This window comes from Pseudoalteromonas sp. APC 3893, assembly GCF_030408095.1.
Lineage (GTDB): Bacteria > Pseudomonadota > Gammaproteobacteria > Enterobacterales > Alteromonadaceae > Pseudoalteromonas.
Window position 1 is genome coordinate 1 of the sequence record NZ_JASDCD010000003.1, and the last position, 57,671, is coordinate 57,671.

Genomic DNA, 57,671 nt, shown 5'->3' on the forward strand with positions numbered 1-57,671 from the left:
ATCGATGCGCGGTACGGGTATAAATCACACATAATAATAAGCCAGCTCCCGCAGGAAAACTGGCATGAGATGATAGGAGAATCAACTCATGCTGACGCCATTTTAGATAGGCTAATTCATGGTTCGATTAAGTTGAATTTAAAAGGAGAATCGATACGAAAACAGTTAAATAAATTGACTGATGATGATCAGTTAAGCTAATTTAAAAACGGCTCTACAAAATGATAAATCAAGTGATCAAAGCTGATGAGAATCGGTGATCAAAGTCATGAGAATGCGCACCTGAAAAAAAATGATTAAAATTATTCCAGTTAAATGTCCAGACCTCACAGCTCAATACAAAAAGTTTGTCGTTGCAGAAACTTTAGTTCCTAGTATTGATAAGCTAGCTGAGTCAATACACGACAAAGAAGTTCGTAAAAGACTAATTACTTATTTCTCAACAAATAAGCTAGAAAGCATTACATTTGAGGAAGCCCAAAATTTACACTTAGTTATCACTGATACTTATGAAAAATTTCCTGAGCTTTTAGAATATTACTGCCCTGAACTCTTTCTGACAAATCTTAAACTAAATTATAACTTACTAGAAATTGAAGCTTTAAAGCTCACTGCGGCAAAAGAAAAAGCCAAAATTAATGTTTTATTTGAAACGACGTTAAAAAATCTAAATGACTTTTTCATCAATAATCCAAGCAGCTTTCTAGAGAAATCCCTTAAGCTCAATCGTAGAGTTAACAGAAAAGCATCAGAAAAAAGAGATGCATTAGTAGAGCTAAGTAATTTAAAGCATGGTAAAACAAGCTTATCTAAAGGACTAAAGTTTATACCTCTATGGGTAATAGAGTTTTCAAAGGTTTTTAAATACGACATTATGGCTCAAAAATTCGGTTACGAACTGATTAACGAATTGAAAATTTCGGTGTGCCCATATTGTAATCAAGAGGACATTACTTCTATTTTTGATAATGATGCTAGGTACCGTCCAGCATTCGATCATTTCTATCCAAAATCAAAGTTTCCATTCTTAGCAACTACGCTTTCAAATCTAATTCCTGCTGGTGAACGTTGTAATGAGAGGTACAAAGCTTCAGTGTCTACTTTGGGCTATGCAAATCCTTATGATAAATCAATAGATTATCAAAAGCCTTTTTTCAAATTTAATATAGCCAACCCTAATTTTTATGATAAAAACCTTGAATTAAAAGATGTTGAAGTTGAGTTGATCATAAGAGATGAGTCTATTAAGAAAAATTCTAAATTGTTTAAATTAGAAACAATTTATAACGAAGACAAATTTAAAAATGAATTTTTAAAAGTAAAAAAGAAGTATAACTTTATCAAAGAATGTGGGGGTGAGTTTTTAGACTTAGTGCACTTAAGTGAGAATGATCATGAAAAAATAGACTTGCACTTTGGTATTAATATTAAAGCTTCACCCCGAAATGAAAATTTACAAGTACTCAAGATAGATTCTCTCAATATGATTGCCAAAAGTAAAATTAGACTAAATGAATGATGTTATAGTTTATAATTCAGTACTAAAATATAAGTTTTTATTTCCTCAACAACTGACTAATCGGCATCCGTTCAGTAAACTTGGTCGCTATAAATGGGTCTTCGTCTTGGGCGCTTTCAGGTTTGTATAGTGAATAGCGTTCAACTTCGCTTGCTGTAATTTCTGCAACGGGCAAAGTAAATAGGTTTGATATATTAGGAAACAGTACATCAAATGCTTTGACTAAGTGCTTGGTCGTGAGGGTATTAGCGTTATCCATTAATGCGTAAAGTACGGCATCATCTAAAAAGTATTTTAATGTTCTAAAACAACCTTTTGATAAAGAGAACAAAGCAAACACTGTAGCTTGTTCACTTAGGTTTGGCTTTTCAGTAAATGGCATTCGGTTAGCTAGGCCAATTATTAGTTGTACAAAATGCTTTGGGTTTTCTGATAATTTAAAATAAGGCAGCTGCCGCCTTACTAATAAACGCGATGACCATTGAGGTTCGTCTGCTATTTTTTCTGCCCACGGCATTCCTACCAATACAATTGATACACCCGCTTCGTCGTTAATATACTTTAATCGGTTAGCAATCTCGCGGCGCTTTTTACCTTGGTTGTGCTCAATTAGCTCTTGGAACTCATCAATAATTATAAGCTCAGTACCACACGTTTTTAAATTTTCAATTAATGATGTCGTTAACCGAGTACCGTTTATTCGTAGCTTACGCTCTGTGCTGCCTACTTGCCCTAAGTCTTTAAGAAGCTCGGCTAAAGTAGATTCTAATGTCGGATTGCTCGGTATGCGGCTGACTAATACAGGGTGATTCATCACTCCATTAATAAATTGCGGTAAGTGACGTTCTTTATACTGTTTTATTAGTGCTGTTTTACCTGTGCCTGTATCGCCATTTAACAGCATGCAAGGCTTTTCACCTGTTAGCCCTTTACCAAGTCTTAATCTGTCAAAGTCGTTAAATACCGTGCTTATTATTGGGTATTCAATAAATACATCGCGAAATTCATTAAGCTTTTCTTTTTGTTTGTCGGTCAGCATAATTAAAATCCATCTAGGTCTGAGATAAAGTCATCCCAGCTATCAGCTGGTTGCTCTTTAGGTGTAACCTTTTTAACCTCTACGTGTTTGCTCTGCGTGATTGATTTTTGTGAGTCACTATTTACATTTTGATGCTTAGCTAATGCTTTACCCCCTTTTACTTTTGAGTGTTTTGGCGCATTTTTTAAACCTTCAAACTCGCTTTGAATTTTGTTATGAATAAACATACGCGCTTTTGCTAAGCCTACATTATCGATAGAGCCCGAAATAAAATCGCGATGAATGCGTATATTTATTTTATGCTGATTCAAACTTAAATTTTGAGTATAACCGTTTGGATCTATGCATGGCACTTTTATGTAATGCTCTAGCTTATCGAGGTAAACGTATATATAAGAAATATCATCGGGGTTTAATTTAATTAAAACTTCTTGAGATACCTTGTGGCTAAATTGCTTTCTATAATTGGCCAGTTCAGTACTGTCGTAGCTTAAGTTTTCTAGCCGTATCCCACCTTTACGAAGCACCCTATGATTTGAAATACTGAGCACAACATCCAGTTGTTGAAGATCATCATTACTCAGCACTGTTGGTGGTAACGTATTAAAGCCTTGATCCCATTGTTGGCTTGGTATGTACTTAAATCGGCTGTCGGCATCTTGATGGTAAACGTCTACTACCCATTTATGAAATAACTGCATAAAGGTCGTAAAGCGCATGATTGCATCTTTTTTGGGATTGTATTCATGCTTTTGTAAAATGTTAGAAAAGGTTTTACCGGGAACAGGGTCTAATAATTCAGTGTTAATTGTGCCGAACATGCGTTCTACAAATGGTTTTAACCAAGGCTTTGCGACAGGGTTATATTGAGTATTAATGCCTATCTCTTCACAAGCAAGTTCAAGGCTGTTACTCCAAAATTCAGCGCCATTATCAACAACGAGAGTTTCAATTTTGCCAGCACACTTCCACTCATTTAGCGTATCTGGGTATAGTTTTGCCACTTCACTTTTAGGTTTCATCGCATTTAGCATTGCTCGCCTTACTGCATCATAGCTGGGTTCGCTGAAACTAAAGTAATAGCCAACAATACAATGGCTATACACATCTACTAACATAGTGAGTGTTGGCCGACCAAGTGGGATATGCAGCTCATCATCTAATAGAATAAGATCAAGCGGTGTATGGTCAATTTCAACTTTTTCGAGTACTCGGGTAGGCCGTGTATGCCCTTCTACTTTATTAAAAGCAATATCAGCAAGGCGCTTACCATAACGAGCAATCATTACTTCGTATTGTGGTAAGTTATCTATTCTGTTTTTAAACGCTTTGTATGTTAAAGGCTTTAAAACACTGCCCACAACACTGTCGTTTTCAATAATAACTAAATCTGCATAATACTTATAAGCAGAAGCCACTGATGGTTTTTCTTTTACTAAGTAACGCTCAAGCGCTTTTTCAAAAAACTTATCGGTGGCTGTATCGCGCTCCCTGTTACCCTTTTTTTGATGGCTTGGAATTAGCGCCATGATATTTTTATCTGCATTGGTATAAGCGCTATACCATCGTGCAGCGGTTCTCCAGCTAGGCTTCTTTTCTCCCTCAACTTCGGGCATTACTTTTAATAAAGGCTCAAGGTTTTTTTGTGTCCAACCGCCTTGAATATTAGCCTCAAGCCATTGAATATATTTAAGCTTAGCAAATGTTGTAGTTTTAATTTTTTCAGGAAGGGCTTGTAAATCTTTGGCGTAATTTTGAGGTAGTTTGGTTTCTGCTTTTGGTAATGGCTGGTTAAATTCATCATCAAACAAACCGTCATTAAACATTGTTAGACCAAATTGCTGTTTCTATTGATATTTCATTTGTAGTTAAGTCGGCAAATAACTGCCCTAGTGATAATAAGCGTAGCACCGTAGCAAGTAGCTCACCGGCAGTTACTTTTAAAAAGTTAACTAACTGGCCCACTTTAATAGAGCCGTATTGCTTAACAAGTTCTAGCACCGATGCTTGCAGCTCTGTTAAAGACTGAAAACCAGAGTAGCGATGCAAAAGCTTTAAGTTATTGAGTGTTGGGTATACACGGATTTGCTTATCAGTAACCAGTATTAAATCGCGTCCATCTTGCTTAGCGATGGCTTGCTTTTCAATAAAACGTGCACGAAAGTCTTCATCGGCAATTTTGCTTTGTGGTTTTACTTCGATAAATTTTTGCGTGCCGTCTGTGTGGATAAGTAAAAAGTCAGGCGTGTAACGACAAATACGGTTATCAAACTGATATTCGTAACCGAGTGGTTGTGCTTCAAATGCGGCTATTGATGGTGAAAATTCAAAATGGAAACAAGCATCAAACTCTAAAGAGGATTCAACTAAACAGGTAGATTTATTTTTTTGACTAGCAAATTTATGGAGGTTTTTAACACGGGAGTGTTTGAGTTTTCTTCTGTACATGTGAGTCAACCATCTAACCATTTGGTTAAATACTAGACTATGCCACCTTATACTTCCAATTTATGCCATCTTTTAGTACAAATATGTCAACTTATACTTCAAACAACACCCAAATGAGGAATTTGGGTGGCAGTCTTACCAGCCACATCTCGGCACACACGTCACAAACTGTGGCTGCTCCCTTCCGGGCCTGACCAGGTTCGCCTGCTAGTGTTGCGAGAGGACCAATAAGACTACCATTGAGGGCCTTGTTTGGCGCGGGAGGGATTATCTCTACTTTTTCACTCTTATTCAAGGGGAAATCAAAAAAGAAAGTGCGATTGCATGTTAAACACACAATCGCACTGTTTTTTATACGATTTTAATTATTACTTACTGTTGCTTATCGAGTTCTGCTTGTACGTTACGCAGCACGGCTTTTACTTTTTTCATGTTCTCTAGACCCATGCGTAATAGCTGTTTTTGTGCTGCGGGTAAACGTTCCCACTCTGAGTAAGCATATTGATACGTTACTGAGTCGCGTAATAATGGCATATCACCTTTTGGCTCAGGTGTGTCAAGTAGTAACTCAATAGCCTCTTCAAGGGTTTGATTAAACGCATCACCTTGGTAGCCAATCTCGGTATAAGCATCGTTAATAAGCGGCTTATACTCTTCGTATAAACGCACTATTTGCGCTGCGCTCATGCTAGTAAATATTTTAACGTACGGGGTATAACGTTCGTAGCTATTAGGGTCAATCGTGAGTATTTCACCTTCAATAACGCTAAAACTTTCTTCAGGGCGTTCAACTGGGGCATGCTTAGCAGCTACTTTACCTTTTGCTAGGTTGTCAATAAATACAACACCGCGGCGAATAACATCATCTGTCACCAATAATCCCATAACTTGGTCACTTAGGTATTCGTCAATATTAGCAACAACCACCTCATCACTTTCATTTAAGTTAGGTAGCGATTTAACTTCCAGAGCAGGCTCTGCATCTCTACTTGGTGGACGCTCTACAACCTCAGGCTCTGGTAATACTTCTGGTTCAGGCTCAGTTTCCTTTGGCTCTGGTGCTTTATACTCTTGAATTGGTTGCTCTACAGGGGCTTGCTCAACAACGGGCTGTGGCTCTTCATCCGAGCTTAATAAAACAAATGCGGCAGCACATGCAATAACAATCAGTATAACAAGTGCAAATAACAAATTGTTGTTTGGTGGACGTTTTTCGACATCTGGCTGTGGTGATTGATCTGACATACGAACTCCATAAAAATTAAAATGCATTATTCAAACACTTAGAGTCGACTAAGTGAGTAAAATTCCCAATCAAGCGATAAAAAAGTGTTCTCGCTCAGGTATCCTTTGATTCTTCTAGCTTAAAGACTTACAGTTAATAAATAAAGTAAAGACGGTCAACAGTTTAATCGCAACCATGAAAATAAAACAAGTCGATAAAAATAAGCCTAAAGTAGCTCTACTATTAACTGGGGGGGGCGCGCGTGCTGCTTATCAAGTCGGGGTATTAAAAGCACTTGCGCAAAGTATGCCTCGCACAGCTCCGCTTCCTTTTACTATTATAAATGGCACCTCAGCGGGGGCAATAAACTCGGCAGCTTTGGCCTGCTATGCATCTTGTGCCCATTTAGCCACTCGAAAGCTCGAACATGTGTGGAAAAACTTCTCTACTTCAATGGTTTATAAAAGTGACTTTATTAGTGTATTTGGCCATATAGCGCGAAATATGCTGACCAGTTTTCAGTCTGAGCATATTAACCATCCACCAGCTAGTTTGCTTAACAATCAGCCGCTTCGCAAGTTACTTAGCGAGATATTAGATTTAACCAGCATTGAGCGTAACCTTCACCGTAATTATTTAGATGCATTGTCAATTACGGCGTCTAGTTATACCACGGGTGACTCTGTGGCATTTTTCCAGTCGAACACTCAATCACCTTGGCAACGAGCCAAGCGTGAAGGGCAAGCGACACGAATAAATGTTGAGCATTTAATGGCATCCAGTGCAATTCCGATGGTGTTCCCAAGTGTTAATGTACACAATCACTATTTTGGTGATGGTTCAATTCATCAGCTGTCACCACTTAGCCCGAGTGTGCATTTAGGCGCTGAAAAAATATTTATTATCGGGGTTGATCAACCAAAAGAGCTACATCCACCGGGCTACTTGCCGCATTTCCCGGGGTTGTCTTCTATTGCGGGTCATTTACTTGATAGTGTTTTTAGCGATACCTTGCAATCAGACTTAGAGCGCTTACAACGAATAAACCGTACATTGGGACTCATGCCAGGACGTGATAAACACCAAGAGCTAAAACAAATAGATACCTGTGTGATAAACCCATCAGAGAACTTTAATGCCATTGCTGCTCAGTATTATGATGATATGCCGCTGCCCATCAAAATGCTCTTGCGTATGATTGGTGTAAAAAAACGCTCTCAGTCGAGTTTAACCAGTTACTTATTATTCGAAAAACGCTATACCCAACATTTAATTGAAATAGGCTATAAAGATGGTATAGAAAAACTTCCACAGATCAGGGCATTTTTAGAGCTAGATTAAATTATTCGCTGCCATCAATAAGGTAACGCTCTACTCGCCTAGGCTTACCTTGAAGTACTAAGATGTCGCCGGTGAGTAAAATAGTATGTTGTGAGGGCGAGTCTATTTCACGGCCTTGGCGGCGCAAAGCCCTTACCGTTACTCTGCGCTTTTCTAAATTAAGCTCACTAATACTTTTATCAACCGAAAACGCACCCTCAGGTAATGCTATGGCATGTAAGTACTCTAGTCGCTCTGCATTATTATCCTCTTTGCTAAATTCTTCGCCAGCAAAAAAGCCATGTAAATACTTATAGCGATGTCTACGTTCTTTACTCACTCTTCTAACGATACGGGTCATTGGCACACCTGACATATACAACACATGTGATACCAATATTAAACTGGCTTCAAGGGTCTCTGGCACTACTTCTGGTACGCCCAGCACTTGTTGTAATTCGAGCTCACTGTCGTCTCTCGTACGCAAAAGAATTTTAACTTCTGGGGCAATTTGTTTTTCAGCCAGTTTGAAATAGTGGCACAAAAATCGCTTCATTTAAGTTATAACCACTCCTGGGGGGAGATTTCAGTGGAAAACGTCCATATTTTGACGCAACGCATTTCGGCACGTGGCGAGTTCCTGCCGTTTTCGGCAGAGCATTACCGAAATAATGAGCCTGCGGCTATTCATAGTTTAGTTGCAAAGCTACAAACTACGTTAAATATTGAGGAAATACTCAGCATTTACGCAGAAAATGCCAAGCAAGTTATTAATTTTTCAGGTATGCAGTTTCAATCGTCGCAAGGTGTGACCCAAGTTAATAACAGTGATAATACCAATTCACCCTACTCGTTTGATTTAGATATAAACAATGAGCATTTAGGGCAATTGATTTACTTTAGTCAGTATCCACTAACAGGGAGTATTGAAGCTAAGCTAGTGGGATTACATAATGCCTTAGTGTACCCCTTGAGAAATGCGTTAATGTATAACCGCGTGTTACGTTTAGCCACTAAAGACACGCTAACGGGGTTAAATAACCGCAGCCAATTTAATGACATTCTATTAGAAAAGCTGGAACGCTGTCGGCGTCAGCATCGTCCATTTAGTTTGATGTTGCTTGATTTAGATAACTTTAAGCAAGTTAATGACAGCTTTGGTCATAAAATTGGCGATGACGTATTAAAAGAGTTTGCAACAGTATTACAAACCAGTATTCGCGGCACCGACTCAGTATTTCGCTTTGGTGGCGACGAGTTTGCTATTTTAATCGACGATCCTGAATTTATTACTAATAAAGTCATTGCGCAGCGCATAATGCGTTTAGTCGGTGACTCAAGTGTTATGGCACAATACCAAGTCACCACGAGTATTGGCTATACTTTGGTAAATAGCCATGATTGTGAAGATGAGATATTTTCGCGCGCTGATAAAGGCTTATACAAAGCTAAAGCCGCGGGTAGAAACTGCGCCAGAGCGTATTAACAAAATAGATAGCGCCTAGCCCCCAAGGCGCTTAACCTTTACTTATTAGCTTATAACCTAGTAACGCTAAGCAAAAACCAAAAAAGAACCCACTCACTAAATAAAGTAACGCTGCCATGGTGGCAAGCGGCATCATGACCACCAATAATAACGGCACGCTCACCCCAGCAATAAAATAAACTCCCCCTTTACCCAGCCAATAAGCGATTAAAATAATTCCACAGGCTAGGCCACCTATAAACGCATAGAGTAAAGTTAGTAAGTCGATTTCAAATAAAAAACCTGCTGCTATTGCAATCAATGTTGTTACTAACAAGCCAAGCGGTGCTTTATTAACAAGTGATAAGCCGACATGAGGCTGCTGGTTCATGTATGGTACTCCCAAAAAATTCCTTCATCGCTAACATGATTTGCACTGATGAAGTAACCGACGACTTGAACTAATTCGTCGTTATAAAAAATAAGTGGCACACTGGCTCGTAACCAAGGGGCTACTTTTGCATCTTTAAACCAGTGCTTTAAGGTATTACGGCCGGGTTTATTCAAAGGTTTTATTTTTTCCTGAGGGTAATCAAATCTCACTGTTACATGCTCATCGGCTTGAGGAAGCCTAACCCCCTTCCCTTGCACTACGCTAATATGAGCGCCGTTATTTAGAATAAAAGTATTATCAGAGCGCTCAGTTACAACCAGAGGCTCTTGCGTTTGGTGTTTTACAAAATACAAAAAACTTTGATGACGACAGATGTCTCCGTCTTTTAATTGTATTTTTAATTGTGCGTCAACCTGTGCATTAATCCCTTGCTCTAAGATTTGCTCAGTTTGCTTTTGCGATGGCATTAAGGCAGTAAACTGCTCAAGCCAACAACGTAATACATTTGCTTGGCGTGCAGCACTGTACATTGCAAGCTCGCCGCAGCTTAAGCCTTGAGTTTCATTTTGGCATTTAGCTAAATCTTGCAAGCTATATTCATGCAGTAAATCTTGCTGTTGCTGCAGTAAACTAATGCTACGTGAGGCGCTTTTTTCAAAACCGGTAAATTTATCCGATAAAACTGGCACCACTTTTTGGCGGATAAAATTACGGTCAAAGCGTTCATCTGTGTTGGAATCATCGGTAATATGCGCAAGCGAAAACACTTTCGCGAATGACTCTATTGCGCAGCGTGTAACATTTAATAGCGGTCTAAAGCAAACACGGCCACTGCTAAGTCTGCGGGTTTGCCGCATAGATGCTAAGCCTTTCAAACCTGAGCCGCGTTTAAGGCGTAGTAAAAAAGTCTCAAGCTGATCATTCAAATGCTGGCCCAATAAAATAACACTGCCCTTAGCGCTATACTCATCTAATGCTAAATAGCGTGCATCACGGGCTTGCTCTTCTAAACTCGTGCGTGAACGTTGCTCGATGGTTACTGGCGCAGCCGTAAATGCGACATTTAATTGTCGGCATAAATCAGCACAAAACTGCTGCCAGTCATCAGCATAGTTACTCAAGCCATGATTAACGTAAACCGCACTCAGTTGTAGCGCTGGTATTTCACGTTTCATTTCATTCATCACATGCAATAACACCACAGAGTCCACCCCACCTGAGAGCGCGATCGTAAATGACGTTTGGTTATCATCGACAAACGGGGCAATGGTGCTTTTTACTTTTTGGTACAAGGGTGTTGAGTGCATGAATTAAACCGCAAAATAATTAATGAATAGCTCCTAGCTTACAAACATTTTAAAACAAAAAAGCCGCTAAAGCGGCTTTTTTCTGCATTCGAGCTATTTTTTAGCAATAACCAAATGACATTAATCGTTTGTAACGTTGATCAAGCATTTCATCAAGCGACAGCGCTTGTAAGTCTGCAAGGTCACGTTTAAGCTGATTTTTAAGGTTACGTGCCATTGCATCGTAGTTACGATGTGCACCACCTAAAGGCTCTTCGACTAGGTTGTTGATCAAATCAAGCTCTTTAACGCGGGCAGCGGTAACACCCATAGCTTCTGCAGCAAGCGGTGCTTTATCAGCGCTTTTCCAAAGGATCGATGCGCACCCTTCTGGCGAAATTACTGAATAAGTGCTGTATTGCAACATGTTAACGCGATCGCCAACACCAATTGCCAGTGCACCACCTGAACCACCTTCACCAATAACTGTACAAATAGTTGGCACTTTGAGTGCTGCCATTACTTTTAAGTTACGTGCGATAGCTTCAGATTGACCACGCTCTTCTGCACCAACACCTGGGTATGCACCTGGTGTATCGATGAAAGTCATAATTGGCATTTTAAAACGTTCAGCCATTTCCATTAAGCGTAATGCTTTACGGTAACCTTCTGGCTTTGGCATACCAAAGTTGCGTTTAATTTTTTCAGCTGTATCACGTCCTTTTTGTTGACCGATCACCATTACTGGTTGACCTTCAAAACGTGCTACACCACCTAAAATAGCCGGATCATTTGCAAAAGTACGATCACCCGCTAACTCGTCAAACTCCGTAAAAATGCGCTCGATATAATCTCGAGTATAAGGACGCAACGGATGACGGGCTAACTGAGAAACCTGCCAAGCACCTAATTTAGAGAATATTTCCTCTTTTTGTTGGGCGCTTTTTTCTTTTAATCGGCTGACTTCCTCTTCTAACTCAAGGTCTAATTCGCCAGCGCGGCTTATATTTTGTAACTCTTCAATTTTTGCTTCTAATTCTGCGATTGGAAGCTCAAAATCAAGATAATTGAGGCTCATGCTCTAAACTACCTAATTAGTTAAATTCTAGTTCTACATCTTGTGCAGCCATTAGTGAAAGCTTATGAATTAAGTCATCACTAGGCGTAACACACCATTCTGTACCTAAGGTTAACTCAGCCAACGCATCTGGACGTTGATAGAAAACCCTAATCGGACATGTACCAAACTTATAAGGTTCGAGTACTTTTTGTAAATTATCGAAGAAGTTAGCCTCGATTTGCACCATATTTAGCGTCATTTTGATCGCTTTTATGCGTTTTTCTCGCGCTTGCGCTATGGTGCATATGTCTCTGGCGGTCATTGTAATGCCACCAGAGAAGTTATCAAAGCTGACCTGTCCAGATATTACCAAGATATTGTTGATTTGCAGCATATCTTGGTACATTTCAAACTGTTCTGGGAATAAGCGTACATCAATACGGGCACTCTTGTCATCTAAAGTTATAAGCCCCCATCGATTTCCCTTCTTATTTATTAGTGTACGTGCTGCAATAACAAGGCCTGCAGCGGTTGATTGCACATCACGATTAGTTGGCTGTAAATCGACTAAACGGCCTGTGGTGTAATGTTTAAGCTCTCTACGGTATTGATTTATCGGGTGACCGGTTAAATAAAGACCTAGAGTTTCTTTTTCACCGTCTAACCACTGGTTATCTGTTAATGGTGTAGCTTTTATAAAGGCTTGTTCAACTTCATCAGGCTCTGTGGCAAGTAAACCAAACAAATCAGTTTGACCAAGAGATTCTGCTTTGTTGTGTTGATCCGCGGCGCGCATCGCATCTTTAAGGCTCGCTAGCAGCGTGGCACGTCCTGGTTGGGTTTTATCTGGGCCAAGTTGATCGAGTGCACCAGCGTAAATGAGCTTCTCTGTGACACGTTTATTTAAACGCTTTAAATCCACCCGGGCGCAGAAATCAAATAAATCTTTAAACGGGCCGCCTTCACTGCGCGCTTCTAAAATTGCATCAACAGGCGCTTCACCAACCCCTTTAATAGCGCCGATACCGTAAACAATTTCGCCTTGCTGATTTACAGCAAATTTAAACTCACCCGCGTTTACATCCGGCGGTAATAAGGTGAGTTTCATGTTTTCACATTCATCCACCAAAATTACGATTTTATCGGTGTTATCCATATCTGCCGACATTACCGCAGCCATAAACTCAGCCGGATAGTGCGTTTTCATCCACAAGGTTTGGTATGATACTAGCGCATAGGCTGCTGAGTGAGATTTATTAAAACCATAACCCGCAAACTTCTCTACCAAGTCGAAGATTTTAATTGCAAGTTCGCCGTCAATGCCGTTATTTCTTGCCCCATCTTCAAAGGTTGAACGTTGTTTTGCCATTTCTTCTGGCTTTTTCTTACCCATTGCACGACGCAGCATATCCGCGCCACCTAGCGTGTAACCAGCTAAGACCTGTGCAATTTGCATTACCTGTTCTTGATACAAGATAATGCCGTAAGTAGGCTCAAGAATAGGCTGTAAGCTTTCGTGCTGATATTGTGCATCTGGGTAAGAGATGTCTTCTCGGCCCAATTTACGGTCGATAAAGTTATCTACCATGCCCGATTGCAGTGGGCCTGGTCTAAACAAGGCCACCAAGGCTATCATATCTTCAAAGCAGTCAGGTTTAAGACGCCTGATCAGATCTTTCATACCCCGCGATTCGAGCTGGAATACCGCGGTTGTTTCGGCGCGTAATAATAGCTCTATACTCTTTTTATCATCCAGTGGAATTGCGTTGATATCAACCGGCTTTTTGCCTTCACGCTCAAGGCGCTCGTTGGTCATATCAATTGCCCACTGCAAGATTGTCAGCGTGCGAAGACCCAAGAAGTCGAATTTAACCAAGCCCGCGGTTTCAACGTCATTTTTGTCAAACTGAGTAACGGGGAATTTACCTTCATCATCACAATAAAGGGCTGCAAAGTCAGTGATGGTGGTGGGTGATATAACAACACCACCCGCATGCTTACCGGCATTACGTGTACACCCCTCAAGGATGCGGCACATATCAATTAAGTCTTTAACCTCTGAGTCGCCATCGTAAGCCTCTTGCAAGCGCGGCTCAACGTCAAAAGCTTTTGCTAAGGTCATCCCCGGATCGCCAGGTATCAATTTTGAAATACGGTCAACAAAACCATAAGGGTGGCCAAGCACACGACCAACATCACGAATAACCGCTTTTGCTGCCATGGTACCAAAGGTGATGATTTGCGATACCGCGTCCCGCCCATACAGCGCTGATACGTGGTCGATTACTTCATCACGCCTATCCATACAGAAATCGACGTCGAAATCCGGCATTGAGATACGTTCAGGGTTCAAGAAACGTTCGAAAAGTAAGTCAAACTCAAGCGGATCAAGATCGGTGATCTTAAGTGCATAAGCCACCAAGGAACCCGCACCAGAACCACGCCCTGGCCCTACTGGAATATTGTTATCTTTACTCCATTGGATGAACTCCATTACGATCAAGAAGTAACCAGGGAAACCCATTTGGTTAATTACGTCGAGCTCTATTTTTAGTCGCTCATCATATTCTACGCGTTTTTCTTTTCGCTCATTTTCATCAGGGAATAAAAACTGCAACCGCTCTTCAAGGCCATCTTCTGAGACTTTAACTAAGAAGTCTTCAATTTTTAACGAGCCTGTGGGGTAATCTGGCAAAAAGTAAGTACCAAGCTGTACCGTTACATTACAGCGCTTGGCTATTTCGACGCTGTTTTGTAGTGCTTCAGGGATATCGCTAAACAACTCAGCCATTTGCTCTGGCGTTTTTAAGTACTGCTCTTGTGAAAAGCGTTTAGGCCGACGTTTGTCATCAAGCGTATAGCCGTCAAAAATGGCAACGCGAATTTCATGCGCTTCAAAGTTTTCTGGTTTTAAAAACACCACTTCGTTGGTGGCAACCACGGGCAACTGCTCAACGCTTGCCAATTCAACCGCTAAATGTAGATACTCTTCTTCTTGAGCACGTGAACTGCGAATAAGCTCAATATAGTAATGATCGCTAAAATGCTGTTTGTAAAAGCTGACCACTGATTCAATAATACCCGCGTTGCCTTTTAAGAGTGCCTTACCTAAATCACCATCTTTTGCGCCAGAGAGCAAAATAAGGCCCTCTTTATGCTCCACCAGCCAATCTCGGTCTATTACAGGGCGGTGAAATAGATGCCCACGCTGGTATGCTTTTGAAATAAGCAGTGTTAGGTTTTTATAGCCAGTATTATCTTTGGCTAAAATAACAAGTCGACACGGCCCTTCGGGAAACTCTGGACTGTGTAACCAAAAGTCAGCCCCAACGATTGGTTTTATTCCGGCATTGTGGGCTGTATCGTAAAAACGCACTAAACCACACAAGTTCATTTGATCGGTAATTGCTAACGCAGGTAATTGTAGCTCTTGTGCTTTGGCAACAATCGGCTTGGTTTTAGCTAAACCATCAACCATTGAAAAGTCAGAGTGAACCCGTAAATGTACAAAATCTGGAGCTGCCATTACTGCTCCTGCATAGCCAGTACACGTTGCACTGGTTTAAAGCTTTTGCGGTGTTCATCAATTGCGCCGTATTGCTCAAGTGCAGCAAAATGCGCTTTTGTCGGGTAACCTTTATGCCCTGCAAAACCATATTGCGGATAACGTTTATCTAATTCAATCATTTCATCGTCACGAGCAACTTTCGCTAAAATAGAGGCAGCTGAAATTTCAGCTACTAAGCTATCACCTTTTACGACTGCTTGTGCTGGCATTGTTAAAGCAGGCAGTCGATTTCCGTCAACAAAAACAAATTCTGGTGTAGTCGTTAATCCCTCTACCGCTCGAGTCATGGCTAGCATAGTAGCGTGTAGAATATTTAGCTCATCAATTTCTGTTGGATTACATCGGCCAATTGACCAACAAAGTGCTTTTTCTTTGATTTCGATAGCCAGTGCTTGACGTTTTTTATCTGTTAATTTTTTTGAATCTGCAAGACCTGCAATCGGGTTTGCTGAATCAAGTATGACCGCAGCAGTAACCACGTCACCAACAAGCGGCCCACGGCCGACTTCATCAACACCGGCAATAAAAGTTAGGTTTGGTCGTTCAATTTGCATTTAATAACTCCGCTACTGCTGCCGCTGCTTGCTCACTGGCATTTAAACGTATTTGCTGATGAATTGCTAAAAATCGGGCCTTTAACTCGCTGTTATCGCTATTGAGCATGGGTTCAAGTGCATTTGTTAGATTATCAACGTTACAATCTTTTTGCATAAACTCTGGGACTAACTCTTCATCGGCTAATAAGTTAGGTAATGAAAAATACTTAATATTAAAAGTAAATAAGCTTTTGAAAATCCAGTAGCTCATTGCTTTTATTTTATAGCCCACAACCATTGGTTTTTTATACAGCATACCCTCTAAGGTGGCAGTACCTGATGCGATTAAAATAGCATCTGCTGCTTGCATGGCAATGTCAGATTGTCCATCCAACAGTTGTATTTTTAAATTGGGTGCTGTGGCTGCTAAAATTTCACTAAATTGTGCTTTACGCTTGTCATTAACGAGGGGCACCACTATTTTTAAATTCGGGTTTTTCGCCTGTAAGCCAACGGCTGTTTTTATGTAAGTCTCACTTAATAACCCAACCTCCGAGCCACGACTGCCAGGTAACAGCGCTAATACTTTATCATCTTGGTTTAGGCCAAGTTGCGTACGCGCCGCACTATCATCATGTTCAAGGGCAATGTCATCCGCCAATGTATGCCCGACAAATGTACAAGGTACATTATGTTTATCGTAAAAGGCTTTTTCAAAGGGTAGTAAAGCAAGTACCAAGTTAGTAGCGGCACTTATTTTATAAATACGTTTTTCACGCCACGCCCAAACAGAGGGACTCACATATTGAATTGTTTTAATACCCGCATCTTTTAATGGCTTTTCAATACGTAAATTGAAATCGGGCGCATCTATGCCAATGTAAACATCGGGTGGGTTATCAATAAAGTGCTGCACTAGCTGCTTACGAATTTTTAATAATCGAGGTAAACGACCTAACACTTCAACCAGCCCCATCACAGCCAGCTCTTCCATATCAAAAAGGCTACTACAGCCCTGGGCTTGCATTTTAGGCCCAGCTATGCCTTCAAATAAGGCATTAGGATAACGTTTTTTCAGCGCTTTTATTAAGCCCTCACCTAATATATCACCTGATAACTCACCCACCACTATGGCGATACGTAACGGTTTAGTTTGATTGTTCATTGATTATTTTATTCGCAATTAGCGTTGCATTTATTTCTGTCAGTTTAACGTGTTTTGCCAATAGGATAAATGTCATAGAGTTAATAAATACTTTAATTATAAAAATACCATCCACGTCGGTTCTGCTCAGCCTTCGACAAATATTAGGTACAAAAGTGGAGAAAACAATAAAAAAAATTAAACAATTGAATACTTTTGCTTTTGTTACTAGTATTACATTAGAATTATCTAATATAAATAAAAAGGAACTACTCTTAGTGTTCTTTATACTATTTTTTAGTTGACTAAACTTAATATAAGATTAACATTAGTGAACTTTCAGTAATTTCTGAAATGCGCTAAAGCTAACCGTCAAACTTAAGGAGCTTAATAATGATAGATGAAGCCTTTGTGGATCTATCGCGATTGCAATTTGCAATCACCGCCCTGTTTCACTTTCTTTTCGTACCGTTAACCCTCGGCATGACTTGGATTTTGGTGATCATGGAATCTGTCTATGTAATGACAGGCCGCGAGATATACCGCGATATGACTAAGTTCTGGGGTAAGCTTTTCGGCATTAATTTTGCCGTAGGTGTTGCAACAGGTTTAACTATGGAATTTGAATTTGGTACCAACTGGTCTTATTACTCTCACTATGTCGGTGATGTGTTTGGTGCTCCTTTGGCGATTGAAGGCTTAATGGCTTTCTTTTTAGAATCAACCTTTGTTGGTATGTTCTTTTTAGGTTGGCAGCGCTTAAGCAAACGCCAGCATTTAGGTGCAACATTCCTGATGGCCATTGGTACTAACTTATCTGCACTGTGGATACTGATAGCAAATGGTTGGATGCAAAACCCTGTGGGCGCTGAATTTAACTATCAAACTATGCGCATGGAAATGACTAGTTTTGCTGAACTCGTTTTCAACCCTGTGGCACAAGTTAAGTTTATTCATACCGTATCTGCAGGTTATGTAGCTGCATCCATGTTTGTGTTGGGTATTAGTAGCTGGTACATCTTAAAAGGCCGTGATTTAGCCTTTGCAAAACGCTCATTTTCTGTTGCATCAGGCTTTGGCTTAGCCTCCATATTATGTGTTATTTTACTCGGCGATGAATCAGGCTACGAAGTAGGCGAAGTACAAAAAGTTAAACTCGCTACTATTGAAGCTGAGTGGCACACCGAAGAAGCTCCGGCTGCATTTACCGCTATCGGTATTCCTGACTCAGATGAGCAAGTTACTCATGCTGCGGTTAAAATTCCTTACGCATTAGGCTTAATAGCAACGCGCTCGCTTGATGAGGAAGTTACAGGGATTAGTGACTTAGAGAAAAAGCATGAAGTACGAATTCGTAACGGTATGATTGCATATGAATACCTCGAAAAGCTGAGAAACGGCGATAATACCCCAGCCAATATTGCAAAGTTTGATACTCTAAAAGATGACCTTGGTTATGGCTTATTATTAAAGCGTTATACCCCTAATGTAGTTGATGCAACCGAAGAACAAATTCAAAAAGCGGTTAAAGATTCTTTCCCACGGGTTGGGCCTATGTTTTGGTCGTTCAGGATCATGGTTGGTTGCGGCGTGATCATGCTGGTTGTATTCGCCCTATCATTTTACTACAACGCTCATCGTGTTATTGAACAAAAACGTTGGCTACTCAAAGCTGCATTATGGAGTATTCCACTGCCATGGGTAGCCATTGAGTTTGGTTGGATTGTTGCCGAATATGGCCGTCAGCCTTGGGCAATATCAGAGGTACTGCCAACATTCTTAGCGACCTCGTCACTGACCGTCAATGACTTATTATTGAGCATTACTGGCTTTGTTATTTTCTACATTATTCTAGCAGTTATAGAAGGCTGGTTGATGCTAAAATTTGTTAAGCAAGGTCCAAGCTCTCTGCATACAGGTAAATACCACTTTGAACTTGAAAAAGCCGATAAACAATTAAACCAAGGAGCACAATCATGATTTTTGATTACGAAACCTTAAAGTTCATTTGGTGGCTGTTAATTGGTGTGTTACTCATTGGCTTTGCTATCACTGATGGTATGGACATGGGGGTAGCAATTTTATTACGCTTGGTTGGTAAAACAGATATAGAACGTCGTACTGTGATCAATACTATTGGTGCTCACTGGGATGGTAATCAAGTGTGGTTTATTACCGCCGGCGGTGCTTTGTTTGCTGCTTGGCCGATGGTATACGCTGCGGCATTCTCTGGCTTTTACTTTGCGATGATGCTCGTACTCTTTGCACTGTTTTTACGCCCGCTCGCATTTGATTATCGCTCTAAACTTGAATCTGCAAAGTGGCGTAATAATTGGGATTGGGCACTCCTAGTTGGCAGCATTGTTCCGGCATTAGTATTTGGTGTTGCCTTTGGTAATGTACTACAAGGTGTACCTTTTAATATTGATAACTTTATGCGTATAACATACCAAGGCTCGTTCTTTGGCTTACTTAATCCCTTTGCTCTTGTTGCAGGTGTAATAAGTGTTGCCATGCTTGTGGGACATGCTGGTATGTGGCTACAGCTGAGAACTGATGCTGAAGTTGCTCAGCGCTCTGCTCAGTTTGGCCGTTACGCACTAATATTATTTATTATATTATTTGCCGCTGCTGGCTTCTGGGTTGCAAATATGGATGGTTATCAAGTTGTATCAATGAGTGATACTCAAAGTTATGCCAACCCATTAGCTAAAGTTGTCACGACAAGTTCAGGTGCTTGGCTTGATAATTACTCGAAAGTGCCATTAACCATGATATTCCCAGCACTGGCATTTGTTATGGCAACTATGGCAGTTATTTTCTCAGTAATAAATAAGCCTGCTTTAGGCTTAGCCTCAACTAGCTTGATGTTAGTTGGCGTTATTATGACTGCCGGGACTGCTATGTTCCCATTCGTTATGCCATCAAGTAATAACCCCAATATTAGTTTGACTATGTGGGATGCGGTATCAAGTCATATGACGCTTAATGTCATGTTCATTGCGGCAATAATTTTTGTGCCAATTATATTAATTTACACAACTTGGTGTTATGTGAAAATGTGGCGTAAAGTCACTAAAGATGAAATTGAAAATAACACTCATGGTAGCTACTAAGGAGATAAATTATGTGGTATTTCGCATGGATACTAGGCGTTCTACTTGCTTGCACTTTAGGCGTTATTAATGTTATGTGGTATGAGTTTCAGCAACACAAAGACAGTATTGCTGATGATGAACTTGAGTTGCATGAAAGACTAAAACGCCAAAATGACAACTAAATCCCGTCCTGATCGCGCGCAGCAAATTAAGCTGCGCGCTTTTTTAAAGCAATATAGTCACAGCGGCTCACGCCTTTTAAAAATCAGTATTTTACTTGGAACATTAAACGCGTTGCTAATGATAGCCTCGTGCTACTTAATCGCTAATGCTGTCCATTTAGTCATGTTTGCAGATAAACAACTAGATGATATCACCTACCTACTATGGCCTCTGGCCGGATTAATTTTACTACGTGCTCTCTTTTTAGCGCTCAGCGAGCGAATTAGTCATTATGCGGCACAGAAAATAAAAACCGCCATGCGTAAAACCTTACTGGCAAAGCTAAATCGTCTTGGGCCGATTTATAGTGAGCAGAAAGGGCACGGCGCTACGTTGAATACCTTACACAATGGTGTTGAGGCTCTACATCAATATTATGCTAATTACTTACCCAGCGTCGCTTACAGTGCATTAATACCCTTAGCTATTTTAGTTATTATATTTCCTACTGATTACAAAGCCGGGCTTATCTTTTTATTTACAGCTCCACTGATCCCTTTTTTCATGATTTTAGTTGGCCATAAAGCTGAAGAAATCAATCAACAACGTTGGCAACAACTTTCTGTATTGGGCAATTACTTTTTCGATAGATTAAATGGCTTAACCCAATTAAAACTCTTTAATGCCACCCAGCGTGAGCTATCTAATATAGCCAAAATTTCTGATGATTTTCGTACTTCAACCATGAGTGTGTTAAAAGTCGCGTTTTTATCAGCATTCGCCTTAGAATTTTTTGCCACCATAAGTGTCGCATTAGTCGCAGTGATCATCGGCTTTAGATTGTTTTTTGGCACCCTAGACTTTGCCACAGGCTTTGTTGTGTTACTACTAGCCCCTGAATTTTATTTACCTCTTCGCCAGATGGGCACTCATTATCATGCTCGCTTAGAGGGCATTAGCGCTGCCGCTGATATGATTGATATTATTAATGCAGATGAAGAATTACCGCCAGCGCAACAAACAAAGCTATCATTACCTATACAAAGTATAAGTACAAAACAGCTCAGCTTTTATTACCCGCAAAGCAAAGAAGGCTTAAGTAATATAAACCTAGCTTTTCCTGTCAAAGGCTTAGTGGCTTTTATAGGCGACAGCGGCGCGGGTAAAAGTACATTATTTGACTGTCTATTGGGTTTTCATCAGCAAGCTAATAGCCAAATAATCATTAATGATACTCCCCTATGTAAACTGGACAGCCAAAGCTGGCAACAACATATAGCTTGGATCCCCCAACAGCCTACCCTGTTTTATATGAGTGTTGCAGAAAACTTACGCCTTGGTAAAGCCGATGCTACCCAAGCACAATTAGAGCAAGCGGCTATAAAAGCCGGTGCGCTTGAGTTTATACAAACGCTACCTCAAGGGTTTGATACACTTCTGGGTGAACACGGTGAAGGATTATCGGGTGGGCAAAAGCAACGCATTGCGCTAGCACGCGCCTTTTTAAAAAACGCGCCTATCCTCATGCTAGACGAACCCAGTGCCCACCTCGATAGCCAAACTGAAAAACTGATCAACTCGGCAATTGTTGACTACGCTAAAGAGCATTTGGTGTTGGTTATTGCGCACCGCTTAAACACAATTACAAATGCAGATAACATTTATGTTTTAGAGCAAGGTAAAATAATTGAACAAGGTAATTACCAGCAACTTTATCAGCAACATGGAAAGCTGTGGCAGTTAGCCCGTGCAGGTGCGCAACATGACTAATTTTATTCGCTTACTAAAGTTATGTAAGCCTCACCTTGGAATGCTTCTACTCGGTGCGTTTCTATCTACTCTTACGGTACTTGCAAATGTGGGCTTACTGGCAATATCCGGCTGGTTTTTAGCCGCTATGGCCGCAGCAGGCATTGCATCTGTGCATATGAATTACTTTACTCCAGCAGGCGTAATTCGGTTTTTAGCTATTGTTAGAACCGCATCGCGTTATGGCGAGCGATTAATTACTCATAATGCGACATTTTTGTTATTGAGTGAAATACGAGTGAGTGTATTTGCAACGTTAAGTAAACTCAGTAATGTAGACTTAGCCATGAGCCGCAGTGCTGATTTAGTAAGTCGAATGCAAGATGATGTAGATGCGTTGGATACATTTTACTTAAATGTGTTATTGCCAATCATCGTTGCCTTGATCAGTATTCCTGTGATCATGCTGTTTATGAGTGCCTATAATCCTAATGTGGCACTCTTATGCTTTACATCTTTAATGATTGTCGGCGTTGTTGTTCCTGCCTTTTTAGGACATGAATTTAATAAAACAGCAGCACAAGAACGCGTGCAATCAGCATTATTGCGCGCACAATTATCTGACTCTTTAAAAGGCGCACGTGAACTTGCACTATATCAAGCATCAGCTCAACAACGCAATCAATGTGATAAAGCCAGTGAGCTCTATAATCGACATATTCAAAAGCGCCACGGCGCACTGGCCAATAGCGATGGTTTTACATTATTAATCACCCAACTGACTATGCTGGGCAGTATTATTATATTAGTGCCGCTAGTAAGCAGCAATGAGATAGCGAACGTAGAGTTAGCAATGATGAGCTTATTTGTATTAGCTAGCTTCGAAACTGTACTGAACCTGCCTAATGCCTTTATCCAATTACCCAACGCCCTCAGTGCTGCCGCACGTATTTTTGAGCTTGAAGATAAACTTAGTAATGACTCCGATAAACCGACTGTAAATGTAAAAAAACAGCCTCTTGGTATCAATTTTACTAACATTGATTATAGCTATAACACAACTAGGGTAGCGTTAAGTAAAGTAAATATAACCATTAAAGCAAAACAAAAGATTGCATTAGTTGGCCCAAGTGGCAGCGGTAAAAGTACGTTAATAAACCTACTAAGTGGTTTGTGGCCGATACAACATGGTCAAATAGAACTACTTAGTGAACAAGGCCCAATCAATATTAACCAGCTATCAACTGACAATCGGTTCGAACTACTTACTATCGTTGCACAACAGCACCATATATTTGATGGAACATTAGCACAGAATCTAAGGTATGCAATGCCAACAGCGAGCGATGAAGCATTAATACGAGTCTGTGAACAAGCTCAACTGGGTTCATGGCTAGCACAATTACCTGATGGTTTGAAAACACGTTTAGGCACAGCTGGGCGTACAGTTTCGCAAGGCCAAGCACGACGAATAGCTATTGCACAAGCATTACTTCGAAACAGCGCAATTGTTGTTCTTGATGAACCAACCGAAAGCTTAGATAACCAAACTAAACATGCCGTGATAGATACTGTTATGAATGTTATGGCGGAAAAAACTATTATTACTATTACCCATGATCCGCAACTTTTGAGCACCATGGACCAAGTAATATGGCTTGAAAATGGCGAAGTCAGAGCCGTGAATTCTCACCAGTTATTACTAGAAACTGAACCAGATTATATATCCTTAGTAACCCGTTTTTAGTTTACTGGACGGGGGTTATTTTATTACCTCTAATCAGTCCATCGTTTAGGTTTGCTATTTGACTAAGTACGCCGAATGATTGTGGCTAAACTACCGCTAAAAAATAAATACAAAAAAGCCACCGATTATTGCTAAGCGGTGGCTTTTAAAAAACACTAAGATTATCGAATAATCCCGCGCTCTGAATTCTTTACAAAATCAACCATAAGCTGTACCGCAGGATATTTAGCAGCATCTTCACTCAGTGCTGCAATCGCGTCCTCAACACCTAGGCTCTTACGATAAAGTGTTTTATAAGCACGACGTGTCGCCATGACTTCATCACTTTCAAAACCACGGCGTTTCATGCCTTCGGTATTAATCGCAACAGGACCCGCCGGCGTGCCAATCGTTGTAACAAACGGCGGTACATCTTTGTTTACGCCTGAGTACATACCGACAAATGCATGTGCGCCTATTTTGCAAAACTGATGGATGCCTGAGTTACCTGCAAGGATAACCCAGTCACCAATATGTACATGGCCAGCAACAGAGGCATTATTAGCAAAAATAACGTTATCGCCTATCACAGCATCATGGGCAACATGAGTGTACGCCATAAACAAATTGTTGCTACCAATCTTAGTAACACCTTGGTCTTGTATCGTACCGCGATGAATGGTCGCGCACTCACGGATGACATTATTATCGCCAATAATCAGTGTGGTAGGTTCATCATTGTATTTTTTGTCTTGGCAGGCTTCGCCTACAGACGCAAATTGAAAAATATGATTGCCAGAACCAATAGTAGATGGCCCTTTAACAACAACATGAGATTCAATAATACAGTTATCACCAATAACCACATCGTTACCAATATAGCTGTAAGGGCCAACGGAGACGTTATCGCCTAGTTTTGCACCTGATTCGATTATCGCTGTAGGATGGATCACAATTAAAGCTCTCTTCTCGCACACATGATTTCAGCAGTACATACTACCTTACCATCAACTTTCGCTTCTGCTGCAAATTTCCATATATTGCGGCGCTCTTTTAAAAACTCTACATGTAAATGCATAGTATCTCCAGGGACAACAGGCTGTTTAAAGCGTGCATTATCAATGGCTGCAAATAAGTATAGTTCATTCTCGCTGCGGTTTTCGACTGTTTTGAAACCAAGTAAGCCTGTAGCTTGTGCCATCGCCTCTAAAATAAGTACGCCCGGAAAAATAGGTTGATTAGGGAAATGACCAGTAAAAATCGGTTCATTAAAAGTCACATTTTTAATAGCATGAAGTGACTCGCCCGGCGTGTAATCTAATACACGATCAACCAACAGCATTGGGTAACGATGCGGAAGTAAGCTTAAAATTTCTTGTATATCTAGGCTATTTAATTCGTTTGCCAAAATAGCATCCTTATAAATTATCAACGTTTAATGACTTAGTCAGAGTCTCTAGCGCTTTAAGGCGGCCTTTCATCTCTGGCAAATTACGTAAATGAGCAATATTACGGCGCCACTCTTTATTGGTAGAGTGCGGCATACCTGATGAATAAATACCAGGCTCTGTAATTGCTTTGGTGATCATGCTCATACCCGTAAGTATAACACCATCACATATATCAATGTGACCATTTATGCCAACAAGTCCCGCAATCTGACAATTTTTACCGATTGTAGTACTACCTGCGATCACTGTACACCCAGCAATGGCTGTACCTGAACCTATTTCCACGTTGTGGGCAATGTGGACTTGATCATCTATAATAACGTTACTGTTAATAATTGTATCGTCTATTGCACCTCGGTCGATTGTAACACCCGCACCGATTTCTACTTTATCACCGATGATTACAGCGCCTAATTGCGGTATTTTAATCCATTGACCTTTATCATTCGCGTAACCAAAACCGTCACTACCAATGATTGCACTTGATTGAAATAAACAATTTTCACCTATTTCAACATTATGATACACAGACACGTTTGACCAAAACTTAGTATTGCGCCCTACTTTCGCATTTTGGCCAATAAAACAATTGGCACCCACTTGCACTTTATCTGCAATGACCGCACCCGCTTCAATCACAGCATTAGCCCCAATAGAGGCTGTTTTAGCGATATCCGCATCTGGGTGAACAACTGCACTGGGGTGGATCCCTGGCGCGGCAGAGGCTGGGGTAGTATCCATTATTTGCGCAAGCCGTGCATAGCTATTGTAAGGATTCGCAGCAATGAGCTTATTACCTTGATAATACTTAGCATCGGCGGCAGATAAAATAACAGCACTGGCGTTTGTTTCACCTAGTTGCGAGCGATATTTCTTATTCGCTAAAAATGCAATATGCCCTGAGCGGGCATTTGCGAGAGTAGCAATTTTTGATATTTCTAAAGCGCCGTCACCATCAAGTTCGGCGCCTAAAAGTTCCGCAATCTGCGAAAGCGTATAATTTTGCATCTTTGTATTCTATTGCTTACTTACTTTTTCAACAACTTTATCTGATAAATCAGAAACCGTTTTTGGGTTAAAGTAAATAGTGGTGTCTTTTACTTTAACTTCATCGTATTTACCAGCTTTAGCAACATCTTGAATTGCATCAATAATTAGCTTTTGTACTTTTGCTAGCTCTTGGTTTTGGCGTGCTTTTATTTCTTGCTCTAAAGGACGGCCTTTTTCTGCAAGACTTTTTTGCATGCCTTCAACTTTTTCACGTAGCGCATCTTTTTGTGCTTGGCTCATCGTGGTAGCTTCACGCTTAAACTTTTCAGCTTCAAAACGAATGTCGCCTTGTAGCTTTTCTAACTCTTGACGGCGCTCAGCAAATTCAGTCTGAAGCGTTTGTTCTACTTTCGCCATTTGAGGGATTTGTTTGTAGATTTCTTGCATGTCTACAATACCGACTTTGTGAGCAAATGCGCTCGCAGACGTACCCATCATAAGTGTTGCTAAAATAGCGATAGCTGATGATTTAAATGATTTTTTCACAAAAAACTCCTTTAGAAAGTGTTACTAATATTAAAGCTGATGGTCTTCGTATCGTCATCTTCTTCTTGTTGCAATGGATACGCAAAACTAATCAACATTGGACCCATCGGAGAGATCCACTGTAATGATAAACCGGTCGAAACCCTAAAACGTAGCGGATCAGAATAATCCTCTAGTTTTGCGCGTTCATCCGGTCCTAAACTTTGATAACGGTCAACGTTAAATTCTGTATCCCATACGTTAGCAGCATCAACAAAGAAGCTGGTACGCACAGAGCTTGTATTCTCTTCATCTAAGAATGGAGTAGGAACAATCAGTTCCATACCCGCAACGGCTTTAGCATTACCACCAATACGCCCCTGTGGTGTAAGTACATCAAACTCTGATGCGCCGCCTATACTGCCAGTCAAGGTACCATCTGGCAATGGTGTGCCAGGAATAAGTTGCGGCGTACGTGAAATGGCACGAGGTAATATGGTATTTCTATCAAAACCGCGTAGTTCCATTTCGGTGATACGGAAATATTCTTGGAACGGCAATGTTTGGTCATAGCCATTGGTGTTGCCATAACCATTACCGTAACCTAATGCGGCACGGGTTGAGAATACCCAACGATGATTATCACTGATTGGCCAATAAAAACGCGAATCATAGTTTAACTTAAAGTAGGTTAAGTCTGAGTTTGGTGTCGTTCCAGTCAAATTAAGCGTTTGACGTGAACCAGCAGTTGGGAATAAACCACGGTTTACTGTGACACGTGACCAACCGACACTGAGCTCGTACTTAGTAAAGTCAAAACCGGCATCTGGGTTTTCAGGATCTAAGAAGGTTTCACGCATAACACGTGTTTGTTCGTATTCAGCAATCTCTGAAAGCTCTTCTTGGATCCAACGAACACCAAAATTAACTCGGTTTACCGCATCAATAGGAAAACCAATATTTGTCCCGATGCCATAACTTTTTGATTTATAGTCAATCAAGCTAAATTTACTGGCGTCATAGTTGCTATAAAATATGCTACTACCTTGCGATACACCATCTGGCGTAAAGTACGGATCAGTATATGATAGACTTACACGCTCTGAACCACGCGAAGTATTGATATTAAAACCAATTTGATTACCCGTGCCTAAGAAGTTTGACTCAGTAACCCCAATATTAAATTGCAGACCCAGATAAGAACCATACGCAAGACCTGCATTGAAGCTACCCGCTGATTGCTCTTTTACCGTAAAATCAACATCAACCTGATCATCAACTCCTGGTACAGGCACAACATTAAAATCAACACTTTCCATGTAAGGCAAACGCTGAATTTGTAATTTTGAGCGCTCTAGGTTTTGGTTTGAAAGCCAAGCACCTTCTAGCTGCGTCATTTCACGGCGCAGTACTTCATCAGCCGTATTTTGGTTACCACCAACAATGATGCGACGAACGTAAACTCGCTTACCTGGATTAACTGATAAGGTTAGTTGTACTTCTTTATTTTCATCATCAATTTCAGGGATGGTGCGTACTTCAGCATTTGCATAGCCAAAACGGGCTAAATAACTTTTAATAAACTCTTCAGATGAAGTAACTACCGAGCCATTATAAAGCTCACCTGCTCGAAGTGGGATAACACTTTTTATGAGTTCTTCACGGCCAAGTAAGTCACCTATAAAGTCAAAACCTTTAACCTTATACTTAACACCTTCACTGATATTAGCCGTCACATACACTGACTCTCGCTCAGGGCTAACTGAAACCTGAGTTGAGTCAATATTAAAGCGTAAATAACCACGATCTAAATAATAACTACGAATATTTTCCAGATCCCCTTCGATGGTTTGCTTTTGGTAACGATCGCTACCCATAAACTGCCACCAAGGTAAATCTTGTTGTGATTCGGCCAGTGCTAATAACTCTTCATCCGAGAACAACTCATTACCGACTAGGTTAATTTGACGAATTGAAGCTGCGTCGCCTTCGTCAAATTCAAGTTTAAGTTTTACTCGGTTACGCGGTAATTTAATAATACTGATATCTATTTTAGCGTTGTACTTACCAATACTATGAAAGAACTCAATTAAGCCTTTTTCAATATTATCAACCACGGTTTTATCAAGTGGCTCACCTTGGCGAATATCTTGTTGCTCTAAAGACTGATTTAATTGCTCGTCTTTAATATCTTTATTGCCATCAAATTCTATTGCGCTGATAGTAGGGCGTTCAGTTACTCTAAAAATAACATTATTGCCATCACGTAATGCTTTTATATTGTCGAAGTGACCAGAGCTATACAATGACTTAATAGTTTTTGAAATTGTATAGTCATCAACACTATCACCGACATTGATAGGGATATGCGTCAACGCAGCACCAAGTGCTACACGCTGTAAACCTTCAACTTTTAAATCGTCAACAATAAAGGAGTCTTGGCCTAGGGCTACAAAGCTTGCCCCTAATAAACTTGTTACTGCCAAATGTTTTTTTATAGCCATTTTATTATCTTTATCCTTTACAACTGTATTACCGCTCAACACCATTAATACGGTGTTTTACAATCGTGTTTTAATTCGAAACCGTCGCTATTTTCTATAAACGGGATACATCATTGAACAAAGCGAAACATGTTAGAAAAATGAGTAGCAAGGCTCCCACTTTAAAACCAAATTCTTGTGTCTTTTCAGAGACCGGCTTTTTACGGAAAAGTTCAACTATGTAATACATTAAGTGACCACCATCAAGCACTGGTAAGGGTAATAAGTTAAATACACCCAAGTTAACACTAATTAATGCTAAAAAGCTTAAAAAGGCAACAAAACCATAGCTTACGCTAGTTCCAGCCCCAACGGCAATACCAACTGGACCACTTAAATTTTTCACTGACACTTGACCTGTAATTAAGTTACCGATCATGTCAAAACTCACACTTATTAAGCGCCATGTCTCTGTTATGCCCAGCACAATACTATCGAGTGGGCCATAATGTCTAGTCTCTATGTATCCCGGTGGCCACTGCTCAACAACAGGAGCGACACCTAAAAAGCCTTGTTGCTGTCCGTCTGTGTCATTACGCGCTTTAGGCGTAACGACCAACTGCTTTATACTATCTTGTCTTTTTACACTAAATTGTAATGATTTGTTAGCTGATTGCTGAATAAGATTAACTAATTGCTGCCAACTGCTTATTGTTTCATCACCTACCATAATAATTGTATCGCCAACTCTTAAATCTGCTTCAGCAGCTGCCGAGTTTGCAGTAATTGCGGCTACCTCTAAAGTTGCATTAGGTCTAAACGGCACAATACCCAATGACGCTAAAGGTGGCACGTCTTGTTGGTCTAACTTCCAGCCATCAATATTTATGGTTTTTACTTGTTCTTGATATTGTTCATCACGCACAGTTACAGCAACACGACTGTCCCCTAAACTTGCCATTAATGAAAATGTCGCATCTTGCCAAGTTGCAATTTCGTCATCACCAATTTTGATTATTTGCTGCTTTGCGGTAATACCCGCCAGTTCTGCTCGACTGCCTTCATTAACAGTACCAACCACCGGCTTGATTGATTGCACACCGACCATATACATGACGGCTAAAGCAAAAATAGCGAAAATAAAGTTTGCCACAGGCCCGGCTGCAACGATAGCAATACGTGCCTGAACAGACTTGGCATTAAATGAAAGGTGTCGATCAGATTCAGCTACCTCATCAACACGCTCATCAAGCATTTTAACATAGCCGCCAAGTGGGATTGCTGCTATTACATACTCAGTCCCTTGTTTGTCGTGCCACTTTAACAATGGTTTACCAAAGCCAATGGAAAAACGCAGTACTTTTACGCCCGCTTTTCTCGCCACCCAAAAGTGACCATATTCATGCACGGTAACTAAAATACCGAGTACTAGAATGAACGAACCTAGATTCCAGAAAAAATCGAACATATTAGCGTTGTACCTTACGTATTTGTTGTGCAGCTTGTTCGCGTGCTAGTTGATCACACGCTAAGATTTCATCGAGCGTATGCACATTTACATCGGTTGTTGCCTCAAGTGTTTGTGCATTAATGCGGTATATATCTGTAAAAGCGATATCACCATTTAGAAAAGCAGCAACTGCAATTTCGTTAGCCGCATTGACTGTAGTGGTTGCCCCTTGCCCTGCTTCGCACGCTGCAATTGCCAAGGCTAAATTAGGGTAACGGGTAAAATCAGGTTTGGTAAACGTAAAATCTGCAATTTGCGAGAAGTCTAATGGCTTAACACCAGCCTCAATACGCTGCGGATATGCCAGTGCGTGCGCAATTGGGGTGCGCATATCAGGATTACCCATTTGCGCCAGTACAGAGCCATCTTGGTACTGTACCATTGAGTGTATGATGCTTTGTGGGTGAATCACTACGTCAATATCTTGTGCCGAACAATTAAATAGCCATTTGGCTTCTATAAACTCAAGGCCTTTATTCATCATGGTGGCTGAATCAACAGAAATTTTTTGCCCCATAGACCAGTTTGGATGAGCAACAGCCTCTGCCACCGTCACAGAAGCCAAGCTGTCTATATCACGGGTGAGAAATGGACCACCAGAACCGGTGAGTAAAATTTTACTCACGCCATGCTGTGCTATTTTAGCGTTACTTTGTGAGCCTTGTAATGCACTAGGTAGGCATTGAAAAATTGCGTTATGCTCACTGTCTATTGGCAGTAAAGTAGCTTTATGCTGTTTTACTTGATCAATAAATAACTGCCCTGACATCACTAAAGATTCTTTGTTTGCAAGGAGTACTTTTTTACCTGCGGTCACCGCACTCAACGTGGGTATTAACCCAGCGGCACCAACGATGGCAGACATCACTGCATCAACATCTGGGTGAGCACTCATCTCACTCATGGCTTCGGTGCCACTGCGGATAATCGTTTTGCAATTTGTGCTGACTAAGTGTTGAGTTAATTGTTCTGCGGCTTCATTTGTTGCCATCACAGCAAATTTAGGCTGATGCGTAACACATAACTGCGCCATTAATTTAGCATTAGCACCTGCGGTGAGGGCAAATACTTCAAACTTATCTTGATTGCGCTCAACAACATCTAATGTGCTAATACCAATAGAACCTGTTGCACCAAGTATAACTAGTTGCTGCTTACAACTCATAAACTAAGTGTCCACGCATAACACAAAACAAAAATAGGTGCGGCGGCGGTTAAGCTGTCGAGCCTATCTAAAATCCCACCGTGACCTGGCAAGCATGAACCACTGTCTTTTAAGCCAGCTTCGCGTTTAAACATGCTTTCTAATAAGTCACCAATCGCCGAAAATAATGCTATAAAAATAGTCATCACAGCGTAAATTGGCCATACAGCCATATCTACGTCAGTAAAATGGCAAAACGCCAAAACAAAGATGACCGCTGCGACAACACCACCTGCGAGCCCTTCGATTGTTTTATTGGGGCTGACCTTGGGCATTAATTTATGTTTACCAAAATTCTTTCCGGTAAAGTAAGCGCCAATGTCAGCACTCCATACAATTCCCAGTACTACAAGAATTAACATTGAGCCAAAGTGCGTGGACTCTAAGTAGTTAGCGCTTCGTAGTGTATTCAATGCAAGCCACAATGGTACTAAAGTTAATATACCGGCAATTGCACGCATCACTAAACCATCATTCCATGCTTTAGCCATAGCGGGATAACGCCATACTAAGTAGGTTGCGACAATCCACCATGAGAAAGACAAAGTAAATATATAATTTGCATCCCCCACTAACTGACCATCGACCCAGAGCGACTCTATTGGCCAATGCCAATTCAGCAAGGCTAAAAATACACCTATAAATACGACAAATGTCACTCGTTTGACTTTATTGCACAATCCCATAAATGCGGACCATTCCCACGCGCCTAATAAAACAATGGCACCGGCGATGTAACTAAATAAAGTTAATGGCGTATAAAAAACTAATAACAGCGCCAAAGGCGCTAGCACTAAAGAAGTTAAAATTCGTTGTTTTAGCAAAGTGTTACCCTTTTAATTAGGTTTCGGCGAGTAATTGTTTTATTTGTTCGCCGGTACAACCGAATCGTCGCTCTCTGGCAACGTAGCAGGCGATAGCGTCAGCAAAAGCAGCTTCATTGAAGTCTGGCCAAAGCGTATCTGTAAAATAAAGCTCAGCATAAGCTGCTTGCCATAATAAAAAGTTACTTATGCGCAAATCACCACCTGTGCGGATCAGCAAATCAGGTTCAGCCTGATCATGCATGCTCATTTGCGAAGCCATAAGTTTCTCAGTAATGTCGTTAGGGTCTAATTGTCCAGCAGCAACCTGCTTTCCTAACTTTTTTGCTGCATTAGCAACATCCCAGCGGCCGCCGTAATTTGCAGCCACGTTTAATTTAAGCCCTGTGTTATCTGCAGTCAGTACATGCGCTGCATCAACTTTACTGCGTAGAGTGTCAGAAAAACGAGATAAGTCGCCAATAATCGTTAATTTTACATTATTTTTATGAAGCTTTTTCACTTCCTTGCTTAGGACAAATAAAAATAATTCCATTAATGTACTAACTTCGTCTTCAGGACGCTGCCAATTTTCACTACTAAAAGCGAATAACGTCAGCGACTCTACACCCAATTTAGTACAAAATTGAACAGACTGACGCACAGCATCTACACCTTTTTTGTGCCCGTAAACACGCGGTCTGTTTTTAGCCTGTGCCCAGCGCCCATTGCCGTCCATGATTATAGCGACATGCTTGGGTAAACATTGCTGTGAAATTTTGTCAGCGTTAAGAACCATAAATATCGAGTATTCCATAAAAAAACGCCGCCTAGTATACCCTAGACGACGTTTCAAAACTAATAAATTTCATAACCGAGGTTCAGGTTATTTAGCTACTTAGATTTCCATCAACTCAGCTTCTTTCGCTGTTAATTGAGTATCCATCTCTTTGATGAATTTATCTGTTAGCTTTTGAATAGCATCTTCAGCTTGGTGCGCTTCATCTTCTGAAATGTCTTTATCTTTCAATAAGCTTTTCACATCACCATTGGCGTCACGACGGATATTACGAATAGCCACACGGCCACTTTCTACTTCACCACGTACGATTTTAATTAAATCTTTACGACGTTCTTCTGTTAATGGTGGAAGTGGTACACGAATAACCGCGCCCGCTGACATTGGGTTTAAGCCCAAATCAGAAGCCATAATTGCTTTTTCTACAGCTTGTGCTAGTGACTTATCAAATACACTTAGTGCAAGTGTACGTGAATCCTCAATCGTAACATTAGCTACTTGATTTAACGGTGTTGGTGCACCGTAATATGACACCATAATGCCATCTAAAAGTGCCGGATGAGCACGGCCAGTACGAATTTTAGATAATTGACTGCCAAGTGCCGTTACACTTTTCTGCATACGTTCTGCAGCATCTTTTTGAATATCGTTTATCACGGTTCAATCCTAATCTAGTTAGTTACTTCATCTGAGGCTTGTGAAGAGATAAGAGTGCCTTCTTCTTCGCCCATAATAACACGCTTTAACGCGCCTGATTTGTTCATATTAAATACGCTCAGTGGCATATTATGATCACGCGCCAGTGTGAATGCAGCGAGATCCATTACTTTTAGTTCTTTATCAATGATTTCATTGTAGCTTAAGTGGCGATAAAGTGTTGCGTCTGGGTTTTTTACCGGATCATCACTAAATACACCATCAACTTTGGTTGCTTTTATCACTGTATCTGCTTCGATTTCGATACCGCGCAAGCACGCTGCTGAATCAGTAGTGAAGAATGGATTACCTGTGCCCGCAGCGAAAATTACAACACGTCCCGTTTTTAATAAACTAATTGCTTCAGCCCAATTGTATGCATCACACACACCGTTTAATGGGATTGCTGACATCAAACGACAATTAACAAAAGCACGGTGCAGCGCGTCACGCATTGCCAAGCCATTCATTACAGTTGCTAGCATACCCATGTGGTCGCCTACTACGCGATTCATACCTGCTTCGGCAAGAGAACCACCACGTAAGAAGTTACCACCACCGATAACTAAACCCACTTCTACGTCGAGTTCTACTAGCTCTTTGATTTCTTGCGCCATACGATCAAGTACTTTGGGATCGATGCCAAAGCCTTCGTCTCCCATTAAGGCTTCACCACTTAATTTGAGAAGAACACGTCTAAAAATAGGTTTACGATTGATAGTCATAGTATTGGGGCCAACTTTTATTAAATTATGGATAAAAAATAACCGCGCTTATGATAAACATAAAAGCGCGGTTATTTTAAAGAATTTCTAAGCATGACGCAAAAGCAAATAGTACTTTAATTGCATGTATTTTCCTTTTGCATCACAAATAGTTAATCTTACTGACCTTTAGCTGCAGCAATTTGCGCAGCTACTTCAGCAGCAAAATCTTCTTCTTTCTTCTCGATACCTGCACCAACTTCCATACGTACGAAGCTAGTAACTGTTGCGTTTTTCTCTTTAAGAATTTCGCCAACAGACTTTTTCGGTTCCATGATGAAAGCTTGACCAGTAAGAGAAACCTCACCAGTGAACTTCTTCATACGACCAACAACCATTTTCTCAGCGATTTCAGCAGGCTTACCTTCGTTCATCGCGATGTCGATTTGTACTTGCTTTTCTTTTTCAACAACATCAGCAGGTACATCATCAGGTGTTAGGTAGTCTGGGTTTGAAGCAGCTACGTGCATAGCAACGTGCTTAAGTGTTTCTTCATCAGCAACACCCGCTACAACAACACCAATACGCTCACCGTGACGGTACTCAACTAGTTGCTCACCTGTGATGTACTGAAGGCGACGTACATTGATGTTTTCACCAATTTTAGTCACAAGCTCAACGCGATCTTCTTCGAACTTAGCTTGTAAGTCTTCGATAGCGATAGTGTCAGCAATAGCAGCGTCAGCAACTTTGTTAGCAAATGCTAGGAAGCTTTCGTCTTTAGCTACGAAGTCAGTTTGACAGTTAACTTCTACAAGTACTGCAACACCCGCGTTTTGCTTGATGATGATAGTACCTTCAGCAGCGATGTTACCTGCTTTTTTAGCAGCCTTTGCAGCACCGCTCTTACGCATGTTTTCAATCGCTAACTCGATGTCGCCATCAGTTTCAGTTAACGCTTTTTTACAATCCATCATGCCAGCGCCAGTACGCTCGCGTAATTCTTTAACTAGGGCAGTAGTTACAGCCATTAGTAAATCCTCAAATCTGAATTCAGGTTAGATAAGCGGGTTACCCGCTCTACAAGAATAGCAAGTCTTCATCTAAATTTAGATGAAGACTTGATGACAGCTAATTACTCAGCTTCAACGAAATCGTCTTTCTCAGCTTGAGCAACGATGTTGTTTTCACGACCTTCAGTGATTGCAGCAGCAACAGAGGTAGTGTAAAGGTTGATTGCACGGATAGCATCATCGTTACCAGGTACGATGTAATCAACACCGTCTGGGTTAGAGTTAGTATCAACGATTGCAACAACTGGAATACCTAGATTGTTAGCTTCACGGATTGCAATGTGCTCGTGGTCAGCATCGATAACGAAAAGCGCGTCTGGAAGACCGCCCATGTTTTTGATACCACCAAGGCTCTTTTCAAGCTTTTCCATTTCACGGTTAAGCATTAACGTTTCTTTCTTAGTTAACTTCTCGAAAGTACCGTCTTGGCTTTGGATTTCAAGGTCTTTAAGACGCTTGATTGATTGACGAACTGTTTTCCAGTTAGTCAACATACCACCTAACCAACGGTGGTTAACGTAAAACTGATCGCTTGCGATAGCTGCGTCTTTAACTGCTTCGCTTGCTGCGCGTTTTGTACCAACGAAAAGTACTTTACCTTTGTTTGCTGCAGCACCAGTTAAAAACTTAAGTGCGTCGTTGAACATTGGTACAGTTTGCTCAAGGTTGATGATATGAACACGGTTACGAGCACCGAAGATGAAAGGCTTCATCTTAGGGTTCCAGTAACGTGCTTGGTGACCGAAGTGAACACCAGCTTGAAGCATATCGCGCATTGAAACGTTTGCCATTTTGTAAATCCTCTATGTAGTTTAGGGTTAGGCCTCCACATATCCCATAGCACCAACACCGAAGTTTTATTAACTTCAAATGCACCCAAGTGTATGTGACGATACGTGTGTGTGTTAAAATAAAATTGTGTTTGCCTTAAATACAAAAAATCATTTAAGAATTTATTTGTAAAAAGACGGCGCGCTTTATACCATATTAAAAACAAATATTCAACGTCGCGTGCAAAAATTGTGCGACGATAAATGTGTTAAAACTCGACTATGGAGCCTCTATGAGTGCTGTAATCAAGACCCCTGAAGAAATAGAGAAAATGCGTGTTGCTGGGCGCTTAGCGGCTGAAGTGCTAGAAATGATAGAGCCACACGTAGTGCCAGGTGTGACCACTGATGAACTAAATACAATTTGTCATAATTATATTGTCGATGTGCAAAAAGCGATTCCTGCGCCACTTAATTACCATGGCTTCCCTAAGTCAATTTGTACCTCTGTAAACCATGTTATTTGCCATGGCATTCCAAATGATAAACCATTAAAAGACGGCGACAGTGTTAATATTGATGTCACTGTCATTAAAGATGGTTACCATGGCGATACCTCAAAAATGTACCATGTTGGCACACCTAATATCCAAGGCAAGCGTCTTGCGCAAATTACACAAGAAAGCCTATATCTTGCGATAAAAATGGTAAAACCAGGCGTCCGCCTGGGGGATATCGGTGAAGCGATTCAAAAATATGCTGAAGGATTTAATTATTCTATTGTTCGTGAATATTGTGGCCACGGTATTGGTGCTGAGTTTCACGAAGAACCTCAAGTCATGCACTATGGCCGTGCGGGCACTGGAGAAGCTTTAAAAGCGGGCATGTGCCTAACTATTGAACCTATGGTCAATGCCGGTAAACGCCAATGTAAATTGCTAAAAGATGACTGGACAGTGGTCACAAAAGACCGTTCTTTGTCTGCGCAGTGGGAACATACGCTACTAGTAACTGAAAATGGTGTTGAAATTTTAACGCTCCGATCAGATGATACGATAGACAGGATCATCGAACATTAGGAGCCAGCCCACGTGGCATTACCCAATAAAGTAAAAAAGTTGCTTAGCGATGCTGAGCAACTAACCGATTACCGCGACTGTTCAGCTTACTTTTACAAATGGTTGCAAAACGAGTTTTCAAAACAACCCGTTGGTAATTTGATTAATGCCCGCGCTGAATTTATAGACCGCTTACTGATCAAACTTTTTCATGTTTATGATTTAGCTCATGAGCCTGATTTAGCACTCATTGCAGTAGGCGGCTATGGCCGTGGTGAATTACACCCTTACTCAGACATCGATTTTTTGTTACTGGTTACAGAGCAGCCTAGTGACGCTATTTGTGAAAAAATAGGCCAATTTGTCACCATGCTATGGGACTTAGGTTTAGAGATAGGCCACAGTGTTCGTACCATAGACCAAGCGATTGAGCAAAAACGTGAAGACGTTACATTTGCCACCAGCTTACTAGAAAGCCGTTTATTATTTGGCAATCATATCGAATATGAAAAACTAAAAAATCATATTCTCGACACCCCAATTTGGCGCTCAGACGACTTCTTTTTGGCAAAAGTACAAGAACAAAATTTACGCCATAAGAAATGTCATGGTACTGCCTACAACTTAGAGCCAAATATTAAAGAAAACCCGGGGGGACTGCGTGATTTACAAACCATTATATGGGTTGCTAAAAAGCACTTTAGGGCTGAAACCTTACAAGAGCTAATCAGCCATGGTTACTTAACCCATGAAGAATACCAAGAGCTTTCTGAGTGTTTAGAGAACTTATGGAATATTCGCTTTGCCCTGCATCTCGCGGCAGGACGCTCAGAAAACCGCTTACTGTTTGATCATCAACCACTCGCAGCAGAAATCCTCGGTTTTGGTAGTGATGGTAAGGCCTCTGTTGAGCGAATGATGAAACGTTTGTTCAGAATAATGAGCCGCGTACGTGAGCTGAACCAAATGTTATTATCATACTTCGAGCAAAGCATTTTGCCCGAAACCAGCGAACAACCGGTTATCGAGCTCGATCGTAATTTTGAACGCGTTGGCCATCAAATTAGGGTAAAAAACCCATCCGTGTTTTTCCGTCGCGATCAACTGTTTGTGCTGTTTGAGCATATTGCTGATAACCCTGCAATCACGCATATATACCCAAGTACAATTCGCACTATTCGCCAAGTACGCCGTCGTTTACTGGGTGATTTGCAAGATTACGCCGCGTGTCGCGAAGCGTTTTTACGAATAATAAAACATCCCAACGGCATGGGCCGCGCATTTACTCTAATGCATAAGCACGGCATGCTTGCTGCTTACTTACCACAATGGCGGAATATTTTTGGTCAAATGCAGTTTGATTTATTCCATGCCTATACCGTAGATGAGCACACCCATAAGTTAATTAATAATATTTATCAGTACTTTGATAAATCTAACGCTAATGAGTTTCGATTATGTTGTGAAATAGTTACTCGCATGGACAAGCCTGAGTTACTCTACTTAGCGGGTATATTTCATGATATTGCCAAGGGTCGTGGTGGCGATCACTCCGAGCTAGGCTCCGTCGATGCAATAGCCTTTGCTAAGTTGCACCGCTTTGCAAACTCAGATGGTAAGCTCATTTCGTGGTTAGTAGCTAATCACTTACTTATGTCGGTAACGGCACAACGTAAGGACATCAATGACCCTGACGTTATTAAAGAGTTTGCTTCAAAGGTCAAAACTGAGCGCCAACTTGATTACTTATACTGTTTAACCGTTGCCGATATACGCGCCACCAATGATAACTTATGGAATGACTGGAAAAACACCCTACTGCGCGAGTTATATTTACACACTCAACGGGCTCTTCGCTTAGGCCTTGAAAACCCGATGGATCAACGCGACCAAATCCGTGACAAGAAGCGCCAAGCGAAACAACGCTTACTTAATCACGGTTTTAGTGAAGAAAAAATAGACTTGATCTGGAGTCGCTTTAAAGCCAACTATTTCACAGCATTTAGTGAACAGCAGATATCTTGGCACAGCGAGCATTTGATTAATTCAGACCTCACACAACCAAGTGTGATAGTGTCTAATAAAGCTATGCACGGTGGAACCCAAGTCTTTGTTTACAGCCCCTATTCAGGTGCTATTTTTGCGCGTTTAGTAAATGTAATAGGCTCGAAAAAAGCACAAGTACAACATGCTCAGGTTCTCACAACCCGTGATGGTTATGTGCTATTCAGCTTTGTAGTGTTAGAAGTTAATGGCGATCCAATTGCAAGTGGTCGCGCACAATCGATAAAACGCGGACTTGATCAAGCATTAGCAGATCCACGTAAAAAAATACGCTTTAAAAAGAATCGCTCACAACGCTTTAAAGACTTTAATATTAAACCTAAAATCATTTTACGCCCTCACCCACGTAAAGACCGCAGTTTAATAGAAATTCAAGCGGTGGATATTCCTGGCTTATTGACCAAAATAGCCGAGGTTTTTCAAGCTCATTTATTACATATACATGCAGCACGTATCACTACCGTAGGCGAACGTGCAGAAGATTTTTTCGTGGTATCAAATAACGAATACCAAGCCCTTACAGACGAAGAACAAGCAAAAATTCATCAAGCATTGCGTAAAAAACTCAACGCAGAAACAGAATAAGAGGACCTTATGTCAGATTTAAAAACCATGATTGAAAACGCCTGGGATAACCGCGACAGCATCAGCCCAAGCACTGTATCAAGCGATGTAAAACAAGCGATTATTGACGCCCTTGAACTACTTGATAGCGGTGCTGCACGAGTTGCTGAGAAAATCAGTGGTGAGTGGGTCGTTCATCAATGGTTGAAAAAAGCGGTATTACTGTCATTTCGGATCCGTGATAACGAACCGATGAACGATGGTGTGAACCAGTTCTACGATAAAGTACCGCTTAAATTCAGTGATTACACGCCTGAACAATTTCAGCAAGGTGGTATGCGCGTAGTACCAAACGCTGTCGCTCGTAAAGGCAGCTTTGTCGGTAAAAACGTGGTACTAATGCCATCATACGTAAACATTGGTGCTTATGTTGATGACGGTACCATGGTTGATACATGGGCCACTGTAGGCTCATGCGCACAAATAGGTAAGAACGTTCACCTATCGGGTGGCGTGGGCATAGGTGGAGTTTTAGAGCCATTACAAGCTAATCCTACTATTATCGAGGATAACTGTTTTATTGGCGCTCGTTCTGAAATTGTAGAAGGTGTGGTTGTTGAAGAAGGTGCTGTGATCTCAATGGGCGTTTACATCAGCCAAAGCACACGTATTTACGACCGTGAAACCGGCGAAATTCACTATGGCCGTGTTCCAGCAGGTGCTGTTGTTGTACCTGGTGCATTACCATCAAAAGATGGCACTCACAGCTTATACGCTGCAATCATCGTGAAGAAAGTAGACCAACAAACCCGAGAAAAAGTGGGTATTAACGCCCTACTTCGTTCAATAGACGAATAAGAGCCGTTAACTTTCAGCGATCAGCTGATTTGCTATATATAGCTGGGTTTGAGGATATCATTCCCAGTTATTTTATTTTCACTCAATACAAATGAATTAAAGCCAAGTGCTTACTTTTTCCCAGTCATGTCAAAAATGACTAAACTAACGGCTAACGACTAACGACTAACGACTAAAAATACTCTCCTTACCACTTCGCATAATGGTCTTCGGTGAAGCCCCATTCGCCGTTGAGTGTGATAACTTCGTCTGGGAGGATTATTTCACCATAGTAACGGCCGAAGTGTTGAGTGAAGTTGCTGGCGATGATGAGTAAATTAGTTTTATCTTGGCGGTTACCTACAGGCTCAAAGGTTAGGTTTATGATGCCGTCGTTTGAGCGCAACTGCCATTGTCTGCAATCGTTTTTATCGCCATAACGTTTAAATTTAAAATCGACCATATCTATTTTTATTAAAGAGTCATCAAGCCACAGTGCGTTTTCTGTAAAACCAGTTTCAACAACACCAGCAGCAAGGTTTAAACCTAAACGTCTGCCATCGGCTAAGGTACAAGCTAAGCTCCCCCAGTTCCAAAATGTTTCTCGCCGCATAAAGCCTGCGCTCCAATCAACACTTGCCAGCGCTTTTACTTGCTCAAGGTTGATATGTTTGCCTCGCCATTCGATAGAGCCTGAGCAAGGTAGTGCTGCAACTTTTTGGGTAAAGTGAAAACCGGTAAAACCCGCTCTTGCACACACCGTAAGCGGGTTATAATTTACTGACTCATCAATGGCAGCCTTTATTTTTAGGCCTGCTTTTAAGCATACTGTGACTTTACGCTGACCTGAACCAGCACTGATCGTGACACTATTCGCGCCTTTATGAAAATGCGCCTTGCCTGAGTTTGGCTTAGGGTCAATGTAAGTGCCTATAGCAAATAAATTGGTAAAGCTACATTCCTCAAATTCACCAGTGCTTGGGTGATATACATAGACAAAGCAGTTACTGGCAATTTTTAAATCAACAATCGCCAAGCCAACAATAAGAGTTTCACAAGTAAAACTTATAAATTGAAACTGGTTAAACTTTAGTTTTTTCGCAAGCAGGCTTTTGCGCTTGCCCATGTTACCGCGCAAATCAAAATCCAGATAATTAATTTGCTCAATCCCTTGTTCAAACACCCCAAATTTAGCTTCACCATATTGATTAATTAATTTTTTCATTGCTATTAAATCCAGTTAACGTTGAGCATTTAGGCATCAATACTTATATAGAGTACTGTTATTTGAGGGTTGTTAAAAGACTAAGCCTTATCGTTTTATCTATTTTGGGTAAAGAAAACAAGCGACAAAATTAGCCAGTACTTAGCAGATGTAATAAGGTAAATAGGCATGCTTTAAAGTTAGCTCTCAATATTAAGGATTAATATATGACGAAAAAGACCTTACGCTCAACTATTTTGCTGCCTGTATTTTTACCTGCAGTGTTAATCATTTTGTGCTTAGTACTCGGTACTATTAGTAACCCTGAACTGGCTGGAGAAGCATTCAGCGTTACTTTATCTTGGATAACTGAAACCTTTGGTTGGTTTTATATGTTATCTGTCGCTATATTTTTAGTATTTATTGTCTCTGTTGCCGCATCAAGTTGGGGCAACATAAAACTCGGCCCTGATCATGCTCAGCCCCAGTACAGTTTTACCGAGTGGTTTGCCATGCTGTTTTCTGCAGGCTATGGTGTAGCATTACTTTATTTTGGTGTTGCTGAACCCGTTTTACATTATGCATCCCCACCAAGTGGCGCCGCAGAAACCGTGGATGCAGCTAAACAAGCAATGCAAATTGCCTTTTTTCATTGGGGCTTCCATATCTGGGCTATTTACGGCATTGTCGGTTTAGTACTTGCTTACTTTGCTTTTCGTCATGGCCTGCCACTATCGATTCGCTCTGCATTATACCCACTTATTGGTGACAAAATTCATGGCCCAATTGGCCATACGGTGGATGTATTTGCAATCTTAGGCACCCTATTTGGCATAGCAACCACATTAGGTTTGTCAGTTACACAAATCAATGCTGGGTTACATTACTTATGGCCAAGTATTCCTGTTAATACTACGGTACAAATTATTGCCATTGCCTTGATAACTACCGCGGCGACGATCTCTGTTGTCGCAGGTATGGATAAAGGCGTAAAGCGCCTCTCTATTTTAAACATGGTGTTAGCAATCACGTTAATGACTTTTGTCTTTTTTGTCGGTTCAAGCATCCATATTTTAGAATCATTTTTGCAAAATACCGGGAGTTACTTAAGCGGTATTGTTGAACGTACATTTAACTTACAAGCCTATAGTCGCAGTGACTGGATAGGCAATTGGACATTATTTATATTTGGCTGGACAATTGCTTGGGCACCTTTTGTAGGCATGTTCATTGCTAAAATTAGCCGCGGCCGCACTATTAGGCAATTTGTCGTGGGTGTTATGTTAGTACCAACTATTTTTACCTTTTTATGGTTCTCTGTGTTTGGCGATACAGCATTAAATCTTATAATGAATGAAGGATTTGACACCTTAATTGCTGATGTTCAAGCGAATCACGCTGTCGCGTTATTTCAATTATTTGAAGCCCTACCTTGGTCATTCTTTATCTCGTTGCTGACCGTAATTCTCATTATTACATTTTTCGTCACCTCATCTGATTCAGGATCATTAGTTATTGATTCACTTGCTTCTGGTGGCAGCCTCGATACGCCAGCTTGGCAGCGCGTTTTTTGGGCTGTATTAGAGGGCACCGTCGCATCTGTGCTATTGCTTGCCGGTGGTTTGAGTGCGCTACAAACAATGACGATAGCCAGTGCATTGCCCTTTGCTGTGATCATGTTACTTGCAACCCTTGGTCTATGGCGGGCCCTACGCATTGAAGGACACAGAGATTCCAGCTTACAAGCACATACGTTAACCAATAAAAATCCAGACCTCTCACACTGGAAGCGCCGGTTAGCTGCAATGGTAAGTTACCCTAACAAGAACGACGTGCATGTTTTTATCAGTCAAGTTGTTATTAGCGCAATGAAATCAGTACAAGCCGAGTTAAAAACGCGTCAATGGCAAGCTGTTGTCGAATTTGACGATGTCATGAGCCGTGCTTTTCTAACAGTGTTAAGGCATGAGCATGTAGACTTTGTGTATGATATTAGGCTGACAGAGCATGCAACACCAAGCTTCGCTTACGCTGAGTTAAAACACACTGAGGATGACCCTGAGCTTTATTATCGTGCCGAGGTATTTTTACGCCGTGGAGGTTTATCTTATGATATTTATGGCTTTAATGAAGATGATATTGTTAAGGATATACTTGATCAGTTTGAAAACTACCTGCACTTTTTAGATAACAGCCCAGGTGAACTGCCATGGGATATGACTAAGCATGATGACATGCTAGATACAGATAAGCACTGATCTACAAAACGCTACCTTATCATAATCACAGCAACTCGTTGATATACAAACCACGCTTTAAGTTAAGGCAGCTGCCTTAGCTCAAAGCGTGGCTTACCTCCTATTGATTAAAACTACTCAATCTTCACAACGGTAGTGGCTCAAATCAATCTGCTTCGTTTGCTCACCTTTAGCTGTATAGTCATTGTGTTTAATCACTAGCGTTTGTTCTTCAACATTAAAGTTAAAATGTCCAAGCCAATCTAGTGTTGCGATAGGTGTTAAGGTATAGAAACCGTTTTGATCAGTACACTGATATGAAAAGTAATGAGTCGCTTCGCCGAGCTTACCAACATCAGCGGTATAAACACTGATATTGCCCTGTTGCTGATAGTCATCTGCTTGGCTCCCAACAATAATATACATGGTACAAATAATTAGGAATAGTGCACACTGTATGATTGCAAGGCCAAATAAAACGAGCGTATAAAATTTGCTATACCAATCACTTGATTTATCACTCTCTGCTTGGGCTTTAGCAAAACGTGCCAATAGTATACCTCCGGCAATAACTAGAATTAACTTTACCGGTATAAGATAGGCGCTTAATAAGTACATCGCCTTTTCACTATGGTATTGCAAGCCAAAGGCCGTTGGTACAAATAGGCTATCTATTAGCGGCAACAATATAAGTAAGCTAGCGAGCATCAGTTTTTTATTATTTATCATAATTAATAGCGTTGTATTATTCAGTACGGATATTTAGCAATAGTAAGCAAAAAACCCGCTCAGATAAACTCAGCGGGTTTCGTAAAACAAAATGAATATAATCACTTAATCATCTTCAACGTTATCAAGTCCTTTAGTACCCTGTTTGGCTTTTAACTTATGATGTATCGCTGATTTTATTAACATATAACCACTGATTGGAGCAGTAATTAATAAAAAGATGGTGATCAATAGCTCTTTAACGCTTATCCCATCTTGCGTATTGCTGAAAAAGACCATAGCTGCAATTAATACCCCTGCCATGCCTAGAGTCGTTGCTTTAGTTGGGCCGTGCAAGCGCATAAAAAAGTCTGGCATTTTAATTAAACCAATAGAGCCAATTAAGATAAATGCGCCACCGATCAGCAATAAAATAGACACTATCCATTCACTGTACATACAATTACCTTATTCAATTATATCGCCGCGTAGCAAATATTTACATACTGCGACTGTGCTGACAAAACCTAACATAGCAATGAGTAAAGCTGCTTCAAAATACAGCCCAGTTCCCATATTCATACCATACAGTATGATCAAAGCAATAGTATTTATATACATAGTATCAAGCGCCAAAATTCTATCAGGGACTGAAGGACCAACAACAAGCCGCCATAAATTAAGTAATAGCGATAAACCAATCATTGCAAAGACGATTAAAAATACCGTTTCTAACATTGAAAAATCTCCTTAAGCGGTGCTTCATAACGCTTTTTGATTGTGTCAATCAACTCTTGCTCATCGGCTAAATCTAAAACATGGATCAATAAATAACGTTGTGTAGGCTCTTCCCCCTCAGGAAGTGACTCAGGGATAGGGTAAACCTCTGCACTTACAGTACCTGGGGTGAGCGAAACCGTACTTGCCAGTATAGTAATTGGCATTTCATGACTTAAGTCCAGTGGCACTTTGACAAAGGCTGGACGTAGGTTTTTAACTGGCCCGAGAATCAACAGTGCCACTTGCATGTTAGCAGTCACAATATCGTAAAGCACGAGTAATAACTGTTTAATCGCAAGTCCTGGTTTAATGATAAGCGGTTGCGGCTCGCGAAACGGAAACGTAATAATAGGAATAAAAAAAGCAAATAATGTTGCCAGCACTAAGTGTCCAGGCGACACACTGTTGTTAAGCAACAACCAAACAACAAACAATAGGAGGCTGCGAAATGGTGTTGGCAACCAGCGAAAACGGGATTCTAAACGCATTATAAACCTCCCTTAAGCACGGTATTTATACTTGTACTAATATCATGTAATTGAGTAGCAGCAGCAATCATATATTCGCTGATTGGGCCGCCAAAAATAACCATTAATGGCGAACCTGCCAATAAGCCTATTACTGCAATTACTTGCACTGGTTTAGCATTACCATCGTTTGGGTGTTCACGGTCTTGGTGCTTACGTTCCCAAAATAAACTGGTTCCTGCTCGTGTTAATGCAACAAGCAAAGCAAAACTAGCAATCAAATACACCGGCCAAAATACTAAAGCTCGTTCGCTGTCTAAGGTTGTTTTCAAAATCCAAATTTTACCGACAAAACCAGATAAAGGCGGCATGCCCACTACCGCAAGTGCAGCAATAATAAAGCATGTTCCTAATAATACTGGTTGTGCTACACCTCGCCCTGGAGCCAATCTGTCAGCCACTTTTCCACGCTGATGGGATATTAAGTCAGCTAATAAAAACAGTGCCGCACATACCAATGTAGAGTGAACTAGGTAATAAAGGAGTGCAGCTGTTGCGCTAACATGCTGTATAGCCACTAAAGCAACCAAGGTGCCTACAGATACAATGACAAGGTTGGCTGTGAGCTTACGTAAGTCTTGTGCAGCAAGCACACCAATAGCACCAATAACAATGGTTGCTATTGCTAACCCCCAAAGCCAAGGCTGCGCCATATGATTTAAGAGTCCAGCGTTTTCACCAAATATAACTGTGTAAACACGTAACATAGCGTACACGCCTACCTTAGTCATAATCGCAAATAAAGCAGCAACTACCGGCATTGCGCTAGCATAGGTATTAGGTAACCACAAATGAAGAGGTAATAACGCCCCTTTTAAGGCAAACACAACCAGTAATAACAAACCACCAATCTTAGCAAGATATACGTCATCCCCTTGTAGTTGCGCAACTTTAAGTGACATATCGGCAATATTTAACGTACCCAATACACCATATAAAATCCCCAAAGCGATTAAAAAGACACTTGAACCGATTAAATTTAAAATAACGTATTGCAAAGCAGCACGGGTTTTATGTTTATCGCCCGCATGCATCAGTAAGGCATATGATGCAATTAGCAAAACTTCAAAGAAAACAAATAGATTAAATAGATCGCCTGTTAAGAACGCACCATTCACACCTAACACGAGAAAGTGTACTAGTGGATGAAAAAAGCTGCCTTTTTCATCATCACCTACACTGCTATATAGGGCCACTGCTAAAGCTAAAAATGAGGTTAAAGCTACCATTAACACTGATAATAAATCCGCTACCAGCACAATACCAAACGGGGCTTGCCAATCACCAATGGCATATACTATGGGGCCATTTTTATAAACACTAATTAATAGCGCGACACTTACACAGGCAGTGATGATTGACATGACAATCGAGACCACCCGACGAATTGGAATACTTTTACCACACGGAGGCATTAACAAAAGTATTGCTGCCAGCATAGGGAGCAATACAGGCCATGAAGCTATATGCTGAATCATCTGTGCTCCTTGTTATTACTTTTAACAAGGTGGCCATCGACATGGTCGTTACCTAAATCAGCACGGCCACGTATAGCTAAAATAACCACGAATGCGGTCATAGCAAACCCGATAACTATGGCGGTCAAAACCAAAGCTTGCGGTAAAGGATCTGCATAATCAGCACCAGTACCCAATACCACTGCTTTATTAATTGTTAAGCGTCCAGCTGAAAATAAAAACAAGTTTACAGCATAGGAAATCATGGTCAGCCCCAGTACAACAGGAAAAGTACGAGCTCGTAGGAGCAAGTAAATACCACAAGTCACTAATACACCTACACACGATGCGTATAACAGTTCCATTAAATATTTACCTCTTCTTTTGGTGCATCTGCTGTCAGCTTGCCAAGGCTAGCTAAAATCATCAGCGTAGCGCCAACAACCGTTAAATACACACCTAAATCAAATATAATGGCACTTGCCAGCTCAGTTTTACCAACAAATGGGATATCAAAGTAGTCGAACCATGTGGTTAAAAACGGTCGACCAAACGCCCAACTACCTAGCCCTGTAAACATAGCAATAGCAATACCTGATGCAATAATTTTGCGGTAATTTACATCAAAGCGGGAGGTGATCCACACCGAGCCGCGAGCCATATACTGCAAAATAAATGCAATAGACGTCACTAGCCCTGCAATAAAGCCTCCACCTGGTAAATTGTGACCTCGTAAAAAGATATAGGCCGATACTAATAAAGCCAAAGGTAATAAACTCTGCGAAATGCTCGATAATAGTATCGGGTAGCGCTCACGAGCCCACGGACGCCCTTCACTATCACTGGCAGGCATAAACAGCGGTAAATTAGCAAGTAACTTATAAATACCCAGAGCAGCAATACCCAATACCGTGATTTCACCTAGCGTATCAAAGCCCCTAAAATCGACTAAAATAACGTTTACAACGTTAGTCCCCCCACCGCCTGTTTTAGCATTGGCAACAAAGAAATCCGAAATTGATTCAAGCGGACGAGTAAGTAACGCATAACAAATACTCGCGACCACGACCCCCACAGCCGAGGCAATACCTAAGTCACGTAAAATACGTAAAGAGCTTGACTCTTTTGGCGTACGTTGAGGTAAGAAAAACAATGCCAACATAAGCAGTATGACCGTCACTACTTCTACCGTTAATTGGGTTAATGCTAAGTCAGGCGCAGAGAAACGAGTGAAGGCAACAGATACCATTAAGCCCACTATTGATATCATTAATAATGATACCATGCGTGAGCGATGCCAAAGTACAGTGCTGATAGCACCTATAATTAATAAACCAGCACCTATTGCATTATGAAAATCAATTGGCGTACTTGGTGCTGTGCCTGCTAATGCACCCATTTCAAATAACGGCCAACCTGCACACAGCAATACAACTCCCAGCATTATTACTATATAGCGCTGTAATGAGCCATTTTCTGTGCTTTGGATTTTATCTTGGCTCCACTTAATAACACTATAAAGAACTCTTTCAAATGTCTTTTTAGCATTAAATGCCGGTAGAGATGCCTGAAATTGAAATAAGTGTTTGCGTTGAATATAAATAAACACACCACATGCAGAAGCAATAAAACTCATTAATAAAGGCAAGTTAAAACCATGCCAAATAGACAATTTAAACTCAGGGGTTGCATCACCGAGCACAGCAAGTGACGCTGCTGATAGAATACCATCCACTACAAAGTTCGGAAACATACCCACTAATAAGCACAGCACTACTAATATTTCGATAGGTACTCGCATATAGCGTGGCGGCTCATGTGGTGTTTTTGGTAAATCAATTGGGTCGCCGTTAAAGAAAACGTCATGAATGAAACGAGCTGAATAGGCAACAGAAAACGCAGCGGCCAACGTAGCCAGCACTGGAATTAACCAAGACATAGAACCCAGCACCTGCTGGTGTAAAGTTTCAGCAAAAAACATTTCTTTTGACAAGAAACCGTTTAACAGTGGCACACCCGCCATCGCTGCAGCAGCAACCATCGCCAAAGTCGCAGTATATGGCATAAACCGCCACATACCATTGAGTTTACGCATATCACGAGTACCGGTTTCATGATCAATAATACCCGTTGCCATAAACAGTGATGCTTTAAACGTGGCGTGATTGATTATATGAAAGATAGCAGCAACTGTAGCAAGCTCTGTATCTAGGCCTAATAATAAAGTGATTAAGCCAAGGTGGCTAATTGTCGAGTACGCTAAGAGCCCCTTTAGATCATGTTTAAATAAAGCAATGTAAGCACCCACTAATAATGTTGCCAAACCGGTCATCGCTACTAGAATAAACCAGGTGTCGTTACCCGCAAGCGCTGGATGAAAACGCGCCATTAAGAAAATACCCGCTTTCACCATGGTTGCCGAGTGCAAATAAGCACTTACCGGTGTTGGTGCAGCCATGGCATGAGGTAACCAAAAATGGAATGGGAATTGAGCGGATTTAGTAAACGCACCTAATAATACTAATACTAAAGCAAGTTCATACAAATCATGTGATTGAATTAATACACGACTAGCTAAAATGGTATCAAGGTTATAACTACCAACGATATCACCCAGTAACAATAAACCACCCAGTAGCGCCAAGCCGCCAGCACCGGTAACCGCAAGCGCCATACGTGCACCTTTACGCGCTTCGGATTTATGCCACCAATAGCTGATCAATAAGAAAGAGCTTATACTGGTTAGCTCCCAAAACAGCCATAATTGAATAACATTATTAGACATAACAATACCGAGCATTGCAGTCATAAACAGCATTAAATAACTATACAGTTTTGGCATAGAGTCGTTACTACTTAAATAATAACGCGTATAGAAAATAACGAGTGAGCCTATGCCTAAAATCATAAAAATGAATAGCAGGCTTAAACCATCTAAACGAAATGCGATCTCCATGCCCAATGCCGGGATCCAATTAAGGGTATAACGGATTGTTTCTCCACTTAATACGGCTGGGGTATGGTAAATTGCAATCGCTAACGCACACAAAGGTGCCATTAAGGTCAGGCTCGTGGTTTGATTACGAGATAATTTGCCGGTGCATGAAGAAATAACACTGCCAATTAAGGATAACAAGGGTATCCAGAGCAAAGTCATAATGAGGAACCTTTTAAAGTCATAAGAATATCAATACGCTAATAGTTAATTTTAGTTGTGTACTGGTCATTGAAATGGTTTTTAATTCAGCTTAAATGAATATTATATATAGGTATAGTTATACTGACTGAGGGACATTTTGTCTATAGCAAGCCTCCCTACCTGCTGATATTTTAGACTAATTTAACGTCAATTTAATAATATAAACAACTTTACTCACTGATATGATTATTCGTCATTTTGTCAATAAAACTCACCGTTTCCGACAGTTTGCTAAAATAATCGACAAAACGTAATGGTTGATTGTCTTTACTCTTTATTTGCTTCGACCAGAGTGCTTTGTATTGCGCTGATAAAGTAACCTGCTGATATTGCATAATTGACCAATTTTTACTGGGTTTATACGCTTTTATTTTACCTTGGCAACTTTGGCTTAAATGCCAACCCTGCGGAGGTGAAATACCATTAGCAATAAATAAGTTTGGTGCTACATAGCCTGTTTGTTTGCATAACCATGCTTGTTTCGCTATTGGCAGAGCATATTCATCTTCAAAGCCATCAAAGTGCATTAGTTCATGCAAAAAAAGCCCATAGTGGCTTTGCGAACCCAATTGCATTATACCCGAGCGCACATTGCCTTTACCATTTCGCGGCATCATTACAATAAAATCAAAATCACGGGGCCACTCTACCTTGTTTATAAACTGTTCCCAGTTACAAGCGGCTGCTTTTATCGGGTTGGTTTGGCACTCTATTGAATCACCTAAGTACACTGGCGTAGAAAAACAAAAACTATTGCTAGCTGGTTGTGGTGAAAGCAGATGTTTTTGTTTAAAAGTGTTTAACTTAGTTAACCCTTCAAGATGATTGCTCAACATAAGTACATTGTAGCTACACCGCTGTTCTGCAACTTGGCTGTGTGTAAATAAAGCAATCCCCGTGCGTTTAGCAAACTCGCTAGAAATAGATTCCTTGGGGTAGCTTAGGTGTAACTTTAAAGTTTCAAGCGCATCAGAGATAGGTATTAAACCTTGCTTTGCAAGCAGTTCTAGCTCCGCCCAGCGCTTTTGTTTTACAAGTAATTGAGCTAGTTGTTCACGTTTATTAGCTGGTTGCTGAGTAACACTTAACTGCCAAAATAACTTGGCTTTATCCGCGTGCGATTGCCTTAATAATACAAGCGCCCAGTTAAATTGCGCATTAGCAAAACCATTCAGTGCAAGCGCTTTGACAATTGGCTGCGGAAAACTTGAAAGGGAATTATTAAAAACACGAGGGAATTGATTATAGCCCGCAATAGCAGATTTGGCATCCGAGAGGCCTAGCCACAGAGCTAACTTAGCGTTGTGGTTCACTGAGCCTGTTAGTAAGTAAAGGCTCAGTAATAAACCACAAAGAAGCCGAGTGTTAACTCTGGTTATCACCAGCCATTAACTCAAGCTCAAGGCGAGCATATTTATACTCTACAAATTCATGAACATTAGTCGCTAAAGCGAGGCGAAAAAAATCTGCTGCTTCATAATCCAAGCCACGCGCTTGATACATCTTCGCCAAATAAAAATAGGCTTCACATAATCGCTGGGCGTATTCTTCATTTGAGCTGATCCCTTCCCCAATACTCGATAAAAAGCTTTGCTCACTCATATCACCTAAATATAAAGATATAAGGCCATACGCCCATTGTGTCTCATCAAGCCCTTGCGCTTTGGCTTTTAAGTCAATCAGTGCCTGCTCAGAATTATCGTGAGATTGCGCTAAATAAAGCCATAACACGCGATATGGATCGCTAGGTGCTCGCTGTAAAAACTCAGTTAAATCAGCGGTTGCTAAAGTAGGTCTATCGCCGTAGTACAAAGCAATACCACGGTTTAAATACGCATATTCATGCTGTTCATTAAGTTCAAGCGCTGAGTCAAAAAATTCATACGCTTTTTCATACTGCTGCATCAGTGTGTGGTGAATACCTAAAAAGTTATATACTTCAGCTAAATCAGGTTTCATTTGTACGGCACGGTTAAAATCGATACGCGCTAAGGTAGCCATACCTAAGCTATCAAATAACACGCCGCGGTCATAATAAAGCTTCGCTTGCTGCTCTTTAGATAAATCTGTGCGGTTTAATAATTCAGAATAACGCGCAATGGCAATTTCACTTCTAAAATCAGAAGCTAAAGGCGCAGTGAAAGGTACATTGATAATAGGAGTCGGCTTCGCTGGCGTGGTAGATTGACATGCACTTAAAGACAATAAAGCCACTGTTGCAAACGCTACATGTTTAAAAATCATTAAAATCCTTAATACCTCAAAAGTAAGCAATATAGACAAGCTGTAAATAAAGAGGTTTCATTAAAGCATAAAAAAAGGGGCTAAACAGCCCCTTTTTATGCAATCCAGTAATTAACTGGACTAAATATCAACAATTAAGCGTCAGATGGCGCATCAGCTGCAGGTGCTGCTGATTCCATAGCTTCTTTAATGCTTAAACGTACGCGACCTTGACGATCTACTTCTAGTACTTTTACTTTCACTTCTTGGCCTTCGCTAAGGTGATCAGATACATTGTTAACGCGCTCAGTGCTGATTTGAGAAATATGCACTAGACCATCTTTACCAGGTAAAATGTTAACGAACGCACCAAAATCAACGATACGTACAACTTTACCTTGGTAGATAGTACCCACTTCTAGTTCAGCTGTTAATTGCTCAATACGTGTGATTGCATCTTGTGCGCTCATGCCGTCTGTTGCAGCAATTTTAATTGTACCGTCATCTTCGATTTCAATCGTTGTACCAGTCTCTTCAGTAAGTTGACGAATTGTAGCGCCACCTTTACCGATAACTTCAGCGATTTTCTTCGCAGGGATCTTCATCGTGTAAATACGCGGAGCAAACTGAGAAAGCTCTTCAGAAGGTGCAGCAATTGCTTCGTCCATTACACCTAGAATGTGTAAACGTGCCGCTTTTGCTTGCTTAAGCGCAATCTGCATGATCTCTTGCGTGATACCTTCAATCTTGATATCCATTTGCAATGCAGTGATACCGTTTGATGTACCCGCAACTTTAAAGTCCATGTCACCTAAGTGATCTTCATCGCCTAAGATGTCAGAAAGAACAACAAACTTCTCGTCTTCTTTAACTAGACCCATCGCGATACCCGCAACAGACGCTTTAATTGGTACACCTGCATTCATAAGTGCTAGTGACGTACCACATACAGATGCCATTGAAGATGAACCATTTGATTCTGTGATTTCAGATACAACACGGATTGAGTAAGGGAACTCAGTAAGTGTAGGCATTACAGCTGAAATACCACGCTTAGCAAGGTTACCATGGCCGATTTCACGACGCTTAGGAGAACCAACAAAACCAGTTTCACCTACGCAGAACGGAGGGAAGTTGTAGTTAAGCATGAAGTGGTTTTTATGCGTGCCAGTTAAATCGTCGATTAACTGTGAATCACGTTCTGTACCAAGTGTAGCAGTAACAAGTGCTTGAGTTTCACCACGGGTAAAGATAGCAGAACCGTGAGTACGCGGTAATACGCCAGTCATTACGTCAAGAGCACGGATCATATCTGGTTCACGACCATCGATACGTTTTTCACCAGCAGTGATGCGGCCACGTACGATTTTCTTCTCTAATGAACCGAATACTTTACCTACTTCTTGCTTATCAAGTGTTTCGTCTTCAGCAAGCTCGCTCGTAAGTGCTTCAATAACAGCGTCTTTTGCTGCAGTTAATGCTTCTTTACGCGCTACTTTATCAGTGATGCGGTAAGCTTCGCCTACTTTATCAGCCGCTAAAGAGGCTACTTTCTCTTCAAGAGTTACGTTTTTCTCAGGTGCAGTCCAATCCCATGTAGGCTTGCCTGCTTCTGCTTTGAATTCGTTGATAGCGTTGATGATAGCTTGAGATTGCTCATGACCATAAACAACCGCACCTAGCATAACATCTTCAGCAAGAACGTCTGCTTCTGATTCAACCATAAGAACTGCGTTATCAGTACCTGCAACAACTAAGTCTAATTGGCTTTCTTCAAGCTCTTTTAGTGTTGGGTTAAGTACGTACTCATTGTTGATATAACCAACACGCGCTGCACCAATTGGGCCGCTGAATGGAATACCAGAGATAGCAAGTGCTGCTGAAGTACCAATCATCGCAACCATGTCTGGTTGGATTTCAGGATTAACAGAAACAACCGTTGCAATAACTTGTACTTCGTTTACGAAACCATTTGGGAAAAGAGGACGAATTGGACGGTCAATAAGACGTGCAATAAGTGTTTCGCCATCGTTAGGACGACCTTCACGCTTTAAGAAACCACCAGGGATACGACCCGCAGCGTACATACGCTCTTGGTAGTTAACTGTTAGTGGGAAAAAATCTTGACCTGGTTGTGCTTCACGCTTACCAACAACAGTCACTAATACTGACGTGTCGCCGATGCTTGCTAATACTGCGCCGTCAGCTTGACGAGCGATTGCACCTGTTTCTAGGGTAACTGTGTGTTGACCTAGTTGAAATTCTTTAATAATTGCTTGCACTTAAAATATCCTTTAAATCTGAATAAGTGTTCCATCAAAGTACCAATTACAGTACATAATTGTATTCAGTTGGAAATCAATTAAGTACTACAATTGGCAATGATGTTTTGTAAGACATTAAACCTTTTTAATGTCGGGCATAGTATATACCAAAGCCACATAAAAATGCGAGTCTAGCGACTAGATAATACAGACTCTTGATGTCACTTTGCTTACACGCATAGTCTATAAGTTATGATGGGGATTTAAGCTTGCTTTTCAAGCGTTTTAGGATAAAAACAGCAAAACCTGAGACAAATTTCAGGCACAAAAAAAGGAGCTAAGAAGCTCCTTTTTATGAAATCTAGTTCTTAGCGACGTAGGCCAAGCTCTTGGATTAACGCAGTATAACGTGCAATGTCTTTACCTTTAAGGTAATCAAGCAGTTTACGGCGAGTGCTTACTTTACGAAGCAGACCACGACGTGAGTGGAAGTCATGCTTGTGATCAGCAAAGTGACCTTGAAGCTTGTTGATATCGAAAGTTAAAAGTGCAACTTGTACTTCAGGTGAACCAGTGTCGCCTTCTGCACGTGCGAATTTTGCGATGATATCGATTTTTTCTTGATTGCTTAGTGACATAGTAACTCCAAAAATAAATGTAAAAGGTGCCTTAGCCGATCACTAATTCAGCCAAAACGATTAAGCGGGCGTATTCTACCAGCTTTAGTAATAACTACAAGATAAACTTAGTCTGTGTTCTGTTGCTGATTCGATAAACCGCGTTTAGACTTTAAGTGCCCATCAGGGTTTCGCTCACCCGTGCCAATAAACACACCATCAGCCAGCACTTTTATAGGTCCCTCAGGTAACACTGTGCCCAATACAACAGCTTGACCATGACTAAACGACATGCCCTGCTCTTGAGTTATCTTAACAACCGGTAAATCAACCAGTGCTGTATCCATAGGCAATAGCAGCTCATCAAGATAACTCGAAGGCGTAAGTTCTTCAGCCTTAGCTTTTGCTAACAATGCTTCAAGCTGCTCAAGCGAGACCATTTTATCTGCAGGGTAATGACCAACAGCCGAGCGATGCAACATAATGACATGTGCACCGCAGCCTAGGTTTTCACCTAAATCATCCACAATAGTACGTATATAAGTACCCTTAGATACATGAGCGGTCATTTGTACTTCGTTGTTCGCTTTATCAAACTCATCAAGCGTTAAACTAAATACATTGATTTTTCGACATTTACGTGGGACTTCAATACCTTCACGCGCATATTTATACAAAGGTTTACCTTCATATTTAAGCGCTGAATACATTGACGGGTATTGATCAGACTCACCTAAGAATTTGGCAATTTCTTGCTCTAGCAATTCTTTTGTCACGTTTACATCACGTGTTTCAACCACTTCACCATCAGAATCTGATGTAGTTGTGCGCTCACCTAGTTTTGCTCGTACCACATAGGTTTTATCTGTATCGAGTAAAAACTGGGTAAACTTGGTCGCTTCACCAAAGCAAATCGGCAACATTCCTGTGGCTAAAGGGTCAAGTGCCCCGGTATGCCCAGCTTTTTGTGCAAAATAAATACCTTTTGCCTGCTGTAAGGCTCTGTTCGATGAAATACCTTGTGGTTTGTTTAACAACAAAATGCCATCAATCGGACGGCCCTTACTGCGTCTTGCCATTAGTCTTTAGTGCCTTCTTCGCTGTCGTTTTCGTCATCTACGTGTTTAGCATTATCTTCACGGATAACTGAATCTACTAAGTTAGAGATACGCATCCCTTCCATTA

The 57,671-nt window shown here is 40.9% G+C and carries 50 protein-coding genes, 1 other RNA gene and 1 pseudogene (1 of these 52 running past the window's edge); 13 read left to right on the forward strand and 39 right to left on the reverse strand.

The window, feature by feature from the left end:
* Both QMA12_RS05955 and QMA12_RS05960 read left to right on the forward strand, forming a co-directional pair.
* Positions 1 to 201: ATP-binding protein (locus tag QMA12_RS05955; RefSeq protein ID WP_290209534.1), on the forward strand; the 201-nt coding region annotated here is incomplete at its 5' end.
* A gap of 91 nt (positions 202 to 292) precedes the next feature.
* The gene (locus QMA12_RS05960) at positions 293 to 1,519 is read left to right on the forward strand and encodes a hypothetical protein (protein WP_290209535.1); all 1,227 of its coding nucleotides are present in this window, start codon (positions 293 to 295) and stop codon (positions 1,517 to 1,519) included.
* 37 nt (positions 1,520 to 1,556) lie between these two features.
* Here the strand turns inward: QMA12_RS05960 and QMA12_RS05965 are convergent, their stop codons facing one another.
* The 5 genes from QMA12_RS05965 to QMA12_RS05985 all read right to left on the reverse strand — a co-directional run bounded on the left by QMA12_RS05965 (position 1,557) and on the right by QMA12_RS05985 (position 6,251).
* On the reverse strand, positions 1,557 to 2,558 hold the full coding sequence (locus tag QMA12_RS05965) for a TniB family NTP-binding protein (protein ID WP_290209536.1): 1,002 nt from the start codon (positions 2,556 to 2,558) through the stop codon (positions 1,557 to 1,559).
* A gap of 2 nt (positions 2,559 to 2,560) precedes the next feature.
* On the reverse strand, positions 2,561 to 4,384 hold the full coding sequence (locus QMA12_RS05970; RefSeq protein ID WP_087530672.1) for a Mu transposase C-terminal domain-containing protein: 1,824 nt from the start codon (positions 4,382 to 4,384) through the stop codon (positions 2,561 to 2,563).
* The gene (locus QMA12_RS05975) at positions 4,377 to 5,006 is read right to left on the reverse strand and encodes a TnsA endonuclease N-terminal domain-containing protein (RefSeq protein ID WP_087530673.1); all 630 of its coding nucleotides are present in this window, start codon (positions 5,004 to 5,006) and stop codon (positions 4,377 to 4,379) included. The genes QMA12_RS05970 and QMA12_RS05975 overlap by 8 nt, the downstream gene beginning before the upstream one ends.
* Before the next feature lie 133 nt (positions 5,007 to 5,139).
* Positions 5,140 to 5,236, reverse strand: an RNA gene (gene ffs / locus QMA12_RS05980) — signal recognition particle sRNA small type.
* Between the two features lie 142 nt (positions 5,237 to 5,378).
* Complete coding sequence (locus QMA12_RS05985; RefSeq protein WP_290209538.1) at positions 5,379 to 6,251, reverse strand: DUF3014 domain-containing protein; 873 nt, start codon at positions 6,249 to 6,251, stop codon at positions 5,379 to 5,381.
* Positions 6,252 to 6,426: 175 nt separating this feature from the next.
* Between QMA12_RS05985 and QMA12_RS05990 the strand changes: the two genes are divergently transcribed.
* On the forward strand, positions 6,427 to 7,572 hold the full coding sequence (locus QMA12_RS05990; RefSeq protein WP_087530675.1) for a patatin-like phospholipase family protein: 1,146 nt from the start codon (positions 6,427 to 6,429) through the stop codon (positions 7,570 to 7,572).
* Between the two features lies 1 nt (position 7,573).
* Here the strand turns inward: QMA12_RS05990 and QMA12_RS05995 are convergent.
* Positions 7,574 to 8,074, reverse strand: a pseudogene (locus QMA12_RS05995) (TrkA C-terminal domain-containing protein); the annotation flags it as partial.
* Positions 8,075 to 8,140: 66 nt separating this feature from the next.
* Here QMA12_RS05995 and QMA12_RS06000 point away from each other — a divergent pair.
* Positions 8,141 to 9,037: a GGDEF domain-containing protein gene (locus QMA12_RS06000; RefSeq protein WP_087530677.1), complete on the forward strand. Its 897-nt coding sequence runs from the start codon at positions 8,141 to 8,143 to the stop codon at positions 9,035 to 9,037.
* A 31-nt stretch (positions 9,038 to 9,068) separates the two neighbouring features.
* On the opposite strand, the gene QMA12_RS06005 is transcribed toward QMA12_RS06000, so the two are convergent.
* From QMA12_RS06005 to lpxB, 6 genes are all read right to left on the reverse strand, one after another.
* Positions 9,069 to 9,407 carry a hypothetical protein gene (locus QMA12_RS06005; RefSeq protein ID WP_087530678.1) on the reverse strand — a complete coding sequence of 113 codons (339 nt, stop codon included), beginning with the start codon at positions 9,405 to 9,407 and terminating at the stop codon, positions 9,069 to 9,071.
* On the reverse strand, positions 9,404 to 10,717 hold the full coding sequence (gene tilS / locus QMA12_RS06010) for a tRNA lysidine(34) synthetase TilS (RefSeq protein WP_290209541.1): 1,314 nt from the start codon (positions 10,715 to 10,717) through the stop codon (positions 9,404 to 9,406). The genes QMA12_RS06005 and tilS overlap by 4 nt, the downstream gene beginning before the upstream one ends.
* A 100-nt stretch (positions 10,718 to 10,817) precedes the next feature.
* The gene (gene accA, locus QMA12_RS06015) at positions 10,818 to 11,774 is read right to left on the reverse strand and encodes an acetyl-CoA carboxylase carboxyl transferase subunit alpha (RefSeq protein WP_087530680.1); all 957 of its coding nucleotides are present in this window, start codon (positions 11,772 to 11,774) and stop codon (positions 10,818 to 10,820) included.
* Between the two features lie 16 nt (positions 11,775 to 11,790).
* Positions 11,791 to 15,282, reverse strand: coding sequence for a DNA polymerase III subunit alpha (dnaE, locus tag QMA12_RS06020; protein ID WP_290209542.1), 3,492 nt, complete (start codon positions 15,280 to 15,282; stop codon positions 11,791 to 11,793).
* Positions 15,282 to 15,878, reverse strand: a complete 597-nt coding sequence (gene rnhB, locus QMA12_RS06025) for a ribonuclease HII (RefSeq protein ID WP_290209543.1) — start codon at positions 15,876 to 15,878, stop codon at positions 15,282 to 15,284. The genes dnaE and rnhB overlap by 1 nt, the downstream gene beginning before the upstream one ends.
* Positions 15,868 to 17,025, reverse strand: a complete 1,158-nt coding sequence (lpxB, locus tag QMA12_RS06030; RefSeq protein ID WP_290209545.1) for a lipid-A-disaccharide synthase — start codon at positions 17,023 to 17,025, stop codon at positions 15,868 to 15,870. Before lpxB ends, rnhB begins: the two co-directional genes overlap by 11 nt.
* 372 nt (positions 17,026 to 17,397) lie before the next feature.
* Between lpxB and QMA12_RS06035 the strand changes: the two genes are divergently transcribed.
* The 5 genes from QMA12_RS06035 to cydC are packed head-to-tail and all read left to right on the forward strand — an operon-like array spanning position 17,398 to position 23,760.
* On the forward strand, positions 17,398 to 18,984 hold the full coding sequence (locus tag QMA12_RS06035; RefSeq protein ID WP_290209547.1) for a cytochrome ubiquinol oxidase subunit I: 1,587 nt from the start codon (positions 17,398 to 17,400) through the stop codon (positions 18,982 to 18,984).
* The gene (gene cydB, locus QMA12_RS06040) at positions 18,981 to 20,120 is read left to right on the forward strand and encodes a cytochrome d ubiquinol oxidase subunit II (RefSeq protein ID WP_290209548.1); all 1,140 of its coding nucleotides are present in this window, start codon (positions 18,981 to 18,983) and stop codon (positions 20,118 to 20,120) included. The genes QMA12_RS06035 and cydB overlap by 4 nt, the downstream gene beginning before the upstream one ends.
* Before the next feature lie 11 nt (positions 20,121 to 20,131).
* A complete protein-coding gene (gene cydX / locus QMA12_RS06045) occupies positions 20,132 to 20,284 on the forward strand; it encodes a cytochrome bd-I oxidase subunit CydX (protein ID WP_290209549.1) in 153 nt (50 codons plus the stop codon).
* Positions 20,274 to 22,034 (forward strand): thiol reductant ABC exporter subunit CydD, encoded by a 1,761-nt coding sequence (cydD, locus tag QMA12_RS06050; RefSeq protein ID WP_290209551.1) that lies wholly within the window; start codon positions 20,274 to 20,276, stop codon positions 22,032 to 22,034. Before cydX ends, cydD begins: the two co-directional genes overlap by 11 nt.
* Positions 22,027 to 23,760, forward strand: a complete 1,734-nt coding sequence (cydC, locus tag QMA12_RS06055; RefSeq protein WP_290209553.1) for a thiol reductant ABC exporter subunit CydC — start codon at positions 22,027 to 22,029, stop codon at positions 23,758 to 23,760. Before cydD ends, cydC begins: the two co-directional genes overlap by 8 nt.
* Before the next feature lie 161 nt (positions 23,761 to 23,921).
* Here cydC and lpxA read toward each other — a convergent pair whose 3' ends face one another.
* The 13 genes from lpxA to rpsB form a co-directional block, all read right to left on the reverse strand.
* Positions 23,922 to 24,692 (reverse strand): acyl-ACP--UDP-N-acetylglucosamine O-acyltransferase, encoded by a 771-nt coding sequence (lpxA, locus tag QMA12_RS06060; RefSeq protein ID WP_290209555.1) that lies wholly within the window; start codon positions 24,690 to 24,692, stop codon positions 23,922 to 23,924.
* 2 nt (positions 24,693 to 24,694) lie between these two features.
* Positions 24,695 to 25,147, reverse strand: coding sequence for a 3-hydroxyacyl-ACP dehydratase FabZ (gene fabZ / locus QMA12_RS06065; RefSeq protein ID WP_290209556.1), 453 nt, complete (start codon positions 25,145 to 25,147; stop codon positions 24,695 to 24,697).
* Positions 25,148 to 25,157: 10 nt separating this feature from the next.
* Positions 25,158 to 26,198, reverse strand: a complete 1,041-nt coding sequence (lpxD, locus tag QMA12_RS06070) for a UDP-3-O-(3-hydroxymyristoyl)glucosamine N-acyltransferase (protein WP_290209557.1) — start codon at positions 26,196 to 26,198, stop codon at positions 25,158 to 25,160.
* 9 nt (positions 26,199 to 26,207) lie between these two features.
* Positions 26,208 to 26,726: an OmpH family outer membrane protein gene (locus QMA12_RS06075; protein ID WP_290209558.1), complete on the reverse strand. Its 519-nt coding sequence runs from the start codon at positions 26,724 to 26,726 to the stop codon at positions 26,208 to 26,210.
* Positions 26,727 to 26,737: 11 nt separating this feature from the next.
* The gene (gene bamA / locus QMA12_RS06080; RefSeq protein WP_290209560.1) at positions 26,738 to 29,209 is read right to left on the reverse strand and encodes an outer membrane protein assembly factor BamA; all 2,472 of its coding nucleotides are present in this window, start codon (positions 29,207 to 29,209) and stop codon (positions 26,738 to 26,740) included.
* A 94-nt stretch (positions 29,210 to 29,303) separates the two neighbouring features.
* Positions 29,304 to 30,656: a sigma E protease regulator RseP gene (gene rseP, locus QMA12_RS06085; RefSeq protein WP_290209561.1), complete on the reverse strand. Its 1,353-nt coding sequence runs from the start codon at positions 30,654 to 30,656 to the stop codon at positions 29,304 to 29,306.
* Between the two features lies 1 nt (position 30,657).
* On the reverse strand, positions 30,658 to 31,863 hold the full coding sequence (gene ispC, locus QMA12_RS06090) for a 1-deoxy-D-xylulose-5-phosphate reductoisomerase (RefSeq protein ID WP_290209562.1): 1,206 nt from the start codon (positions 31,861 to 31,863) through the stop codon (positions 30,658 to 30,660).
* On the reverse strand, positions 31,860 to 32,726 hold the full coding sequence (locus tag QMA12_RS06095; RefSeq protein ID WP_290209563.1) for a phosphatidate cytidylyltransferase: 867 nt from the start codon (positions 32,724 to 32,726) through the stop codon (positions 31,860 to 31,862). The genes ispC and QMA12_RS06095 overlap by 4 nt, the downstream gene beginning before the upstream one ends.
* Positions 32,727 to 32,742: 16 nt before the next feature.
* Positions 32,743 to 33,522 carry an isoprenyl transferase gene (locus tag QMA12_RS06100; RefSeq protein WP_290209564.1) on the reverse strand — a complete coding sequence of 260 codons (780 nt, stop codon included), beginning with the start codon at positions 33,520 to 33,522 and terminating at the stop codon, positions 32,743 to 32,745.
* An 81-nt stretch (positions 33,523 to 33,603) separates the two neighbouring features.
* Positions 33,604 to 34,161 carry a ribosome recycling factor gene (gene frr, locus QMA12_RS06105; protein ID WP_290209565.1) on the reverse strand — a complete coding sequence of 186 codons (558 nt, stop codon included), beginning with the start codon at positions 34,159 to 34,161 and terminating at the stop codon, positions 33,604 to 33,606.
* A 14-nt stretch (positions 34,162 to 34,175) separates the two neighbouring features.
* Positions 34,176 to 34,925: a UMP kinase gene (pyrH, locus tag QMA12_RS06110; protein ID WP_087530699.1), complete on the reverse strand. Its 750-nt coding sequence runs from the start codon at positions 34,923 to 34,925 to the stop codon at positions 34,176 to 34,178.
* Between the two features lie 158 nt (positions 34,926 to 35,083).
* The gene (tsf, locus tag QMA12_RS06115; RefSeq protein ID WP_290209567.1) at positions 35,084 to 35,935 is read right to left on the reverse strand and encodes a translation elongation factor Ts; all 852 of its coding nucleotides are present in this window, start codon (positions 35,933 to 35,935) and stop codon (positions 35,084 to 35,086) included.
* Positions 35,936 to 36,039: 104 nt separating this feature from the next.
* Positions 36,040 to 36,768 carry a 30S ribosomal protein S2 gene (rpsB, locus tag QMA12_RS06120; RefSeq protein WP_256826412.1) on the reverse strand — a complete coding sequence of 243 codons (729 nt, stop codon included), beginning with the start codon at positions 36,766 to 36,768 and terminating at the stop codon, positions 36,040 to 36,042.
* A 245-nt stretch (positions 36,769 to 37,013) separates the two neighbouring features.
* On the opposite strand from rpsB, the gene map reads away from it, so the two are divergent.
* The 3 genes from map to dapD are packed head-to-tail and all read left to right on the forward strand — an operon-like array spanning position 37,014 to position 41,291.
* Positions 37,014 to 37,826 (forward strand): type I methionyl aminopeptidase, encoded by an 813-nt coding sequence (gene map, locus QMA12_RS06125; protein WP_290209571.1) that lies wholly within the window; start codon positions 37,014 to 37,016, stop codon positions 37,824 to 37,826.
* A 12-nt stretch (positions 37,827 to 37,838) separates the two neighbouring features.
* Positions 37,839 to 40,454 carry a [protein-PII] uridylyltransferase gene (gene glnD / locus QMA12_RS06130; RefSeq protein ID WP_290209572.1) on the forward strand — a complete coding sequence of 872 codons (2,616 nt, stop codon included), beginning with the start codon at positions 37,839 to 37,841 and terminating at the stop codon, positions 40,452 to 40,454.
* 9 nt (positions 40,455 to 40,463) lie between these two features.
* Positions 40,464 to 41,291 carry a 2,3,4,5-tetrahydropyridine-2,6-dicarboxylate N-succinyltransferase gene (gene dapD / locus QMA12_RS06135; protein WP_290209574.1) on the forward strand — a complete coding sequence of 276 codons (828 nt, stop codon included), beginning with the start codon at positions 40,464 to 40,466 and terminating at the stop codon, positions 41,289 to 41,291.
* 187 nt (positions 41,292 to 41,478) lie between these two features.
* On the opposite strand, the gene QMA12_RS06140 is transcribed toward dapD, so the two are convergent.
* Positions 41,479 to 42,495, reverse strand: coding sequence for a DUF2804 domain-containing protein (locus QMA12_RS06140; protein ID WP_290209575.1), 1,017 nt, complete (start codon positions 42,493 to 42,495; stop codon positions 41,479 to 41,481).
* 206 nt (positions 42,496 to 42,701) lie between these two features.
* Between QMA12_RS06140 and QMA12_RS06145 the strand changes: the two genes are divergently transcribed.
* Complete coding sequence (locus QMA12_RS06145; protein WP_290209576.1) at positions 42,702 to 44,732, forward strand: BCCT family transporter; 2,031 nt, start codon at positions 42,702 to 42,704, stop codon at positions 44,730 to 44,732.
* 117 nt (positions 44,733 to 44,849) lie between these two features.
* Here the strand turns inward: QMA12_RS06145 and QMA12_RS06150 are convergent, their stop codons facing one another.
* From QMA12_RS06150 to rbfA, 13 genes are all read right to left on the reverse strand, one after another.
* A complete protein-coding gene (locus QMA12_RS06150) occupies positions 44,850 to 45,440 on the reverse strand; it encodes a hypothetical protein (RefSeq protein WP_290209577.1) in 591 nt (196 codons plus the stop codon).
* A gap of 105 nt (positions 45,441 to 45,545) precedes the next feature.
* Positions 45,546 to 45,878 (reverse strand): Na+/H+ antiporter subunit G, encoded by a 333-nt coding sequence (locus QMA12_RS06155; protein WP_290209578.1) that lies wholly within the window; start codon positions 45,876 to 45,878, stop codon positions 45,546 to 45,548.
* Between the two features lie 9 nt (positions 45,879 to 45,887).
* Entirely contained in the window at positions 45,888 to 46,157 is a 270-nt protein-coding gene (locus QMA12_RS06160; protein ID WP_087530710.1) for a K+/H+ antiporter subunit F, read from the reverse strand.
* Entirely contained in the window at positions 46,151 to 46,687 is a 537-nt protein-coding gene (locus QMA12_RS06165) for a Na+/H+ antiporter subunit E (protein WP_290209579.1), read from the reverse strand. The genes QMA12_RS06160 and QMA12_RS06165 overlap by 7 nt, the downstream gene beginning before the upstream one ends.
* Positions 46,687 to 48,204, reverse strand: a complete 1,518-nt coding sequence (locus QMA12_RS06170) for a monovalent cation/H+ antiporter subunit D (protein WP_290209580.1) — start codon at positions 48,202 to 48,204, stop codon at positions 46,687 to 46,689. Before QMA12_RS06170 ends, QMA12_RS06165 begins: the two co-directional genes overlap by 1 nt.
* Positions 48,201 to 48,548, reverse strand: coding sequence for a Na+/H+ antiporter subunit C (locus tag QMA12_RS06175; RefSeq protein WP_064667620.1), 348 nt, complete (start codon positions 48,546 to 48,548; stop codon positions 48,201 to 48,203). The genes QMA12_RS06170 and QMA12_RS06175 overlap by 4 nt, the downstream gene beginning before the upstream one ends.
* Positions 48,548 to 51,340 carry a monovalent cation/H+ antiporter subunit A gene (locus QMA12_RS06180; RefSeq protein WP_290209582.1) on the reverse strand — a complete coding sequence of 931 codons (2,793 nt, stop codon included), beginning with the start codon at positions 51,338 to 51,340 and terminating at the stop codon, positions 48,548 to 48,550. Before QMA12_RS06180 ends, QMA12_RS06175 begins: the two co-directional genes overlap by 1 nt.
* A gap of 212 nt (positions 51,341 to 51,552) precedes the next feature.
* Positions 51,553 to 52,695 carry a hypothetical protein gene (locus tag QMA12_RS06185; protein WP_290209583.1) on the reverse strand — a complete coding sequence of 381 codons (1,143 nt, stop codon included), beginning with the start codon at positions 52,693 to 52,695 and terminating at the stop codon, positions 51,553 to 51,555.
* Positions 52,696 to 52,747: 52 nt separating this feature from the next.
* Complete coding sequence (gene nlpI / locus QMA12_RS06190; protein WP_290209584.1) at positions 52,748 to 53,626, reverse strand: lipoprotein NlpI; 879 nt, start codon at positions 53,624 to 53,626, stop codon at positions 52,748 to 52,750.
* 134 nt (positions 53,627 to 53,760) lie between these two features.
* Positions 53,761 to 55,887 carry a polyribonucleotide nucleotidyltransferase gene (gene pnp / locus QMA12_RS06195; RefSeq protein WP_290209585.1) on the reverse strand — a complete coding sequence of 709 codons (2,127 nt, stop codon included), beginning with the start codon at positions 55,885 to 55,887 and terminating at the stop codon, positions 53,761 to 53,763.
* Between the two features lie 350 nt (positions 55,888 to 56,237).
* Entirely contained in the window at positions 56,238 to 56,507 is a 270-nt protein-coding gene (rpsO, locus tag QMA12_RS06200; RefSeq protein WP_016707659.1) for a 30S ribosomal protein S15, read from the reverse strand.
* A gap of 107 nt (positions 56,508 to 56,614) precedes the next feature.
* Positions 56,615 to 57,565, reverse strand: a complete 951-nt coding sequence (gene truB, locus QMA12_RS06205) for a tRNA pseudouridine(55) synthase TruB (protein WP_290209587.1) — start codon at positions 57,563 to 57,565, stop codon at positions 56,615 to 56,617.
* Positions 57,565 to 57,671 carry the end of a 30S ribosome-binding factor RbfA gene (rbfA, locus tag QMA12_RS06210; RefSeq protein ID WP_087530718.1) on the reverse strand. It continues 301 nt past the right edge of the window, so only the last 107 of its 408 coding nucleotides appear in the window; its start codon lies off the right edge, out of view; it ends in the stop codon at positions 57,565 to 57,567. The genes truB and rbfA overlap by 1 nt, the downstream gene beginning before the upstream one ends.

What these genes read in the sequence shown, in the direction of transcription:
- rnhB (WP_290209543.1), bottom strand. Translation starts at nt 15,878, where the DNA reads ATGCAAATTGAACGACCAAACCTAACTTTTATTGCCGGTGTTGATGAA.
- QMA12_RS06180 (WP_290209582.1), bottom strand. Translation starts at nt 51,340, where the DNA reads ATGACTTTGCTCTGGATACCCTTGTTATCCTTAATTGGCAGTGTTATT.
- QMA12_RS05985 (WP_290209538.1), bottom strand. Translation starts at nt 6,251, where the DNA reads ATGTCAGATCAATCACCACAGCCAGATGTCGAAAAACGTCCACCAAAC.
- ispC (WP_290209562.1), bottom strand. Translation starts at nt 31,863, where the DNA reads ATGAGTTGTAAGCAGCAACTAGTTATACTTGGTGCAACAGGTTCTATT.
- QMA12_RS06155 (WP_290209578.1), bottom strand. Translation starts at nt 45,878, where the DNA reads ATGTACAGTGAATGGATAGTGTCTATTTTATTGCTGATCGGTGGCGCA.
- rpsO (WP_016707659.1), bottom strand. Translation starts at nt 56,507, where the DNA reads ATGTCACTAAGCAATCAAGAAAAAATCGATATCATCGCAAAATTCGCA.
- rpsB (WP_256826412.1), bottom strand. Translation starts at nt 36,768, where the DNA reads ATGGCAAACGTTTCAATGCGCGATATGCTTCAAGCTGGTGTTCACTTC.
- QMA12_RS06150 (WP_290209577.1), bottom strand. Translation starts at nt 45,440, where the DNA reads ATGATAAATAATAAAAAACTGATGCTCGCTAGCTTACTTATATTGTTG.
- QMA12_RS06140 (WP_290209575.1), bottom strand. Translation starts at nt 42,495, where the DNA reads ATGAAAAAATTAATTAATCAATATGGTGAAGCTAAATTTGGGGTGTTT.
- QMA12_RS05975 (WP_087530673.1), bottom strand. Translation starts at nt 5,006, where the DNA reads ATGTACAGAAGAAAACTCAAACACTCCCGTGTTAAAAACCTCCATAAA.
- cydB (WP_290209548.1), top strand. Translation starts at nt 18,981, where the DNA reads ATGATTTTTGATTACGAAACCTTAAAGTTCATTTGGTGGCTGTTAATT.
- QMA12_RS05960 (WP_290209535.1), top strand. Translation starts at nt 293, where the DNA reads ATGATTAAAATTATTCCAGTTAAATGTCCAGACCTCACAGCTCAATAC.
- rseP (WP_290209561.1), bottom strand. Translation starts at nt 30,656, where the DNA reads ATGTTCGATTTTTTCTGGAATCTAGGTTCGTTCATTCTAGTACTCGGT.
- cydX (WP_290209549.1), top strand. Translation starts at nt 20,132, where the DNA reads ATGTGGTATTTCGCATGGATACTAGGCGTTCTACTTGCTTGCACTTTA.
- QMA12_RS06145 (WP_290209576.1), top strand. Translation starts at nt 42,702, where the DNA reads ATGACGAAAAAGACCTTACGCTCAACTATTTTGCTGCCTGTATTTTTA.
- pyrH (WP_087530699.1), bottom strand. Translation starts at nt 34,925, where the DNA reads ATGACTATCAATCGTAAACCTATTTTTAGACGTGTTCTTCTCAAATTA.
- QMA12_RS05990 (WP_087530675.1), top strand. Translation starts at nt 6,427, where the DNA reads ATGAAAATAAAACAAGTCGATAAAAATAAGCCTAAAGTAGCTCTACTA.
- QMA12_RS06165 (WP_290209579.1), bottom strand. Translation starts at nt 46,687, where the DNA reads ATGCGTTTAGAATCCCGTTTTCGCTGGTTGCCAACACCATTTCGCAGC.
- dapD (WP_290209574.1), top strand. Translation starts at nt 40,464, where the DNA reads ATGTCAGATTTAAAAACCATGATTGAAAACGCCTGGGATAACCGCGAC.
- QMA12_RS06175 (WP_064667620.1), bottom strand. Translation starts at nt 48,548, where the DNA reads ATGGAACTGTTATACGCATCGTGTGTAGGTGTATTAGTGACTTGTGGT.
- nlpI (WP_290209584.1), bottom strand. Translation starts at nt 53,626, where the DNA reads ATGATTTTTAAACATGTAGCGTTTGCAACAGTGGCTTTATTGTCTTTA.
- accA (WP_087530680.1), bottom strand. Translation starts at nt 11,774, where the DNA reads ATGAGCCTCAATTATCTTGATTTTGAGCTTCCAATCGCAGAATTAGAA.
- lpxD (WP_290209557.1), bottom strand. Translation starts at nt 26,198, where the DNA reads ATGCAAAATTATACGCTTTCGCAGATTGCGGAACTTTTAGGCGCCGAA.
- QMA12_RS06100 (WP_290209564.1), bottom strand. Translation starts at nt 33,522, where the DNA reads ATGGAATACTCGATATTTATGGTTCTTAACGCTGACAAAATTTCACAG.
- QMA12_RS05970 (WP_087530672.1), bottom strand. Translation starts at nt 4,384, where the DNA reads ATGTTTAATGACGGTTTGTTTGATGATGAATTTAACCAGCCATTACCA.
- tsf (WP_290209567.1), bottom strand. Translation starts at nt 35,935, where the DNA reads ATGGCTGTAACTACTGCCCTAGTTAAAGAATTACGCGAGCGTACTGGC.
- cydC (WP_290209553.1), top strand. Translation starts at nt 22,027, where the DNA reads ATGACTAATTTTATTCGCTTACTAAAGTTATGTAAGCCTCACCTTGGA.
- bamA (WP_290209560.1), bottom strand. Translation starts at nt 29,209, where the DNA reads ATGGCTATAAAAAAACATTTGGCAGTAACAAGTTTATTAGGGGCAAGC.
- cydD (WP_290209551.1), top strand. Translation starts at nt 20,274, where the DNA reads ATGACAACTAAATCCCGTCCTGATCGCGCGCAGCAAATTAAGCTGCGC.
- QMA12_RS06160 (WP_087530710.1), bottom strand. Translation starts at nt 46,157, where the DNA reads ATGTTAGAAACGGTATTTTTAATCGTCTTTGCAATGATTGGTTTATCG.
- tilS (WP_290209541.1), bottom strand. Translation starts at nt 10,717, where the DNA reads ATGCACTCAACACCCTTGTACCAAAAAGTAAAAAGCACCATTGCCCCG.
- lpxB (WP_290209545.1), bottom strand. Translation starts at nt 17,025, where the DNA reads ATGAACAATCAAACTAAACCGTTACGTATCGCCATAGTGGTGGGTGAG.
- QMA12_RS05965 (WP_290209536.1), bottom strand. Translation starts at nt 2,558, where the DNA reads ATGCTGACCGACAAACAAAAAGAAAAGCTTAATGAATTTCGCGATGTA.
- truB (WP_290209587.1), bottom strand. Translation starts at nt 57,565, where the DNA reads ATGGCAAGACGCAGTAAGGGCCGTCCGATTGATGGCATTTTGTTGTTA.
- QMA12_RS06035 (WP_290209547.1), top strand. Translation starts at nt 17,398, where the DNA reads ATGATAGATGAAGCCTTTGTGGATCTATCGCGATTGCAATTTGCAATC.
- QMA12_RS06170 (WP_290209580.1), bottom strand. Translation starts at nt 48,204, where the DNA reads ATGATTCAGCATATAGCTTCATGGCCTGTATTGCTCCCTATGCTGGCA.
- QMA12_RS06005 (WP_087530678.1), bottom strand. Translation starts at nt 9,407, where the DNA reads ATGAACCAGCAGCCTCATGTCGGCTTATCACTTGTTAATAAAGCACCG.
- dnaE (WP_290209542.1), bottom strand. Translation starts at nt 15,282, where the DNA reads ATGGCAGCTCCAGATTTTGTACATTTACGGGTTCACTCTGACTTTTCA.